At 59.9% G+C, this 57,671-nt stretch carries 48 protein-coding genes, 3 pseudogenes and 1 other annotated feature (2 of these 52 cut by a window edge); of the genes and pseudogenes, 24 read left to right on the top strand and 27 right to left on the bottom strand.

All coding sequences use genetic code 11. From position 1 onward, the window contains the following. The 5 genes from Q1A06_RS10425 to dapE all read right to left on the bottom strand — a co-directional run. Positions 1-1,033 carry the 5' portion of a lytic murein transglycosylase gene (locus Q1A06_RS10425; RefSeq protein WP_299562691.1) on the bottom strand. It extends 203 nt beyond the left edge of the window, so only the first 1,033 of its 1,236 coding nucleotides appear in the window; the start codon lies at positions 1,031-1,033; its stop codon lies off the left edge, out of view. A gap of 227 nt (positions 1,034-1,260) precedes the next feature. Next, complete coding sequence (gene rnr / locus Q1A06_RS10420) at positions 1,261-3,516, bottom strand: ribonuclease R (RefSeq protein ID WP_299562687.1); 2,256 nt, start codon at positions 3,514-3,516, stop codon at positions 1,261-1,263. Positions 3,517-3,553: 37 nt separating this feature from the next. Beyond that, positions 3,554-4,126, bottom strand: a complete 573-nt coding sequence (locus Q1A06_RS10415; RefSeq protein ID WP_299562684.1) for a TIGR04282 family arsenosugar biosynthesis glycosyltransferase — start codon at positions 4,124-4,126, stop codon at positions 3,554-3,556. After that, complete coding sequence (locus Q1A06_RS10410) at positions 4,123-4,542, bottom strand: GNAT family N-acetyltransferase (protein WP_299562681.1); 420 nt, start codon at positions 4,540-4,542, stop codon at positions 4,123-4,125. The genes Q1A06_RS10415 and Q1A06_RS10410 overlap by 4 nt, the downstream gene beginning before the upstream one ends. Continuing rightward, positions 4,539-5,684: a succinyl-diaminopimelate desuccinylase gene (gene dapE / locus Q1A06_RS10405; RefSeq protein ID WP_299562678.1), complete on the bottom strand. Its 1,146-nt coding sequence runs from the start codon at positions 5,682-5,684 to the stop codon at positions 4,539-4,541. The genes Q1A06_RS10410 and dapE overlap by 4 nt, the downstream gene beginning before the upstream one ends. Before the next feature lie 267 nt (positions 5,685-5,951). Here dapE and Q1A06_RS10400 point away from each other — a divergent pair, with 267 nt between their 5' ends. Together Q1A06_RS10400 and Q1A06_RS10395 are read left to right on the top strand one after the other, a co-directional pair. Further along, positions 5,952-7,532 carry a Hint domain-containing protein gene (locus tag Q1A06_RS10400; protein WP_299562675.1) on the top strand — a complete coding sequence of 527 codons (1,581 nt, stop codon included), beginning with the start codon at positions 5,952-5,954 and terminating at the stop codon, positions 7,530-7,532. Positions 7,533-7,534: 2 nt separating this feature from the next. Then, positions 7,535-8,629 (top strand): Hint domain-containing protein, encoded by a 1,095-nt coding sequence (locus Q1A06_RS10395; protein WP_299562672.1) that lies wholly within the window; start codon positions 7,535-7,537, stop codon positions 8,627-8,629. A gap of 10 nt (positions 8,630-8,639) precedes the next feature. Here Q1A06_RS10395 and Q1A06_RS10390 read toward each other — a convergent pair whose 3' ends face one another. The 4 genes from Q1A06_RS10390 to dapD form a co-directional block, all read right to left on the bottom strand. Further along, positions 8,640-8,978: a hypothetical protein gene (locus tag Q1A06_RS10390; RefSeq protein ID WP_299562669.1), complete on the bottom strand. Its 339-nt coding sequence runs from the start codon at positions 8,976-8,978 to the stop codon at positions 8,640-8,642. A gap of 64 nt (positions 8,979-9,042) precedes the next feature. Continuing rightward, a complete protein-coding gene (locus tag Q1A06_RS10385; RefSeq protein ID WP_299562666.1) occupies positions 9,043-9,297 on the bottom strand; it encodes a GlsB/YeaQ/YmgE family stress response membrane protein in 255 nt (84 codons plus the stop codon). A gap of 59 nt (positions 9,298-9,356) precedes the next feature. Next, entirely contained in the window at positions 9,357-9,686 is a 330-nt protein-coding gene (locus tag Q1A06_RS10380) for a hypothetical protein (protein ID WP_299562663.1), read from the bottom strand. 31 nt (positions 9,687-9,717) lie between these two features. Further along, positions 9,718-10,545, bottom strand: coding sequence for a 2,3,4,5-tetrahydropyridine-2,6-dicarboxylate N-succinyltransferase (gene dapD, locus Q1A06_RS10375; RefSeq protein ID WP_299562660.1), 828 nt, complete (start codon positions 10,543-10,545; stop codon positions 9,718-9,720). A 159-nt stretch (positions 10,546-10,704) separates the two neighbouring features. On the opposite strand from dapD, the gene Q1A06_RS10370 reads away from it, so the two are divergent. Next, a complete protein-coding gene (locus tag Q1A06_RS10370; RefSeq protein WP_299562657.1) occupies positions 10,705-11,559 on the top strand; it encodes a TIGR00730 family Rossman fold protein in 855 nt (284 codons plus the stop codon). Here Q1A06_RS10370 and Q1A06_RS10365 read toward each other — a convergent pair. The 7 genes and pseudogenes from Q1A06_RS10365 to Q1A06_RS10335 form a co-directional block, all read right to left on the bottom strand. Next, entirely contained in the window at positions 11,552-11,767 is a 216-nt protein-coding gene (locus tag Q1A06_RS10365; RefSeq protein WP_299562654.1) for a hypothetical protein, read from the bottom strand. The two genes, Q1A06_RS10370 and Q1A06_RS10365, sit on opposite strands and share 8 nt — an antisense overlap. 300 nt (positions 11,768-12,067) lie before the next feature. Beyond that, positions 12,068-12,252 (bottom strand): annotated as a pseudogene (locus tag Q1A06_RS10360) (ATP-binding protein); the annotation flags it as partial. Positions 12,253-12,386: 134 nt separating this feature from the next. Continuing rightward, a pseudogene (locus Q1A06_RS10355) lies at positions 12,387-12,781 on the bottom strand (IS21 family transposase); the annotation flags it as partial. A gap of 29 nt (positions 12,782-12,810) precedes the next feature. Then, complete coding sequence (locus Q1A06_RS10350; protein WP_299562651.1) at positions 12,811-12,966, bottom strand: hypothetical protein; 156 nt, start codon at positions 12,964-12,966, stop codon at positions 12,811-12,813. 1 nt (position 12,967) lies between these two features. Continuing rightward, positions 12,968-13,462, bottom strand: coding sequence for a mechanosensitive ion channel domain-containing protein (locus tag Q1A06_RS10345; RefSeq protein WP_299562648.1), 495 nt, complete (start codon positions 13,460-13,462; stop codon positions 12,968-12,970). A 118-nt stretch (positions 13,463-13,580) separates the two neighbouring features. Further along, positions 13,581-14,765, bottom strand: a complete 1,185-nt coding sequence (gene rlmN, locus Q1A06_RS10340) for a 23S rRNA (adenine(2503)-C(2))-methyltransferase RlmN (protein WP_299562645.1) — start codon at positions 14,763-14,765, stop codon at positions 13,581-13,583. Positions 14,766-14,872: 107 nt separating this feature from the next. Beyond that, a complete protein-coding gene (locus Q1A06_RS10335; protein ID WP_299562642.1) occupies positions 14,873-15,403 on the bottom strand; it encodes an invasion associated locus B family protein in 531 nt (176 codons plus the stop codon). Positions 15,404-15,594: 191 nt separating this feature from the next. On the opposite strand from Q1A06_RS10335, the gene Q1A06_RS10330 reads away from it, so the two are divergent. After that, complete coding sequence (locus Q1A06_RS10330; RefSeq protein WP_299562640.1) at positions 15,595-16,575, top strand: asparaginase; 981 nt, start codon at positions 15,595-15,597, stop codon at positions 16,573-16,575. A gap of 80 nt (positions 16,576-16,655) precedes the next feature. Here the strand turns inward: Q1A06_RS10330 and serB are convergent, their stop codons facing one another. Next, positions 16,656-17,531: a phosphoserine phosphatase SerB gene (serB, locus tag Q1A06_RS10325; protein WP_299562637.1), complete on the bottom strand. Its 876-nt coding sequence runs from the start codon at positions 17,529-17,531 to the stop codon at positions 16,656-16,658. A gap of 157 nt (positions 17,532-17,688) precedes the next feature. Here serB and Q1A06_RS10320 point away from each other — a divergent pair, with 157 nt between their 5' ends. From Q1A06_RS10320 to Q1A06_RS10310, 3 genes are all read left to right on the top strand, one after another. Then, entirely contained in the window at positions 17,689-18,828 is a 1,140-nt protein-coding gene (locus Q1A06_RS10320; protein WP_299562634.1) for a phosphoserine transaminase, read from the top strand. 85 nt (positions 18,829-18,913) lie between these two features. Continuing rightward, positions 18,914-20,509, top strand: coding sequence for a phosphoglycerate dehydrogenase (gene serA, locus Q1A06_RS10315; protein WP_299562631.1), 1,596 nt, complete (start codon positions 18,914-18,916; stop codon positions 20,507-20,509). Positions 20,510-20,577: 68 nt separating this feature from the next. After that, a complete protein-coding gene (locus tag Q1A06_RS10310; RefSeq protein WP_366523516.1) occupies positions 20,578-21,309 on the top strand; it encodes a metallophosphoesterase family protein in 732 nt (243 codons plus the stop codon). Here Q1A06_RS10310 and Q1A06_RS10305 read toward each other — a convergent pair. Next, positions 21,228-22,298 (bottom strand): phosphatase domain-containing protein, encoded by a 1,071-nt coding sequence (locus Q1A06_RS10305; protein WP_299562628.1) that lies wholly within the window; start codon positions 22,296-22,298, stop codon positions 21,228-21,230. The two genes, Q1A06_RS10310 and Q1A06_RS10305, sit on opposite strands and share 82 nt — an antisense overlap. 140 nt (positions 22,299-22,438) lie before the next feature. Here Q1A06_RS10305 and Q1A06_RS10300 point away from each other — a divergent pair, with 140 nt between their 5' ends. Next, positions 22,439-23,617, top strand: a complete 1,179-nt coding sequence (locus Q1A06_RS10300; RefSeq protein WP_299562625.1) for an acetyl-CoA C-acyltransferase family protein — start codon at positions 22,439-22,441, stop codon at positions 23,615-23,617. A gap of 82 nt (positions 23,618-23,699) precedes the next feature. Here Q1A06_RS10300 and ubiB read toward each other — a convergent pair whose 3' ends face one another. Beyond that, positions 23,700-25,232, bottom strand: a complete 1,533-nt coding sequence (gene ubiB, locus Q1A06_RS10295) for a 2-polyprenylphenol 6-hydroxylase (RefSeq protein WP_299562622.1) — start codon at positions 25,230-25,232, stop codon at positions 23,700-23,702. Then, complete coding sequence (ubiE, locus tag Q1A06_RS10290; RefSeq protein ID WP_299562619.1) at positions 25,233-25,976, bottom strand: bifunctional demethylmenaquinone methyltransferase/2-methoxy-6-polyprenyl-1,4-benzoquinol methylase UbiE; 744 nt, start codon at positions 25,974-25,976, stop codon at positions 25,233-25,235. A gap of 91 nt (positions 25,977-26,067) precedes the next feature. On the opposite strand from ubiE, the gene mutM reads away from it, so the two are divergent. The 9 genes and pseudogenes from mutM to Q1A06_RS10245 all read left to right on the top strand — a co-directional run bounded on the left by mutM (position 26,068) and on the right by Q1A06_RS10245 (position 36,895). Continuing rightward, positions 26,068-26,919 carry a bifunctional DNA-formamidopyrimidine glycosylase/DNA-(apurinic or apyrimidinic site) lyase gene (gene mutM / locus Q1A06_RS10285; RefSeq protein ID WP_299562616.1) on the top strand — a complete coding sequence of 284 codons (852 nt, stop codon included), beginning with the start codon at positions 26,068-26,070 and terminating at the stop codon, positions 26,917-26,919. 63 nt (positions 26,920-26,982) lie between these two features. Beyond that, positions 26,983-27,759: an enoyl-CoA hydratase gene (locus tag Q1A06_RS10280; protein ID WP_299562613.1), complete on the top strand. Its 777-nt coding sequence runs from the start codon at positions 26,983-26,985 to the stop codon at positions 27,757-27,759. Positions 27,760-27,934: 175 nt separating this feature from the next. Further along, positions 27,935-28,198, top strand: coding sequence for a 30S ribosomal protein S20 (gene rpsT, locus Q1A06_RS10275; protein ID WP_299562610.1), 264 nt, complete (start codon positions 27,935-27,937; stop codon positions 28,196-28,198). 501 nt (positions 28,199-28,699) lie between these two features. After that, entirely contained in the window at positions 28,700-30,076 is a 1,377-nt protein-coding gene (dnaA, locus tag Q1A06_RS10270) for a chromosomal replication initiator protein DnaA (protein WP_299562607.1), read from the top strand. A 138-nt stretch (positions 30,077-30,214) separates the two neighbouring features. Then, positions 30,215-31,333, top strand: coding sequence for a DNA polymerase III subunit beta (gene dnaN / locus Q1A06_RS10265; protein ID WP_299562604.1), 1,119 nt, complete (start codon positions 30,215-30,217; stop codon positions 31,331-31,333). A gap of 61 nt (positions 31,334-31,394) precedes the next feature. Next, positions 31,395-32,492 (top strand): DNA replication/repair protein RecF, encoded by a 1,098-nt coding sequence (recF, locus tag Q1A06_RS10260; RefSeq protein ID WP_299562601.1) that lies wholly within the window; start codon positions 31,395-31,397, stop codon positions 32,490-32,492. Positions 32,493-32,599: 107 nt separating this feature from the next. Then, entirely contained in the window at positions 32,600-35,014 is a 2,415-nt protein-coding gene (gene gyrB, locus Q1A06_RS10255; protein WP_299562598.1) for a DNA topoisomerase (ATP-hydrolyzing) subunit B, read from the top strand. Positions 35,015-35,435: 421 nt separating this feature from the next. Beyond that, positions 35,436-36,507: pseudogene (locus Q1A06_RS10250) on the top strand (IS3 family transposase); the annotation flags it as partial. Next, positions 35,717-35,832: a sequence feature (AL1L pseudoknot), on the top strand. It overlaps the preceding pseudogene by 116 nt. A gap of 49 nt (positions 36,508-36,556) precedes the next feature. Further along, positions 36,557-36,895: an STAS/SEC14 domain-containing protein gene (locus Q1A06_RS10245; protein WP_366523518.1), complete on the top strand. Its 339-nt coding sequence runs from the start codon at positions 36,557-36,559 to the stop codon at positions 36,893-36,895. 317 nt (positions 36,896-37,212) lie between these two features. Here Q1A06_RS10245 and Q1A06_RS10240 read toward each other — a convergent pair whose 3' ends face one another. From Q1A06_RS10240 to Q1A06_RS10225, 4 genes are all read right to left on the bottom strand, one after another. Beyond that, the gene (locus Q1A06_RS10240) at positions 37,213-37,830 is read right to left on the bottom strand and encodes a queuosine precursor transporter (protein ID WP_299562595.1); all 618 of its coding nucleotides are present in this window, start codon (positions 37,828-37,830) and stop codon (positions 37,213-37,215) included. Between the two features lie 90 nt (positions 37,831-37,920). After that, entirely contained in the window at positions 37,921-38,724 is an 804-nt protein-coding gene (locus tag Q1A06_RS10235) for an esterase-like activity of phytase family protein (protein WP_299562591.1), read from the bottom strand. A gap of 62 nt (positions 38,725-38,786) precedes the next feature. Beyond that, positions 38,787-39,734 (bottom strand): penicillin-insensitive murein endopeptidase, encoded by a 948-nt coding sequence (gene mepA / locus Q1A06_RS10230; protein WP_299562588.1) that lies wholly within the window; start codon positions 39,732-39,734, stop codon positions 38,787-38,789. Beyond that, complete coding sequence (locus Q1A06_RS10225; protein WP_299562585.1) at positions 39,731-41,104, bottom strand: MFS transporter; 1,374 nt, start codon at positions 41,102-41,104, stop codon at positions 39,731-39,733. The genes mepA and Q1A06_RS10225 overlap by 4 nt, the downstream gene beginning before the upstream one ends. A 160-nt stretch (positions 41,105-41,264) precedes the next feature. On the opposite strand from Q1A06_RS10225, the gene Q1A06_RS10220 reads away from it, so the two are divergent. The 4 genes from Q1A06_RS10220 (at position 41,265) to yaaA (ending at position 44,913) form a co-directional block, all read left to right on the top strand. Further along, the gene (locus Q1A06_RS10220) at positions 41,265-41,591 is read left to right on the top strand and encodes a BLUF domain-containing protein (protein WP_299562582.1); all 327 of its coding nucleotides are present in this window, start codon (positions 41,265-41,267) and stop codon (positions 41,589-41,591) included. A 78-nt stretch (positions 41,592-41,669) separates the two neighbouring features. Continuing rightward, positions 41,670-41,957, top strand: coding sequence for a YggT family protein (locus Q1A06_RS10215; protein WP_299562579.1), 288 nt, complete (start codon positions 41,670-41,672; stop codon positions 41,955-41,957). A 101-nt stretch (positions 41,958-42,058) separates the two neighbouring features. After that, positions 42,059-44,101, top strand: coding sequence for a DNA helicase RecQ (recQ, locus tag Q1A06_RS10210; RefSeq protein WP_299562576.1), 2,043 nt, complete (start codon positions 42,059-42,061; stop codon positions 44,099-44,101). A 32-nt stretch (positions 44,102-44,133) separates the two neighbouring features. Next, a complete protein-coding gene (gene yaaA / locus Q1A06_RS10205) occupies positions 44,134-44,913 on the top strand; it encodes a peroxide stress protein YaaA (protein WP_299562572.1) in 780 nt (259 codons plus the stop codon). Here yaaA and Q1A06_RS10200 read toward each other — a convergent pair. Next, positions 44,898-47,060, bottom strand: coding sequence for a response regulator (locus Q1A06_RS10200; protein ID WP_366523515.1), 2,163 nt, complete (start codon positions 47,058-47,060; stop codon positions 44,898-44,900). The genes yaaA and Q1A06_RS10200 overlap by 16 nt on opposite strands. Before the next feature lie 173 nt (positions 47,061-47,233). Here Q1A06_RS10200 and Q1A06_RS10195 point away from each other — a divergent pair, with 173 nt between their 5' ends. From Q1A06_RS10195 to Q1A06_RS10185, 3 genes are read left to right on the top strand one after another with little or no spacing between them, the layout of a single operon-like run. Continuing rightward, positions 47,234-52,654 carry an alpha-2-macroglobulin family protein gene (locus Q1A06_RS10195; RefSeq protein WP_299562566.1) on the top strand — a complete coding sequence of 1,807 codons (5,421 nt, stop codon included), beginning with the start codon at positions 47,234-47,236 and terminating at the stop codon, positions 52,652-52,654. Then, a complete protein-coding gene (gene pbpC, locus Q1A06_RS10190) occupies positions 52,651-54,681 on the top strand; it encodes a penicillin-binding protein 1C (protein WP_299562563.1) in 2,031 nt (676 codons plus the stop codon). The genes Q1A06_RS10195 and pbpC overlap by 4 nt, the downstream gene beginning before the upstream one ends. 3 nt (positions 54,682-54,684) lie before the next feature. Then, a complete protein-coding gene (locus Q1A06_RS10185; RefSeq protein WP_299562560.1) occupies positions 54,685-55,620 on the top strand; it encodes an AEC family transporter in 936 nt (311 codons plus the stop codon). On the opposite strand, the gene Q1A06_RS10180 is transcribed toward Q1A06_RS10185, so the two are convergent. Together Q1A06_RS10180 and Q1A06_RS10175 are read right to left on the bottom strand one after the other, a co-directional pair. Next, positions 55,617-56,045: a GNAT family N-acetyltransferase gene (locus Q1A06_RS10180; RefSeq protein ID WP_299562557.1), complete on the bottom strand. Its 429-nt coding sequence runs from the start codon at positions 56,043-56,045 to the stop codon at positions 55,617-55,619. The genes Q1A06_RS10185 and Q1A06_RS10180 overlap by 4 nt on opposite strands. Before the next feature lie 5 nt (positions 56,046-56,050). Next, positions 56,051-57,671 carry the 3' portion of a hypothetical protein gene (locus Q1A06_RS10175; protein ID WP_299562554.1) on the bottom strand. 422 nt of this gene lie beyond the right edge of the window, so 1,621 of the gene's 2,043 nt are visible here — the last part of the coding sequence; the start codon falls outside the window, past its right edge — the gene reads right to left on this strand; the stop codon is at positions 56,051-56,053.

The following is a 57,671-nucleotide window of genomic DNA, read 5'->3' as shown; positions in this document are numbered from 1 at the left end:
CCTGACGCGGCCAATCGCCCCGAAATGCAGCGCCGCCCGCAATACGGTCCGCCAGATGCCCGACGGCAATTACGTAGGCATCGGCGGTGTTGTAGCTCTCCAGTACCTCGAAGTTATCGAACACCATAAAGGCAGCGCCTTCGGCACCTGCAGGCAGCAGGATGGACGCCAGCGCGTCCTCGCGGATCGCCTCGCCCTGCGGATCCAGAACGCCTAGAGAGGCCCATTCCGCAGGGGTCTTGCGCAGGTCCCGGTTCGCCAGCAGATAATCGAAATCTTCGGGCAAGATCACCTCGGCCCCCCAAGGCTGGCCCGTCACCCATCCGTTCGCCTTCAAATAAGCCGCGGTCGACGCAAGCGCATCCTGCGGATCTTCGCCCCAGATGTTGCGCCGCCCGTCCTTGTTCCAATCCACTGCGTGAGCAATAAAAGATGTCGGCATGAATTGGGTGTGCCCCATCGCGCCGGCCCAGCTTCCGGTCAGGTTTCGCAACGTCGTGTCGCCAGTTTGCAGGATCGTCAGAGCGGCGATCACCTGTTGTTCAAAGAAAATTGCACGCCTTGCCTCATAGGCAAGCGATGCCATAGATTGCAGCACCGGATCGCTGCCACGAAATGTGCCATAGGCGCTTTCCAGCCCCCAGATCGCCGTCACGATTTCCCTGGGCACGCCGTATCGCGCCTCGATTGCGTCCAGCGCAGGCATTTCCCTGTTCAACGCCGCTTTACCGTTTGCGATGCGCAGATCGGATACGGCGGTTGCAAGATAATCCCATATCGTTTTGGTAAACTCAGACTGGTTACGGTCCCGCTCTACCACCTTTTCATCGTAACCGATGCCACGCATGGCGCGGTCGTAGAGATCAGGCGCAATACCAGCCTTCAGTGCCCGTGGCCGAAACGCGGCGATCCAGATTTGCAGGCCCGCGTCGCTTCGGGACTCATCGGGTTGAGGTCGAATGACGGGGCGCACCGCCTCGGCATGCCCTGCGACCGGGCACAGGCCCAGCATCATCAGATAAACCCAGCGCATTGCGAAACTCCGACCAGATCAAGTGTTTCCAGTTTAGGTACGATCAACGGCCAAGCAAAGATGCCATGATCACCGTTGGCGATCTTCAGCCCGCTTTCAGCCCCATGTGATCGCGCAAGTACAGCAGAATTTTCGCGTTGTCCTGGCCTACGTACCTGTCGCAACGCCTGTATGTGAATGGTGTGTCGCCCGCACACACCAGCCGGTGCAATAGATCCGATGGCGTCTTAGGTTCGGGACCTTCTGACCTTCCGCTTCAGTTTGTCCTTCTTGAGTTTGGCTTTCTTGCCCTTGCGCGGCGAACTGCGCCCTGCAGGGCTCTGACGCCCTTGCGGCATTCTCTGATCTTCGATTTCTAGTAGCTCAAGCGCGATGCCCCCGGTGATCGGCGTCACCTCGGCAAGCCGCACGGTGACACGTTGCCCGATACCGATCATGGTGCCGGTGTCCGACCCCATCAACGTCCCTGCATCGGCGTCGTGATGGAAATATTCCCGCCCGATATTGCGCATCGGGATCAGACCGTCGGCACCGGTCTCGTCCAGCTTGACGAACGCGCCGAAACGGGCGACGCCGCTGATCCGGCCAGTCATTTCGGTGCCGACACGTTCTGACAGGTAGGACGCAAGATAGCGGTCGGTTGTGTCGCGCTCTGCAATCATCGAGCGGCGCTCGGTCTCCGAGATGTGCGTGCCGGTCTGTTCGATGTCCTCAGTGTCATGCGGCGACAGCCCGTCCTTACCCCAGCCATGCGCCGTAATCAGCGCGCGGTGCACGATCAGGTCGGCATACCGCCGGATCGGCGAGGTGAAATGCGCGTAGGAACGCAGCGCGAGGCCGAAATGCCCGATGTGTTCGGGGCCGTAGTAGGCCTGCGTCATCGAGCGTAGCGTGGAGATATTGATCAGCTCGGAATCCGCGCTGCCCGCCGCTTGGTCCAGCAGCCGGTTCAGATGTGCCGTTTGCAGCACCTGCCCCTTTGCCAGTGTATACCCCGCAGCCGCCGCCGTTTCGCGCAGGCTTTCCAGCTTTTCGGGCGCCGGTTCCTCGTGCGTGCGGAATAGCAGCGGAATTTTTTTGGCGATCAGCGTTTCGGCGGCCGCCACGTTCGCCAGCACCATGAACTCCTCGATCAGGCGGTGCGCGTCCAGACGCTCCTTGAAATTAACGGACTTCACATTGCCGTCGTCATCCAGCTCGATGCGCCGCTCGGGCAAATCCAGATCCAGCGGTTGTCGCCGCGTACGCGCGTGTCTAAGTGCGCCATATGCCGCGTAGAGCGGCTTGAGCACTGGCTCCAGCAAAGGCTTGGTTCGGTCGTTCGGCGCACCGTCGATGGCGCCTTGCACCTCTTCGTAATGCAAGCTGGCCGGTGAACGCATCAGGGCGCGGTGGAAATCATGGTTAATCTTGTTGCCCTCGGCGTCCAGAACCATGCGCACCGCAATGCAGGCGCGCGGCACACCCTCGTGGAGCGAACACAGGTCACCCGACAAACGGTCCGGCAACATCGGCACGACGCGGTCGGGAAAATAGGTGGAATTGCCCCGTTTTCGGGCCTCGCGGTCCAGCGCGGACCCCGGCGTGACATAGGCGGCAACATCGGCAATTGCGACCCACAGGATATGACCGCCGTCGTTCTTCGGGTCGCTGTCCGCTTCGGCGAAACACGCATCGTCGTGGTCGCGGGCGTCCGACGGATCAATGGTGATCAACGGCATCCGCGTCAGATCGGTGCGCCCTTTCAAACCTTTGGGCTTAGCGGCGTCCGCCTCTGCGATCACGTCGTCGGGAAACTCATCGGGAATGTTGTGCTGGTGGATCGCAATCAGCGACACGGCGCGCGGCGCGGACGGATCACCCAACCGTTCGACCACCCGCGCGCGCGGAAGCCCCATTCGCCCCTTCGGACCGGCAAGCTCCGCTTCGACCAGCTCGCCATCCTGCGCCCCGGCCATCGCATCGGCATGGACGACCCATTCCTTGTCCGCGCCCTTGTCAATCGGGTGGATCCGGCCGCCCTCCGCATGTTTGCGAAATACGCCCATGATCTTCTTGGGATTGGTGCCGATCCGCCGGATCAGGCGCCCTTCGTAATGGTGGTCTTCGCCCTTCACCAGCGTCAGCCGTGCAAGGATCCGGTCCCCCGCGCCCAGCGCCGGATCGGAGCCGCGCGGGATCAGCAAGACAACTGGCTCAACCCCTTCGCCCTGCCATTCCATCGGTTTGGCGTATAGATCGCCATCGTCATTGGGCCCGGTAACAAGCAAAACCGAGACCGGCGGCAGGCGGTCGGGGTCTTTGTAGGTCTTCTTGCGTTTCTCCAGATGACCTTCGGCCTCCAGCTCTTTCAGCAGCTGTTTCAGGTCGATGCGGGCGGCCCCCTTGATCCCGAAGGCCTTGGCGATGTCACGCTTGGCGGTCAGGGTGGGGTTTTGTTCGATCCATTCGAGGATCTCTTGCTTGGATGGGATATTGTTCATGCCGGTTGAGGTAGCACGCACATGGGGTCGCGTCACATTATTTTAGATCAGCAGCGGAATCGACGTCGCGCAGGGTGGCAACGCGGGCAATCCGGTGGCCCTTGAGCGTTGCGATACTGTCGGTTAAAGCATGATCCGTTGACCACCGCACGGTGTGCAGAAATTCGGGGGGCTGCATAGCAGGATGCTTGAGACCGATCAGCCAGTAGCCGCCGTCGGGAGCGGGACCGAACACGGCATTATGGCTGCCCAGCGCATCAAAGGCTTCCGCGATACGCGGACGTGTGACACCGGGAATGTCGGCTCCGATCACACAGGCCGGACCACCGCGCGCTTGACGCAACATCCGCGCCATCCGCACACCCAGATCGCCCTTCCCCTGCGGCCAGCGCGCCAGATGCGCAGGCAGTACCCGCGACAGCACCCCGGCCCGGTCCGGCGCCACCGCCAGAACGACACGCCAGCGCGGATCTTCAATCCTGCGCAGCAGGCGGCGGACCTGATGGCGGAACCACCACGCGGCGGCGACCATCCCGATTTCGCGCCCCAGTCGCGTTTTGACACGGCCAGCACGCGGTTCCTTGACCATCACGATCAGGGTGCGCTTCACAGGGGGCGTTCCATCATCTGATGGGGCTCTCCTTCATCGTCGTAGGGCGCGCCGAAGGCGGTAAAGCCCAGCTTGCCATAAAATCCAGTTGCATGCGCCTGTGCGCCCAGAACCGCGCGGCTGATACCGGGGTGCGCACCTGCAAGCTGCACCGCCGCCGTGATCAGATCCGCACCCAACCCCTGTCCGCGATGGGATTTGAGCACGCAGACGCGTCCGATCCTGGCCGTTGGCCCATCAAGATAGATGCGGGCAGTGGCGACAGGCGTTTCGCCGTCGAGCGCCAGCAGATGATGGCTGTGCGGATCGAGATCATCCACTTCGCCCTCGACAGTGTATCCCTGCTCCTCGACGAAAACCCTGTGCCGCAGGGCATAGCACACCTCGGGCTCATCTGTCGGTGCAATCACGATCATGCGAAATAGTCCTTCAGGATGCGGCTGTAGATCGCTTTGAGTTCATGAATATGGTCGACGCGGACGTGCTCGTCCACCTGATGCATGGATTGCCCGACAAGGCCAAATTCAACGACCGGACAATGCGATTTCACAAAGCGCGCGTCGGATGTGCCGCCGGTGGTAGACAGCGTCGGCATGACCCCCGTGACTGCAGCGACGGCGCCGCTCACCAAATCGGACAGTGCGCCCGGTGGCGTGATGAAGCTTTCGCCTGAAATCTTTACCTGAGTCTCGACCTCGACGCCGAACCGCTCGCGGATCGCGGTGACCTCGTTCTCGATCCATTCGCTCAGGCTGGCGCCTGAATGGCTGTCATTGAACCGGATGTTGACCGTTGCACGGCACTCTGCCGGGATGACGTTCGTCGCCGGATTGCCGGTGTCCACGGTCACGACCGCCAGCGTGGAGGCGTCGAAATGCTCGGTTCCGGTGTCCAATTCGTGACTGGCGAGCCGGTCCATCATCCGCACCATCGCGGGCAGTGGATTGTTGGCACGGTGGGGATAAGCGGAATGACCCTGTCTGCCGATCACGCGGAACTTGACCGTCATGGACCCGCGGCGCCCGATCTTGATCATTTCGCCCATCTTTTCAGGGCACGTCGGCTCACCCACCAGACAGACGTCCATGCGCTCGCCATTCTGCTCCATGTACTCCAGCAGCGCAGTGGTGCCGTCCACAGCATCGCCTTCCTCGTCGCCGGTGATGGCGATGACGATGGAACCGTCGGGCGGCGTATCGCGCACGAAATCCACGGCTGCGGCGGCGAATGCGGCAACCCCGGATTTCATGTCCGTCGTGCCACGACCGTACATAACCCCGTCCCTGATCTCGGCTCCGAAGGGCGGCATCGTCCAAGAGCTTTCATCCCCGACCGGCACCACATCTGTGTGTCCGTTGAACCCAAAGCTGCGGGCGTTGCCAGCAGTGCCCCAGCGGGCAAACAGGTTGCGGATGCCGCCGCGATTAGCCCATGCACAGCTAAAGCCCGCGTCGGCCAAGAGATCATGCAGAACATCCAGTGCGCCAGCATCTTCAGGCGTGACAGAAGGGCAGCGCACGAGGGAGGCGGTCAGATCGACGGGATCAACGGGGGACATCGCAAAACTCCGGATTAAGGCATATTTCGATCCTTATCCCCCCTGTGGTGAAAAAGCGCCACCCCCCGGCTTCGTCACGCAAATCACGCTTCATTTATGTCAAAACTGTGGTACCTTGGGTTCAATAAATGACCCGAGGCAGGGCAAGAGCAGATCAATCACCTGAAAACAGGGATGATCCCATCTATAAGGCATTGTTGGACATGGGGGTGTTCCCCTGTCCGCCCGTGGCTTGTGCTGTCTTAAGAAAAGGCTTGAGGCAGTCACATGGTAACAGCGTCGGAACTCCCTATCGAAACCGTGCGTGAGGGAACAAGCGCCACGGAAATGGCGCAAGAGATCTTTGGTCAGGGCGTGACCGTCACCGGCGCCACCTACTATGGCGATATCGACAGCGCAGGCACCTATTCGAACGCAGACAGCGTGATGCCGGGGGTCGCCCCGTCCGACAGCGGCGTGATCTTGTCAACAGGTAACGCGCAGGACTTCACCAACAGTCGCGGACAGGCCAATCAGGACACCGATACCGGTACCAACGTCAGCGGCATCGACAACTACAGCCAGTTCAACAATGCGGCTGGCACGCGAACCTATGATGGCTCCGTGCTGGATGTCGATTTCATCCCCGATTCCTCTGTCATGACGATGCAGTTCGTGTTTTCCTCGGAAGAGTATCCGGAATTCCAGAATTCAATCTATCAGGATTTCGTCGGCGTCTGGATCAACGGTCAGCTGGTCGAACTGGATGTGGGAAACGGTGACACCGACCCCGGCAACATCAATACGACCAACAATATCAACATGTATGTCGACAACCAGAACGACGAATACAATACCGAGATGGACGGGTTCACCATCACCATGACCCTGACGATGAACGTCAACGCGGGTCAGACCAACTCGATGCGGATCGCCATCGCGGATGTGTCTGACAGCAACTACGACTCCAATCTTCTCATCGCGGGGGGATCGGTTCAAACGACGCTGGTTGCCGTATCCGATAACGTCAACGTCTACCCGGACGGCACCACGACCCTCGACGTTCTGGACAACGATATCAACAATGGCGGTGGAACGCTGACTATTACCCACGTCAACGGCAAGTCGGTCAGCGCGGGGTCGACCATCACGTTGCCGACGGGGCAGGAAGTCACTCTGAACGCGGACGGCACGTTTAGTGTTGTCGGCGATGGGGACGAGGAAGATTTTAACTTCACCTATACGATGAGCAACGGCACCAGCAGCGATGTCGGGTTCGTCAATGCAACATCGGTGCCGTGCTTCGTCGCCGGCACGCTGATCTCTACGCCCGACGGCGATAGACCCGCGGAAACCCTGCGGCCCGGTGACATGGTGCTGACAAAAGACGAAGGCGCACAACCGCTGCGTTGGATCGGGTCGCGCAACGTGACCGCGACAGGGCCTTTTGCGCCGGTTCACATCAGTGCGGGCACATTCGGCGCGCACCGCGATCTTCTCGTATCGCCGTTGCACCGGGTCGTGATCAGGGATGTTCTTGCCGAATTGCTGTTCGGTGAAGACGAGGTGCTGGTTGCAGCGCGCGATCTGGTGAATGATGTGTCGATCACCCGCCGCGCGGGCGGTACCGTGACCTATGTACATTTGCTGTTCGACCGCCACCAAGTGGTATTTTCCGAAGGGCTCGAAACCGAAAGCTTTCTTCCTGGTCCGCAAACAAGCTCCAGCTTCGAAGCTGAGGCCGTCGCCGAGATCTTCAGCCTCTTTCCCGAGCTCGATCCAGCGACCGGCGCGGGCTTTCCCACCGCCGCGCGGCGGATGTTGAAACGATATGAAGCAGAGCTTCTGCGCGCTGCAAAGGCGGCTTGATCATGACATGGCTTGCATTGGTCGATCACAACGACCGCCGTCTTTCCTTGCATGGTCTAGGTGCGGAGAAACGCGCCGAACCGATCTGTCCCGACCGGCCAGATCAGGTGCTGTCGCGGGGCAGTATCGTTTTCGAGACGCAGGTTTCCGAGGACTCGCGGCCACAGGTCCTGTTCGGCTATACCACGCCGCATCCGATGCACCGGAGTCTTGTTTTTCAGGCGATCCCCGGTGGCGGTTTGGCAATGGTACAGGTGCAGGGCGATTCCATCGCCCATGCCGCCATCGCGCACAAGAATGCCGGACGCGCCGAAGTAGTGCGTGTCACCTACGCCTGGGACATCAAATATAACTGGGGCCGCCTGACACTTGAGCAGGCGGGGGAAGCGTTCGAGACCAGCGTGGCCGTCGAGAACCCCCTGCCGCTGACCCTCGACGATTTGCGCGATCTCATGTTGGGACGCGGCCAGCAGACCTATGCGCAAGACATGGTTTTCGCGGCGCTGTCGGACCAGATCGAACCGATCGGACCAAACCCGTCCCTTACACCGAATACGCCGATCGCAACGCCTTGGGGGTTTCGCGACGCGGGCAGCCTGAAACGGGGCGACACCGTATATTCGGCGCAGGGCGACGTCGTGCCGGTTTTGCAAAACGTGTCGCGCTGCGTGCCTGCACGGGGCAGTTTCGCGCCCATCCGGATGCGTGCGCCCTACTTTGGTTTGCAACAGGATATCTTTGTCGCGCCTGACCAACGTATCGCCATCGACGGTCCGGAGGTCGAGTATCTTTTTTCCTGCGAAAAAGTGCTGGCTCCCGCGCGCCATCTCGTGAATGGATTTGCAGCACAGGACGAACCCTGGGGTCATACCATCCGTTATAATCAACTGATCTTGCCGCAACATGAAACTGTGTTGGCCGCGGGTGCCCCCCTTGAAAGCATGTATATCGGCCGGATGCGACGTGATGCGCACCAGCTTGCCTCAAGTGTGATGTTCGGTGTCGACCGCAACGATCTGCCTGAACATGCGGCACCGATCCACAAAGTGCTGAAATGGTACGAAGCGATCCATCTGGCGAAGCGCCGCGCCGCATGAGCATGATGGATCAGTCGTAGAACGGCGTCATCTGCGCTATGATGACAGAGTTTTCGTCAAGAGCACGCTTCATCAAAGCGCGCTCTTCCGGATCGATCTCGTCACCATCCGCCTCGCGCTCTTCCAAGGTACCATAACCGGTAACATCCAGTGGCGCAGTGTCAGCCTGTTTGAGGATCGCTACGGTTTCGCGCACTGCTTCGGCCTCGTCGATACCGGAGGCAAAGCACATCAACGCAGCGCCGGTCGCCGTATCGGGCAATCCATCGCCCTTCTTTCGACCGATTTCTATCAGCAGGGTATAGACCTGCTGCCGAGAGATTTTTTTAGGTGGGGTGGTATCGGGCATGTGCACGGACCTTTGAAAAGTTTCGCGCACAGCCCTATCGTCAAGATCTGCCTTTGGAAAGCGTTCAGCGCTTGCGCTGAATCATCGACCCTGCGGCGATCAGAATACAAGCGCCAATCGTTGCAACGAAAAGCTGACCAATCCAGCCACCGAGCGTAGAACCGAAAACCGCGAACAGAATCCAGTTGAAGATAATCGCGCCGAGAACCCCCAGAATGATATTCAGGATCAGACCATGATCCGTTTTCATTATCTTTTCCGCGATCCATCCGGCAAGTGCCCCGATGATGATCGACATTACCCAACCGATGCCCGCCATTTCATTCTCCTGTTTACGTATTCTAGAGCAAACGCAGTTCCCTGCGTTTGGGTTCCCCGTCACTCGCAGCGGCGCAGATAACTGATGTGCGCGCCCTTTTGCAGAACGGCGATACCTGTTTCGGTTTTGAGGATCATAATCCGGCGTTGCCAGGGTTCTGCATCGGCGCGGCAAATCGCATCGTACAGGGTGCCGTCCATCCCGACGACCCGCGTCGGGTTGCGCAATGCACACCGGCTACCGACGGTGAAAAAAGCGCCCGATGTGATAAGGATCGCCCCGCCCTCGACACCGATGCTCTTGCAATCCCAGCTGTCGCCAATTTCCTGCAGTGGCCGGTACCGGCCATCGTATGGTCCGGCCTGTGCCGCTGCAGCAGACAGCGACACCAGCAAACAGAGAACCGGCAACCGCACCGGATCAGGTACGCAAGAGCTCGTTGATCGATGTTTTCGAGCGGGTGCGCTCGTCCACCCGTTTCACGATCACCGCGCAGTAGAGGCTGACGTTGTTTTTCGATGGCATGGTGCCCGCCACGACGACCGAACCGCTGGGCACTTCGCCGTACATCACTTCGCCAGTCTCGCGGTCGACGATTTTGGTCGACTGGCCGATGAACACGCCCATACCCAAGACCGATCCTTCCCGTACGATGCAGCCTTCGACCACCTCGGAGCGGGCCCCGATAAAGCAGTTGTCCTCGATAATAGTCGGGCCAGCCTGCATCGGCTCCAACACGCCGCCGATGCCGACGCCGCCCGACAGATGCACGTTCTTGCCGATCTGTGCGCAGGAGCCGACCGTGGCCCATGTGTCGACCATCGTGCCCTCGTCAACATAGGCGCCGAGGTTCACGAACGACGGCATCAAAACCACGCCGGGTGCGATATAGGCGCTCTTGCGCACGACGCAGTTGGGCACGGCGCGAAATCCGGCCTCTTTCCAATGTGCGTCGTCCCAGCCCTTGAACTTGCTGTCGACCTTGTCCCACCAGCCACCGCCCTGCGGGCCGCCGTCATGCTGTTCCATATCCTTGATGCGAAAGCCGAGCAGGACAGCTTTCTTGGCCCATTGGTTCACCCGCCATGCGCCATCGTCCTGCTTTTCCGCCACACGCAGCTTGCCACCGTCCAGCGCCTCTAGCGTTTCCTCGATTGCGTCGCGGATCTCGCCCGTGGTGGCGGCCGTGATGCTGTCGCGGTCTTCCCACGCGGCCTCGATTGCTTTTTCGAGTTGTGCATTGGACATGTGTCGTCTCCGGTCAAATGAAACTATTGACTGGCGCTATAGCTGTGCGGCGCGCATCGCGCAATCTTTGATAGGAATGCACCGCAGCGCATATCGGCGTGGCAACCGGTCGCAAACCCATGCATGGTGCAAAGAAGAAGCAGTAACAACGGAGATCAGATGAGCAAGAAGCCCAAGCATCCGCTGCGCGATGCGCATACCGATATTGATGCGGTAAGCGAGGTACCGGTCACACCGCAAACGCAGGCGCCGACCTATCGGCTCGCCTTTACCGACGATGAGTTCATGTGTCGTGATGAACTGCGTCCGGTGCGTTTGCAACTCGAACTGCTCAAGCCCGAGCTGATCCTGAATGAAGAGGGCGTGATATCCACCATCGTGCTGTTCGGCGGCGCCCGGATCCCGGAACCGGCGCACAAAAGCGCGGCGCGCACGCCCAAGCTGGCGGAGTTGTCGCATTTCTACGACGAAGCGCGGGAGTTTTCGCGGCTGATGACCTTGAAATCACAAGAGGGCGGTGGACGGGAAGGTGTCATCGTGACCGGCGGTGGGCCCGGCGTGATGGAAGCGGGGAACCGCGGCGCCGTAGATGCGGGCGGCGTTTCCATCGGCCTTAACATTGTGCTGCCGTTCGAGCAGGCACCGAATGCCTATGTCACACCCGAATTATGCTTTAACTTCCACTATTTCGGCATTCGCAAAATGCACTTTCTGATGCGGGCCAAAGCGATATGCGTGTTCCCCGGCGGCTTTGGCACGCTTGATGAAACATTCGAGGCGCTGACGCTCATCCAGACCGGCCGCATGCAGCGGGTACCTTTCCTTCTGTTCGGGCGTGCATTCTGGGAAAGCATCATCAACTGGAATGCTTTAGCTGATGCAGGCACGATCTCGGCCGAAGATCTGGACCTGTTCCGATTTGTCGAAACAGCGCAGGAAGCAGTCGAAGCCCTTGAAAATTGGGGCGATCGATCGGCCCGGGAAACGGTGCCGGGACGGCAGGCTGTCAGCTGAAAAACGTCTGGGGAAGCACGCAGACCTCGATACCATGGGGCAGCGTTTCCAGAACGCGTTGGCCATCCGTGGTATCGCGGATGGAATAGCCGTATCCAGCGAGGCGATGCTTCCATTCACGGTCCGACAAAGCGATGGCACGCTCGCGCTCCACGATCTGCAGCACTTCCTTGGTGGCAAAGGCGTCTTTCTTCATAATGATGGACATCTGCTGTCTCCTTATTGAGGTGTCTCGGGAAACAGATTGTTCCGCTTTGGTGGCAGGAATCGGCTGGGATTGCGGCGGAACCAAGGTTTTTCAACAATCACCGGTTGAAGCGTTTTTGATGCATTTCGCGAAACAATGACAGATCAACCAAGTGGATTGATGTCCAGAAGAGGGACTTTTCTTTCGAAAAACCGGTCCGCGTCTTTGGGCGGGGTGTAAGAGATTTTTTCTGAACCACAGGCCGGGTCGACCCGGGAACATGGTTGTCGTGCGGGCCGGTTCATCCAACTCGGGGGTGGGAAGCCGGTCGAGCCGTGCAGTGATCATTTTGGCACCCCGAACACCCTCGCCAATTCTTAGAGACGAGATTGGTTGTGAGGATCACACTGGTGCGCTCGTAGAGCTTGCTCGAAAGATGGAACAGCAGCGCGCCGCCTGGATGTGCTGAACAGCGGGTAACCCAACTCATCCAGGATCACGAGGTTCGTTTTGATCGGTACCTCAGCGATCTTCCCAGTCTTGGGCATTTTTCAGTGTCAGGTCCGCTGATCAACACCGAATTCACTGCGGCGTCGGGCCAGAGGCGCGCAGAATCATGACGCCTTGCTGCAGCTTGGGAGCCACCGAAAACACGGAAAGCAGGCCAGTGGGCATCAAAACAGCATCTTGTGGGTCTGCCGCAAATAGGTCCGCACCAGAAACGCACGGCCATGTGACAGCTTGATGCGGGCGATTTGAAGCTCAACGCGCTCACTGCCGATAATGGTAGCCCAATCCAACCGGAACGCCTCGACAGGTCGAAACACCAGCGGCACGAATGTCGTTTGCCGTACGTGCTGCCGATCAACCTTCCAGGCGCGCACATGCCACCACGCTCTCAGGAGAACCGTCAAAACCCAGTTGTACCAGATCCGCATGCATCCGCTTGGCAGTGGGCCGGTCTTTGCGCGATTTACACTGCTCCGTCAGCAACCAACCCGTCAGTTTTCCCGCAAACGGATACAGCTTGCTTGGCCGCGTCGACATCCTGAAATCGGACTCAACTATATCAGCCCGCGGATATTTCCTAATGGTGTTGCGAGCTGCTTGCGACGGTCGCCATCGGTCTCTTCGGTCTGGTCGTGAAACAGATGCACCTGCGTCGGGTAGGGCATGTCGATCCCTTTCTCGTCAAGCGCCTTGTACACCGCCTGTGACACATCACCGAAAACATGAATTTGACTGCTGCGGTCGGATTTCGTCCACCAGCGCAAGCGCACCACGTTGGCAAAATCGCCCAGAGCCGCAGGGGATCGTTTCTGTCGCCATCTTTTTCGATACGCCGCTGACTGACGCACAGGCCTCTTCCATGATCTGACGCGTCGCATCCCAATCGTCGTTGCAGCCGACGCTATCTGCGTAGAACTCCGAGTTCGGTATCACCACACGCCGCCCGTCGTAGGTTATGATCAGAGTCGCACGGGTTTCGATGTTTTCAACCGTGCCTTCATGCCCACCGGACGCGATCTGGTCGCCCGGTGATACCGTCGGCGCGGCGATCGTGAACCCCAGCATGAAACCGACAACGATGATCGCCCACTTGATCAGCGATCCGGCGACCTCTGCCAGACTATCGCGTCCCCGCGACCGCGCGGACCGCCGTATAAGCGCGGAAATACCCCGCGCCAGGAGCCAGAACAGGAAGATAATCGACAAGCGCCATGCCGATATTCAGTAAGAGCTTGAACAATCCGCCGAGTCACGCGTCCAGTTTTTCGAAGCGGACCGCTGGTTTCAACATGCGTTTCTCGAAAGGGTTCCGACGGCGGGACGATCACCCCTGCGAAACGCCCGCTTCCGCCTCGATCGCGCGTTTCGATTTACGCGCACGTTCCGTTTCCGATTTCAGCTGGCCACAGGCGGCCATGATATCCTCGCCCCGGGGCTTGCGCACCGGCGAGGCATAGCCGGCTTTATAAACGATCTCGGAAAAGGCGCGGATCCGGTTGTTCGAGGACCGTTTATAGGGTGCACCGGGCCATTCGTTGAACGGGATCAGATTGATCTTTGCCGGGATTCCTTCGATCAGCTTCACCAACCGATGCGCATCCGCGTCGCTGTCGTTCACCCCGTCAAGCATGACGTACTCGAAAGTGATCCTCTCGGAATTCGACACTTTCGGATATTCGCGCAGAGCGTCCAGCAGTTTCTCGATGTTCCAACGTTTGTTGATCGGTACCAACATATTGCGCACTTCGTCCGTTGTGGCATGGAACGACACCGCCAACTGGCAGCCGATCTCCTCCGCCGTGCGCGCGATTTCGGGCACGACCCCGGATGTCGACAACGTGATCCGGCGGCGCGACAGCTGAATACCCTCGGGGTCCATCGCGATCTTCATCGCGTCACGCACGTTCTCGAAGTTATAGAGCGGCTCGCCCATTCCCATCAGAACGATGTTCGACAACATCCGCGCCTCGTAGGTGCGTGTGCCGGTCTGCGGCCATTCCCCTAGATCGTCCCGCGCAATCATCACCTGCCCGATGATTTCGGCAGCCGTCAGATTGCGCACCAGTTTTTGCGTGCCGGTATGACAGAACGAGCAGGTCAGCGTGCAACCGACCTGCGAGCTGACGCAAAGCGTGCCGCGATCCTCTTCGGGGATATACACCACCTCAACCTCGTGACCGCCCGCAATCCGGACCAGATACTTGCGGGTGCCATCGGTGCTCACTTGCTTGGTGACGACTTCGGGCACTTCGATCACGAAATTCTCGGCTAGATCAGCGCGAAATGCCTTGCTGAGGTTGGTCATCGCGTCGAAATCACGCACGCCCCATTGATAAATCCACTGCCAGATCTGTCCAACCCGCATCTTCGCCTGTTTCTCCGGCGTGCCGCTGGCAATCAACGCAGCGCGCATCGCATCGCGGGTCAGCCCGACAAGGTTTTGCGGACCCTCGGGCAACTTGCGCGGTAATGTCATGACATCCTGAGTGATCGGTGCTTTGACAGGCATGGCTCGAATCCTTTGGACAAGTTGCGCCCGCTATACAGTGGTTGCACTAAAAATGAAAACAACCCCGCCTTCGCAGGCAGGGCTGTGGAAAACCTTACTGCGAGTGCTCAGCTTCCGCAGCGTTTCTCGGCGTCCTCGATGGCAGCGGTAAAGCCGAGAAGCGAGAAAGTATCCTCGGTCTTTGTCCCGCGCCCGGACCGGCCGGTCGCTTTGGCATCGGCACCACGTTTCATCGCGGCGATAATCTTCGAGTCGTCATCGGTGGTCGCGGGCCACGCCCATTCTCCATCTGTGAATAGCTCATAGGCTTCTCCGGAAATTTCCAACGACACGGTGGATCCGCTGGCAAACGGATATCCACCGGTAAAGGCAACCTGCCCGTTTGCCCCGGCGCTCGGACGGAAAAACACCATCAGCAATGTCTGCCCCCGATTCACGGCCACCACGCGCCCATCGCGCGAATTCACGGACTCCTTGGGTGTCGATACGCCCCAGCACTCTGTGGGATTGTCCTCGACGAACACGCTCCAGTCGGTTTTTGCAGCGACGCGATTGGTGCTCTGGTCCTGCGCAAAAGCGCCGCCTGCGACCAGACCTGCCAGTGCGATCGCGCCCAACCCTGTTTTCAAAAGTCCCATCAGTCCACTTCTCCAGCCGTCTTTGTTGCCTCAACACATCTTGCAAACCAAAAGCGTGACCGCTTTTCCGGGCCATTCTGCGATATCGGCTTGCGTTCTTTTCGACAACAAACACCATAGCGCGAAATACGCGAGGGACAAAAGCCTGATTGGCATGTTTTTGCCCAAACCATCAACCGAAAGGAAAGCCCATGACCGCCCCCGCCCCCTTTGCAGAGATCTGGCGTGGTCCATTTCTCGAAAGCGTTCATACGGGTCATGCCGTCATCTGCGACACCAGCGGTCAGATCGTCGATGCTTGGGGCGACCCGGACGCAATCGTGCTGCCGCGCTCGTCGTCAAAGATGCTGCAGGCACTGCCATTGCTGCAATCGGGCGCGGCAGACGCGTTCGGCCTGACAACCGAACAGCTGGCAGTGGCCTGCGCCTCCCACGAAGGCGCGCCAATCCATGTGACCAAGGTCGGCGTCTGGATGAAGGATCTTGGGCTGCGCGACGACGCTTTCCGCTGTGGCGTGCAGGAAACCCGCGACCGCACCCTTCTCGAAGCGCAGATCCGTGCGGGCGATAGCTCCTGCCAGATCCACAACAACTGTTCGGGCAAACATGCAGGCTTTCTCACCCTCGCGCGACATCTCGGTGCAGGCCCTGAATATGTCGACCCGGATCATCCGGTGCAAAAAGCCTGCCTCGCAGCTTTCGAAGAAATTACCGGCGAGACCAGCCCCGGCTACGGCATCGACGGTTGCTCCGCTCCCAACCCCGCAGCGACCCTGCACGGCATCGCCCGCGCAATGGCCCGTTTTGCAGGCGCCGCCGACGGCAGCCCCCAAGCACGGCTGCACCAGGCCATGCGCCTCCATCCAGACCTCGTGGCCGGCGAAGGACGCGCCTGTACGGAACTGATGCGCGCAACCGACGGCAAAGCCGCACTGAAAACCGGCGCCGAAGGGTTCTATATCGCCATTCTTCCGGAAAAAGGTCTTGGCATTGCCCTCAAGGCCACCTGCGGCACCACCCGCGCCGCCGAGGCCGCCATCGCAGCCCTGCTCGTCCGGCTGGGCATCCTTGATGCAAACCACCCCGCAACCCTCAAACGGATCAATGCCCCCATCGAGAACTGGCGCGGCATCCAGACCGGCGTATTGAAACCCGCCGCCGGTTTGCTCTGATATTTCTTTTGGCTAACAATATCCCGGGTGAATTGGCCTGAAAGGCCAAGGGGGCAGCGCCCCCCACGACCCCGGCCACCTCACGCCGCAAAATCAGATTTCGAATAGCCCTGAACATACAACAGCGCCGTCAAATCACCGTGGTTTATCCGGACATCGCAGGCCGCTGCAACCGAGGGCTTGGCATGCAACGCAACCCCCAACCCGGCGCGCGTCAACATGCCCAGATCGTTGGCCCCGTCGCCCACGGCAATCACGTCCGCCTCGGAGATGCCCAGCCGCGCAGTAATCACTTCAAGGGCGTCCACTTTCGCCTGTTTCCCAAGGATAGGCACAGCCACCTCTCCGGTCAGAAAGCCGTTCACCGCCACGAGGGTGTTCGCGCGGTTCTCGTCGAACCCCAGCTCTGCCGCAACGTGCGCGGTGAACGCCGTGAACCCACCAGAAACCAACGCTGCATGCGCACCGTGCGCCTTCATCGTCGCAACAAGCGTGGCGCCACCCGGCATCGGTGTGATCCGCGCGCTCAGAACCTTGCCGATAACGCTTTCCGGCAACCCCTCGAGCAGCGCCACCCGCGCGCGCAACGCGCCATCGAAATCAAGCTCGCCATTCATCGCCCGCGCGGTGATATCCTTCACGTGCGCACCCACGCCTGCCTCCTCCGCCAATTCGTCGATGCATTCCTGCTCGATCATGGTGCTGTCCATATCGGCCAGCAACATCCGCTTGCGACGTCCCGCCGTCGGTACCACTACCAGATCGACACCCATCGCCTTGCAGCTTTCCCAGACCTCCCAAAGATTCTGGGGCACTGCGCTCAGCGCGAACTCAGCCGCCTCGTCCGGACAGAGCCAGACCGCATCGCCACCGCCCCAGGCATTACGCAAGGACTCGACAAGAGCGGGATCCAGAGCGGGGTTCAGCGGAGATGTCAAAAGCACGGCTGTATACATGGTCAAGTTTCCGATCAGCGTCAGAGGCGTCGCAAAAGGACGATCAAACGGCGTTCTAACGTTGAATACCGGCTTGTGCCAGAGCCAGCCGCGCCGTAAGCGTCAACGCGGGACACCCTTCCCCAACGAAGGGCATATATCTGAAAGGATAGCATCAATGGCTACCACTCAACCGTCAACGCGGCCGGCAAATCCGCGTTTCTCGTCCGGCCCTTGCGCCAAGCCCCCTACATTCGCACTTGAAAAGCTCTCCGGCGCGCCGCTGGGGCGCAGCCACCGTGCCGCGCCCGGCAAGGCAAAGCTGCTTGAGGCAATCGAGACCACGCGTGAGGTTCTTGGCGTGCCTGCCGACTACAGGATCGGCATTGTTCCCGCGTCGGACACAGGTGCCTACGAGATGGCGATGTGGTCCCTGTTGGGCGAACGCCCCGTCGAGGTGGTCGCATGGGAAAGCTTCGGTGCGGGCTGGGTCACAGATGTGGTGAAGCAACTCAAGATCGAGGCGACCACCCACACAGCCGACTACGGCGAGATCGTGGATATGGCCGCGCTGAACTACGACAACGATGTGTGCTTTACCTGGAACGGCACGACCTCGGGCGTGCGGATGCCCAACGGCGACATGATTCCGGCGGACCGCAAGGGGCTGACCCTGTGCGATGCGACCTCCGCCGCGTTTGCGATGGATCTGCCGTGGGACAAGCTGGATGTGACCACGTTCAGCTGGCAAAAGGTGCTGGGCGGCGAAGCGGCGCACGGCATGTTGATCCTCAGCCCCCGCGCCGTCGAGCGGCTCGAAAGCTATACCCCCGCCTGGCCCCTGCCAAAGATATTCCGTCTCACCAAAGGCGGCAAGCTGATCGAAGGAATCTTCAAGGGCGAGACGATCAACACCCCCTCGATGCTATGCGTCGAAGACTACCTTTTCGCGCTCGACTGGGCAAAATCCGTAGGCGGTCTCAAGGGCCTGATCGCGCGCGCCGATGCCAATACGGCGGCAATCACCGCCTTTGTCGACACGCATGACTGGATCGACTTCCTCGCCACCGAACCCGCGACCCGCTCGACCACCTCCGTGTGCCTTAAATTTACCGATACGCGCATCGCGGACGGTGCCGCCTTTGCCAAGGCGGTTGCAAAGCGGCTGGCGGACGAGGATATCGCGCTGGACATCGGTGCCTACCGCGACGCGCCCGCAGGTCTGCGCATCTGGTGCGGTGGCACAGTCGAGACGCGCGACATCGAAGCGATGTTGCCGTGGCTCGCCTACGCCTTCGAGACCGAAATCAACGCATAAACCCCACGGTACTCGCCCGGCCTGTACGCATTTGCAGGCCGGGGATGTACACGGGCACATTCCCCCATTTTAAAGGACCACACTCATGGCTCCCAAAGTACTCATCTCCGACAAACTCAGCGACGCCGCCGTTCAGATTTTCAAGGATCGCGGCATCGACGTCGATTTCCAGCCCGATCTGGGCAAGGACAAGGACAAGCTGCTCGAAGTGATCGGCAAATACGACGGTCTTGCAATCCGCTCGGCCACCAAGGCCACGGAAAAGATCATCGCCGCCGCCGACAACCTCAAGGTCATCGGCCGCGCCGGTATCGGCACCGACAACATCGACAAGGACGCAGCGTCCAAGAAGGGCATCATCGTGATGAACACGCCCTTCGGCAACATGATCACGACAGCGGAACACGCCATCGCGATGATGTTCGCGGTCGCCCGTCAGATCCCCGAGGCCTCCGTCTCCACCCATGCGGGCAAATGGGAAAAGTCGAAATTCATGGGTGTCGAGCTGACAGGCAAGACGCTGGGTGTAATCGGTGCGGGCAACATCGGCGGCATCGTCTGCGACCGCGCGCGCGGTTTGAAGATGAAGGTTGTCGCCTATGATCCCTTCCTCGGCGAGGAAAAGGCACAGAAGATGGGTGTGGAGAAGGTCGAACTTGACGATCTTCTCAAGCGCGCGGATTTCATCACTCTGCACGTTCCGTTTACCGACCAGACAGCAAACATCCTCAGCCGCGAGAACCTTGAGAAAACCAAGAAGGGCGTGCGGGTCATCAACTGCGCGCGCGGCGGTCTGGTGGACGAAGAAGCATTGGCCGATCTGTTGAAATCAGGCCATGTCGCCGGCGCGGCGTTCGACGTGTTCGCGCAAGAGCCCGCCACAGAGAATCCGTTGTTCAACCTTCCAAACGTCGTCTGCACACCGCACCTGGGTGCCGCGACGACGGAAGCACAGGAAAACGTAGCGTTGCAAGTGGCCGAGCAGATGTCCGATTACCTGCTGACAGGGGCCGTCAGCAACGCGCTCAACATGCCGTCCGTCACGGCGGAAGAGGCCCAGATCATGGGGCCGTGGCTGAAGCTGTCGCAGCACCTCGGGTCGTTCATCGGACAGCTGACCGATGAGCCGATGAAGGCGATCAACGTCCTGTATGACGGTGTGGTTTCCGAAATGAACCTTGCCGCGCTCAATTGTAGCGTCGTCGCGGGTATCATGAAACGCGCCAACCCGGACGTGAACATGGTCTCGGCGCCCGTCGTGGCCAGAGAGAAGGGCATCCAGATCTCCACCACGAACCAGGACAAGTCCGGTGCGTTCGACGGCTATATCAAGGTAACCGTGGTCACGGACAAGCGTGAACGCTCGATCGCGGGCACCGTATTTTCGGACGGCAAGCCCCGCTTTATCCAGATCAAGGGTATCAACATCGACGCCGAAGTCGGCGCGCATATGGTGTACACCACCAACGATGATGCGCCGGGCATCATCGGTGCATTGGGCCACACGATGGGCGAGAATGGCGTGAACATCGCGAACTTCACCCTCGGCCGCGCCAATGTGAAGGGTGAGGCGATCGCGCTGCTTTACGTCGATGAATCTGTGCCCGCGCCCGTGGTTGAGAAGCTGCGCAGCACCGGTCTGTTCAATCAGATCAAACTGCTGGAATTCGATGTCGCCTGATTGCGTCGGATAAGGTATTTAGGCGGGTGCGGCTCTTTTTCGGGGTCGCGCCTGTTTCGTTTGGAGTGATGATGACGCAGCCCCTCTATGCCGTAGGTGACATACATGGCCAACATGAAGAACTGCTGCGTGTCCTCGACCTGATCCAGCGGGACGGTGGCGCGGATGCACAGATCGTTTTTCTCGGAGACTATGTCGACCGGGGCCCGTCCAGCGCCCAGGTGCTGGACACGCTGATCGCCGGACAGAACGCGGGCAGGCCGTGGACCTGCCTGAAAGGCAACCACGACAGGATGTTCACGTGGTTCATGGAAGAGTACCCAAGACATGATGCGTATCTGGCGCTTGAACTCTATTGGCTGCATCCCCGGCTTGGTGGCGACACGACGCTCGCGTCCTACGGAGTGAAGGTCAAGCAGACCGATCGGCAGCTGTCGGTACATGAAAAAGCCCGCGCCGCAGTGCCTCAGGCACATGTGGATTTTCTAAGAAATGCCCCGTTGTCGTATGAGACAGATGATCATTTCTTTGCGCACGCAGGCATTCGACCGGGTGTCCCGTTGGCTCAACAGACGGAACATGATCTGCTGTGGATCCGAAAGCAGTTCCACGCCGCGACACACCCCCACCCGAAGCTTATTATCCACGGACATACGCCCGTGAGACAGGCGACACATTATACCAACCGCATCAATATCGATGCCGGCGCTGGCTATGGTCATCCGCTTGCGGCAATCGTTCTCGAAGGGCGCGCATGCTGGACACTTTCCGACGATGGCCGCATCCCGCTGATCCCCTGAGCCGCCAGATCATTCACACGACTTGCAAAGCCTGAGAAATCGGTTCCGTGCAGGACCGGCACGCCTGATTGTCGGATCTCTTCCAACGCTGTCAAACTCTGCGCATCTGGGCCAGGACCTGGTTCGCGCAGGACAATTGCCATCACCCGCCCCGGATGCCGTGCGATCGCATCGCGGTAGACGAAGGCATCGTGTTGCCCGGTGTCACCCACAAGAACGTAGCGCAATTTTGGGTTCGCCTTCATCAGCGCGTCGATGCTGCTGCCCTTGTGATCGCCGTGGGTGCCGGTGATGAACTGCGTTTTACTGATCCCCAAATCGCGCAGAAACGTCGGACCTTTCACCAGACCCGCCGCCGCAAAGATATTCTGAAGAAACTGGTGGAGGTTCCATGGGGAAGAACTGACGTAATAGACCGGATTGCGCCCTTTTCGAGAGACTTCCTGGAGGAAGGCCACCGCATCGGGGAAAATGCTGCGGGTGCCGGCATTGCCAGTGAAGGTTGTCCAGAGGTTGCGTACCAGTGAGTAGGCGCCGGTTTTCAGCATCGTGTCATCGATATCGGAAACGATTGCGAAATCCGCCTGTGCGTCAGCCACGAGAACAGGACAAAGCGTGGCACCAGCGCGGCCTTCTATGGTGACTTCCACGTCGTTCCACCCCCGTTCAGAGGTCCGGGGAAGCAACAGGGTGAAATACCCTTCCTCGTCGGTCAGTCCAGTGACGTCATGTGCCGCCACCTTCACAGCCGCAACTTCGTCAGTCAGGAAAAGCGACAGCATCTGTTTGAAGTTCGTCCAGCGCGACTGCGTCGGGACCGGCTTGTTCCGGCGCAACCCACTCAGCACACGGCCCCGAACCACCAGATGATCGGGCGTGGCATAGCCGATATACGGCTCGATGATGCGGCGCGTGTCGCGTTGGCCGCGCAAGCCGTCCAGTATTCGTTCGGTGTTCCAGGCCAGACTGTGGAGCATTTTCTTGATCATACCGGTCCAACGCGGCCGCCATCGATTGGTTGCGAGTCTTCGAGATTGGCTTCGGCGGCCGGAAAACGACCGCAAGGGGGGGCTGACAATCGACCCGCCGCGCTTCATAAAACGAGGCATCAAACACTTGGAGGGCATCAATGTCAGACGATATCGTAATTTTGGGCGGTGTGCGCACCGCCATCGGCACCTTTGGCGGCGCACTGGCGAAAACGCCACCGACAACGCTTGGCGCAACTGTCGCACGAGAGGCGCTCGCGCGGGCGGGCGTAGAACCGGGACAGATTGGCCACGTTGTCTTTGGCAACGTGATCAATACCGAACCGCGGGACATGTACCTGAGCCGCGTTGCCGCGATCGAGGCAGGCATACCCGATGAGGTGCCCGCAATGAACGTCAATCGCCTGTGCGGTTCAGGCGTACAGGCCATCGTTTCCGCGACCCAATCGCTGTTGCTGGGGGATGCGGATTTTGCGCTCGCCGGCGGCGCCGAAAATATGAGCCGCGCGCCCTACATCCTGCCGGACGCGCGCTGGGGTCAGAAGATGGGTGATGCAGCCTCGCTCGACATGCTGCTCGGCACGCTCAACTGTCCGTTCGGCACCGGCCACATGGGCGTGACCGCCGAGAACGTCGCGGGGGAGCATGATGTAAGCCGCGCGGAGCAGGATGCCTTTGCGCTGCGCAGTCAGGAACGTGCGGCGGCGGCTATCGAAGCGGGCCATTTCCGCGACCAGATTGTGCCAGTGGACGTGCGCAAGGGCCGTGACACCATCAACTTCGAGGTGGACGAGCATCCGAAGGCCACATCGCTGGAACAACTCGCCGGACTGCGGCCGGTGTTTCAAAAAGACGGCTCGGTCACGGCGGGCAATGCCAGCGGGATCAATGACGGGGCGGCGGCTTTGGTATTGGCACGTGCATCGGCGGCCGAAAAGGCCGGGCTGAAACCGCGCGCGCGGGTGATCGGCTATGCGCATGCCGGTGTACGGCCCGAAGTAATGGGCATAGGTCCCATTCCTGCAGTGACAAACCTGCTTGAGAAAACCGGCATGAGCGTTGCGGATTTCGACGTGATCGAGAGCAACGAGGCGTTTGCATCGCAAGCTTTGGCTGTGACGAAAGCGTTGGGATTCGATCCAGACCGAGTCAATCCGAATGGCGGTGCCATCGCACTGGGCCATCCCGTGGGTGCGACGGGCGCGATCATCACCGTGAAAGCCCTGTACGAATTGGAGCGCACCGGAGGCAAGCGGGCGCTGATTACCATGTGCATCGGCGGCGGACAGGGCATCGCGCTGGCCATCGAGCGTATGTAGAACAGCCGGTGAATGTACAGAAGGGGCAGGGCATCGAGCCCTGCCCCTTCTGGGGGATATTTTCAGCCAAGAAAAATAGGGATCAGGTCAATGCCGCTATCAGGAAAATGAGCCCTGCAGCGGCTGCGGCACCGGCGAGGGCCGCGCCAGCGATCCACCGCTTGAATGGCCGGTGCGGGCGTTCGACCGGATTGCCCTGACGGATCAGCGCCGCTTCGATCAGAGCGGGAAGACGCGGTCCGAAACGTGACAGGATACGCGCGGTTTTGGCCAGATCGCCTACAATCGCCTTGGGACCGATGGATTTGGTGATGTAGTCGGTGACGATCGGGGCTGCGACCTGCCAGATGTTCATCTGCGGGTTGAGCGAGCGGGCGACACCCTCCACCACGACCATAGTGCGCTGGAGCAGGATCAGTTCAGTACGCGTTTCCATTCCGAAGCGTTCCGTCACCTCGAAAAGATAGGACAGCAGGCGCGCCATTGAGATACGGTCTGCATCCATGCCGAAGATGGGTTCCCCTACCGCGCGCAGGGCGCGAGCGAATTCATCAACGTCCTTATCGGCGGGCACATAGCCCGCCTCGAAATGCACCTCGGCCACGCGCTTGTAATCTTTGCGGATGAACCCGTAGAGAATTTCCGCATAGACGCGGCGGGTATATTCGTCGATGTGGCCCATGATTCCGAAATCGAGCGCGATGATGTTGCCGTTCGGGGCAACCTTGAGATTCCCCTGGTGCATGTCACCGTGAAAAAACCCGTCGCGCAGGGCGTGTTGCAGGAAAAGCTGCAGGATACGCTCTGACAAGGCCACGCGGTCATGGCCTGCCGCATCAAGTGCTGCGTTGTCGCCCATCGGGACGCCGTCCGCCCATGTCATCGTCATGACGCGGCGGGCCGAATAATCCCATTTGATGCCAGGCAACTCAAAGCCTGCGTCGGCGCGGGTGTTATGCGCGAATTCGGAGGCCGAGGAGGATTCGAGCCGCAGGTCCAGTTCACCCCGAACCACACCGTCGAAATGTTCGATCACATCCATCGGGCGCAGACGACGCGAGCCGGGGGAGAACAGTTCCACCATGCGGGCCGCCAGATAGAACGCATCGACGTCCTTGCGGAACGCCTTTTCGATGCCCGGACGCAGCACCTTGACCGCGACTTCCTCTCCGGTTTCCGCAATGCGCGCACGGTGCACCTGCGCGATCGAGGCAGCGGCGACGGGTTCGCTGAACTCCGAAAAGAGCGTATCGATCGGCTGACCCAGCTCTTTCTCGACTTCCGCCTTGGCGGTGGCGACGTCGAAAGGGGGAAGTTTGTCCTGCAGCACGCGCAGTTGCAGCGCCATTTCGTCGCCGACCACATCCGGCCTTGTCGAAAGGACCTGGCCGAACTTGATATAGGCCGGGCCCAGCGCGGTGAGCGCACGGGTGGCGGGCGGCATTGTCGGATCGCCCTTGTACCCCAGGAACTTGAACGGCAAGCCCAACGCACGGGCCACCACGCGTAGCGGTTTGGAGGCGTCGAAGGCATCCAGCACCTTGTTCATCGCGCCCGTGCGCTCGAGCGTGGCACCAGTGCGAATCAGCCGCCAGATGTTATGCGGGCCGCGCACCTAAATCTTCCATCCCGAATGCAGACAGGCGATTCCCATCGAGAGGTTGCGGTATTTCGCCTGCTCGAAACCCGCCGCCCGAACCATGTCGAGAAAGGTTTCCTGATCGGGAAAATTGCGGATTGATTCAACAAGGTATTGGTAGCTGTCACGGTCGTTCGCGATGGCCTGTCCCATGCGGGGAATCACGTTAAAGCTGTAAAGGTCATAGGCCTTCTGCATCGCCGGATTGGGCAGTTGGCTGAATTCCAGCACCATCAGGCGGCCGCCCGGTTTGAGCACGCGGTACGCTTCGTTCAGCGCCTCTTGCGGTCGGGTGACGTTTCGGATGCCAAAGCTGATCGTGTAGACGTCAAAGCTGTCGTTCTCGAACGGCAATGCCATTGCATCGCCCACGACCCAATCAAGGCTGCCTTGCATCGCTTCGGCTTCGGCGCGTTTGCGGCCTTCGGTCAACATGCCTTCGGTCAAATCGCAGACCGTTGCGTGTCCGTGGCCCGCGCGTTTGAGAAACTTGAACGCCACGTCGCCGGTACCGCCTGCCACATCCAGCAGTGTCTGGCCGGGCCGCGGGGCGAGCCAGTCCATCATTGCCTCTTTCCAGATGCGGTGGATCCCGAGGCTCATGACATCGTTCATGATGTCGTATTTATTCGCCACGTCGTTGAACAGCGTGCGAACCTTGCCTGCCTTTTCGTCCTCGGGGATCGTCTGCGCGCCGAAATGGGTGGTCTTGTCGGTCATGGGATGCGTCCTGAACTTGTTATTTTGCAGATATAGCCTCAGGTAGGCAGGTGCAAACCGCCATTTGCCGCAGCACCGAAAAGGAGCCACCATGCCGGAACTGCCCGAAGTCGAAACCGTGCGCCGCGGGCTGGCCCCTGTGATGGAGGGTGTTGTGATCGAACGGGCGGAGATAAACCGGCCCGATCTGCGGTGGCCATTCCCGCTGCACATGGCGGAGCGGCTGACCGGGCAGCGGGTGGCACGTCTGCGCCGGCGTTCGAAATACATCCTTGCCGATCTGAGCTCTGGCGAAACGCTGTTGATTCACTTGGGGATGTCGGGGCGCATGCTGATCTCCGGCGATCCGTTGGGTACGTTTGCGCATACGCACCCCGCGGCGCAGAAGCACGATCATGTGGTGTTGCACATGGCAAATGGCGCGCGCATTACCTTCAACGATCCGCGCAGGTTTGGCGTGATGGATCTGATGCCGACCGACGGCGCCGACACGCACAAGCTGTTGGCGGTGTTGGGCCCGGAACCATTGGGCAACGATTTTCACGAATCCTTGTTGGTCGATGCCTTCAAGGGGCGCAACACGCCGGTCAAATCCGCACTTCTCGACCAGCGTATCGTCGCCGGTTTAGGTAATATATACGTCTGCGAGGCGCTTTTTCGGGCACGGATCAGCCCGAAACGCAAGGCGGGACGCATTGCCGCAGGACGCGTCGCGGCGCTGGTTCCGATCATCCGCGACGTGCTGCAAGAGGCGATCGCGGCGGGCGGGTCGTCTTTGCGCGATTTCCGGCAAGCCGATGGCGAACTTGGGTATTTTCAGCATTCATTCGATGTCTACGGGCGGGAGGGAGCCCCGTGCCGCACACCCGATTGCACCGGTACAGTTGCGCGTATCGTCCAGTCCGGGCGGTCCTCTTTCTATTGTCCGGTATGTCAAAGATAGCTTGAACCGTCCCACCGCCATGATATGCACGAATGTCTGTGCAACAACTAGGGGCCGTCTTACATGGCTTATGAAACGATCATTCTCGATGTCGACAATCACGTGGCCCTCATTACCTTGAATCGGCCCGATGCGCTGAATGCCCTGAACGATCAGTTGATGATGGAATTGGCCGATTGCCTGAAAGGATGCCAGGAAAACGAAAAGGTGCGGTGCATCGTAATAACCGGCTCGGAAAAGGCTTTTGCCGCGGGTGCAGACATAGCGATGATGAAGGAGAAGTCCTTTGTCGAAGCGTTTTCGGGTGACCTGTTCACGCCGGAAGCAGACCAGATCATGCGCATCCGCAAACCGATCATCGCAGCCGTCAACGGCTATGCGCTGGGGGGGGGCTGCGAATTGGCCATGATGTGTGACTTCATTATCTGCTCCGAAACGGCCAAGTTCGGGCAGCCCGAGATCAATCTCGGCGTTGTCGCCGGCATCGGCGGCACACAGCGCCTTACCCGGATCGTCGGCAAGTCCAAAGCAATGGACATGAACCTGACGGGTCGCTTCATGGATGCCGAAGAGGCGGAACGCTCCGGTCTTGTTTCGCGGGTTGTTCCGGCGAAAAAGTTGATGGAAGAGACCATGGGTGCGGCGCAGAAGATCGCTGAGAAATCGATGATTTCGGTCATGGTCGTAAAAGAGGCGGTGAACCGTGCCTACGAGGTTCCGCTGCGCGAAGGGCTTTTGTTCGAACGCCGGATGTTCCACGCGCTGTTTGCGACCGAAGATCAGGCCGAAGGCATGGGCGCGTTTCTTGAAAAGCGCGAAGCGCAGTTCCGAGATAAGTAATCGGGGTAACGCCGGCTGCGCGCCACGCCGACCTTTACAACCCTACCAAAAACCCCTTATAGCGCTCGGCATACATGCGCGTGCAGCCCGCTCTGGCTAGAATCACCTGTCAGGTGTCCTCCCTCCGGGAGCGATTGCACGCATTGACACATATAGAACAGACAGGATGATCCTCATGGCAAATACACCACAGTCGAAAAAACGCGCCCGCCAGAACGAGAAGCGTTTCGCCGTAAACAAGGCGCGCCGTTCGCGCATCCGCACCTACCTGCGCAAAGTCGAAGAAGCGATCGAATCCGGCAACAAGGACGACGCGACAGCCGCCTTGCGCGCAGCTCAGCCCGAGCTGATGCGCGGCGTCACGAAAGGCGTTTTCCACAAGAACACCGCATCGCGCAAGATGTCCCGTCTGGCGGCCCGCGTCAAAGCGATCGGCTGATCCAACGATCCTACCATCACTGGCTTTTTGCAAAGGCGTCACCTCGGTGGCGCCTTTGTTGTATTTTCGCCCCCCTCCCGGACTGTCGGAGATTCTTTTTCAGCAAACTCAGAGTCAAGAATTAAGATCGGTTGAACCGCGCGCGACAGCATTGCTATTTAGGTTCAGCGATTCACATCGCGGGGGGACAGACCCGATGTTAAGACCGTTATTTTGCTAGAGGTAACGGTGTATCAGAAGGGTTTCTGCCGGCATTGATAGAGATGCCCTACGAATCTGCGGATGCTGCTGCCAGCACATTTGCACTGTCGCACTTTAACGAACGGTGGCGTTCGATCATGCCTGTTCAGCTTAACCTGAATGGCATTCTTCGCCCCCACTATGAAAGTCCGAAGGGCATAAGCTGGTTTTCCGATGGGACCGGAACGGCTTTGCTTTGCCCGAAGACCAAAGGCAAGTTTTGTCGCGGCGGCGGCGCAAATGTATGGCGGTAGTGAAAGTATGATCGAGAACGACTGGGGCATCGTAAAACAGCGTCTTCTGAAAACCGTAGGGCAGAACAACTATACGACGTGGATCGATCCGTTGACCCTCTCGAAGTCCGAGCAGGGCATTGCGACACTGACGGTCCCGACCACGTTTTTCGGCAATTACGTCAGTCAGAATTTCTCTGATCTGATTCTGCACGAGATGAAAGCGTTCGACAGCGGACTGTCGAGGCTCAACTTTTCGGTTGCCAACAAGCCGCGGTCGGAACAGCCTCCTGTCACGCGCCACACCGATGCCGTCGCACCCGCAGCGCGGACGGCGCATTCGAAGAACAGGAGCGGGGGTGTCTCCTATACCGCACCACTTGAAAGCCGTTTTACTTTCGACACTTTTGTCGTCGGCAAGCCGAACGAGTTGGCCCATGCCGCAGCACGCCGTGTCGCAGAAGGCGGGCCGGTCACGTTTAATCCACTGTTCCTTTACGGCGGCGTCGGACTGGGCAAGACCCACCTGATGCATGCCATCGCGCAGGAGCTCCAGGCCCGCAAACCAGAGTTGAACGTGCTCTATCTGTCGGCGGAACAGTTCATGTACCGTTTCGTCCAGGCGTTGCGCGATCGCAAGATGATGGACTTCAAAGAAATCTTTCGTTCTGTCGATGTCTTGATGGTCGATGATGTCCAGTTCATCGCGGGCAAGGACAGCACGCAAGAAGAGTTTTTTCACACGTTCAATGCGCTGGTCGACCAAAACAAGCAGATCATAATCTCCGCAGATCGTGCTCCGCAGGAAATCAAGGACCTTGAAGAGCGCGTGAAGTCGCGCCTGCAATGCGGCTTGGTCGTGGATCTGCACCCGACCGATTACGAATTACGGCTTGGCATTCTGCAGAACAAGGTCGAGGGGCACCGTGCCTCCTATCCCGAACTTGAGATGGATGAGGGGGTGCTGGAATTTCTGGCTCATCGCATCTCCACCAACGTGCGCGTCCTCGAAGGGGCACTGACGCGGCTTTTCGCCTTTGCGTCTCTCGTCGGGCGCAAGATCGACATGGAGCTGACGCAGGACTGCCTTGCCGATGTGCTGCGCGCGTCGGAGCGCAAGATCACTGTCGAAGAAATTCAGCGCAAGGTGTCGGATCACTACAACATTCGCTTGAGCGATATGGTCGGCCCGAAACGCCTGCGCAGCTACGCGCGGCCCCGGCAGGTGGCGATGTATCTTTGCAAACATATGACAAGCCGCTCTTTGCCAGAAATCGGGCGCCGGTTCGGAGGACGTGATCACACAACGGTCATGCACGGTGTCAAACGCATCGAAGAGCTGAAAGCCACCGATGGTCAGATCGCCGAAGATCTGGAACTGCTGCGCCGCGCTTTGGAGGCGTAAGCGCCCGCACAGATGCAGCGATGCCACATAGCGGCCCTTCGCGGGGCCACCTAAAGCAATTGTATCGCGCACCCTCTTGTGATCAGGTCTAAACGGGGTAACGTGCCGGTCCCGGACCGGACAACTGGAGTGAGTTATATGAAATTCAGCATTGAACGCGCGGCGTTGCTCAAAGCCGTCTCTCAGGCCCAGTCCGTGGTGGAGCGGCGCAACACCATTCCGATCCTCGCCAACGTCCTTATCGAGGCGGAAGGCAGTGACGTATCGTTCCGCGCAACCGATCTCGATATCGAAGTGGTGGACAAGGCGCCTGCACAAGTCGAACGCGCCGGTGCGACCACCGTGGCCGCAACGACGCTGCATGAAATCGTGCGCAAATTGCCAGACGGCGCGTTGGTGTCCCTCACTTCTGACAGCGCTGCAGGCCGTCTTACCGTCGAGGCCGGGCGCTCGAATTTCTCGCTCGCGACGCTGCCGAAGGAAGATTTTCCGGTCATGGCGTCATCAGAGTACACATCGAACTTTTCCGCGAATGCCGCGGTGTTGCGCAGACTTTTCGACAAATCGAAATTTGCGATCTCTACGGAAGAGACGCGTTACTACCTCAACGGCGTTTACATGCATATCGCGGATGGCGACGGCGGCAAGATGCTGCGCTGCGTCGCGACGGATGGTCACCGATTGGCCCGTATCGACGCCGACATTCCGGCCGATGCCGCAAACATGCCCGGCGTAATTGTGCCGCGAAAAACCGTTGGAGAGATGCGCAAACTCTTGGACGATGACGAAATGCAGATCGCGGTATCCGTCTCGGAGACAAAAATCCGCTTTGCCACGCCGCAAATTACGCTGACGTCAAAGGTGATCGACGGAACCTTTCCGGATTACACACGCGTCATTCCGCAAGGCAACACCCGGAAATTGGAAGTCGATGCTGCGGATTTCGCCCGCGCAGTTGACCGTGTTGCGACCGTTTCGTCCGAACGGTCGCGCGCCGTGAAACTGCAACTTGACGAGGACCGGCTGATCCTGTCCGTTAATGCTCCTGACAGCGGCGCCGCCGAAGAAGAGCTCGCCGTGGCCTATTCGGATGAGCGGCTGGAAATTGGGTTCAATGCGAAGTACCTGCTCGAGATCGCAAGCCAAGTCGATCGCGAGAATGCGGTATTCCTGTTCAACTCATCTGGCGATCCAACATTGATGCGCGAAGGTAACGACACCTCTGCCGTCTACGTCGTAATGCCGATGCGTGTGTGAACGCATCCGGAATTTTCTAAAATTCCGGGCCGAATTTTATGAAAAATTCGAGCACCCGTAGATGGCTGATCTATTTCTTTCCAACCTGACGCTCTCCCACTTCCGGTCACATCTGCGGTCCGCTATCGCGGTAGATGCGCGTCCCGTCGCGATTCACGGCAACAACGGCGCCGGCAAGACGAACATCCTCGAGGCAATTTCACTTTTGTCTCCCGGACGAGGACTGCGGCGGGCGAGTGCTCAGGACATGACGCGCCGCCCCGAAGCATTGGGGTGGAAAGTCAACGCATTGATAAATGGCCCAAACGGTGTTGCGGAAATTGACATCACTTCAGAACAGGGTGTGGCGCGTCAAGTTCGCATCGATGGAAAACCCGTTGCGCAGACGGCGCTAAGCCGCATTGTCCGCGTTTTATGGCTGATCCCGTCCATGGATCGGCTTTGGATCGAAGGAGCCGACGGGCGGCGGCGGTTCCTGGACAGGGTGACACTCAGCTTTCTTCCCGATCACGCAGATATCTCACTCAGTTATGAGAAGGCGATGCGCGAGCGGAACCGCTTGCTCAAGGATATGGTTCGCGAACCGTCGTGGTATGCGGCTCTGGAAGCGCGTCTTGCCGAAACGGGTATCGCAATCCACCACAACCGGCTGCGGGCGCTGCAGGCGCTGACTGTCGCGCAGGAGATGACCGCTACCGCATTTCCTGTCGCAACTTTGGCGCTCGAATGTGACATGCCTGACAACGTAGAAGCGATGCGCGTGGCTTTGTCCGACAATCGCATACGCGACATGTCGGCGGGACGTACGCTGATCGGTCCCCACCGCGCCGATCTGATTGGGTCTTACGCGGAAAAGGGAATACCGGCGCGCGATTGCTCGACCGGGGAACAGAAGGCGCTGCTGGTTTCCCTGATCCTGGCGAATGCCCGGGCGGTGGCGGCCGACTTTGGCGCGCCCCCGCTGTTGTTGCTTGACGAGATCGCGGCACATCTCGATGCATACCGCCGTGCCGCTCTTTATGACGAGATTTCGGCGCTTGGTGCGCAGGCATGGATGACAGGGACCGAAAGCGGGCTTTTCGAGGCAATGGATGCGCGGGCGCAGTCTCTTACCGTTACAGAAGTGTCGGGGGTTTCAAGCGTGCTTTCTGCCCACTGAGAAGCCATACGAACACCGCATCTCCTACCACAAAATATTGTGTGCTGCGCGTGACAACCCCCCCTTAAAACAGTATATCTAGCGCGTAGAATTACAGGATTACACGAATGTCCGACATCGAGCAGATACCAGAAGAGTACGGCGCTAGTTCCATCAAGGTTCTCAAGGGCTTGGAAGCGGTTCGCAAGCGTCCGGGTATGTACATCGGAGACACCGATGACGGCTCCGGGCTGCATCACATGGTATATGAAGTCGTCGACAACGGGATCGACGAGGCATTGGCTGGTCACGCGGACCGGGTGACAGTCACCATCCACGATGACAGCTCTGTTTCTGTTTCGGACAACGGACGAGGTATTCCCGTAGGTATCCACGAGGAAGAAGGCGTGTCTGCAGCGGAAGTCATCATGACGCAGCTGCACGCGGGCGGCAAATTTGACAGCAATTCCTACAAGGTCTCGGGCGGTCTGCACGGCGTCGGCGTATCGGTCGTCAATGCACTCAGTGACTGGCTTGAACTGCGCATCTGGCGTGAGGGCAAGGAGCACGTCGCCCGGTTCGAGGGTGGGTTTACGACCAAACATCTCGAAACCTTGGGCGATACGGACCGTACCGGTACCCAGGTGCGTTTTCTCGCCTCGACCTCTACTTTTTCGAACCTTGATTACAGCTTTGAGACGCTGGAGAAGCGCCTGCGCGAATTGGCCTTCCTGAACTCCGGTGTCCGTATCGTTCTGCGCGACGAGCGGCCCAGCGAGCCCTTGGAAACCGAGCTGTATTACGAAGGCGGTGTGAAAGAGTTCGTGAAGTACCTCGACCGCCACAAATCGTCGATCATGCCTGAACCGATCTTTGTCGTTGGTGAGAAGGACGACATCGGTGTGGAAGTCGCGATGTGGTGGAACGACAGCTACCACGAGAACGTTCTGCCTTTTACCAACAACATACCACAGCGTGACGGCGGCACGCATATGGCGGGCTTTCGCGGCGCGTTGACGCGTACAATCAACAATTACGCTCAAAGCTCCGGCATCGCGAAGAAGGAAAAAGTTACGTTTACAGGCGATGATGCCCGCGAAGGGTTGACCTGTGTGCTTAGCGTGAAGGTTCCTGATCCGAAATTCTCATCTCAGACGAAGGATAAACTTGTTTCTTCCGAGGTCCGTCCGGCTGTCGAGGGGCTAGTAAACGAAAAGCTGGCTGAGTGGTTCGAAGAGAACCCGAACGAGGCCAAGATCATTGTCGGAAAGATCATCGAGGCTGCCCATGCACGCGAGGCGGCGCGCAAGGCTCGCGATCTGACGCGACGCAAGACGGCGATGGACGTGAATTTCCTTGCCGGAAAGCTCAAAGACTGCTCCGAAAAGGATCCTACGAAAACCGAAGTCTTCTTGGTCGAGGGCGACTCTGCCGGAGGTTCGGCCCAAACGGGCCGCGACCGCCAGACACAGGCGATCCTGCCGCTCAAGGGTAAGATCCTCAACGTCGAACGGGCACGGTTCGACCGGATGCTCGGCTCTCAGGAGATCGGTAATCTGGTGATGGCGCTGGGCACCGGCATTGGACGCGATGAATTTAACCTTTCTAAGCTGCGCTACCATAAGATCGTTATCATGACGGACGCCGACGTGGACGGCGCCCACATCCGCACCCTGTTGCTGACGTTCTTCTTCCGGCAAATGCCGGAGCTGATCGAGAACGGGCATCTCTACATCGCGCAGCCACCGCTTTACAAAGTGTCGCGCGGCAGATCCGAGGTGTACCTGAAAGATCAGGCCGCCATGGATGATTACCTTATTCAGCAGGGCATAGAGGGCGCGATGCTTCGGCAAGGCAACGGCGAAGAAATCAGCGGTCAGGATCTGGCCCGTGTCGTCGAAATGGCACGCCAGATGCGCCGCGTCCTAGAAACATTCCCGACCCATTACCCGCGCCACATTCTTGAACAGGCGGCGATCGCGGGCGCTTTCGTGCCCGGTGCCGTCGATCAGGACCTGCAGGACGTCGCCGACAAGGTCGCTACCCGGCTCAACCTGATCGCGCTGGAATACGAACGCGGCTGGCAGGGCCGGATCACACAGGATCATGGTATCCGCCTTGCACGCATTCTGCGCGGTGTAGAAGAGGTGCGCACCCTGGACGGCAAGATGTTGCGCGGCGGAGAAGCACGGAAATCAGGCACATTCACCGAGCATTTGCAGGACGTCTATGATTTGCCTGCAACGCTGATCCGCAAGGACCGCTCACAGCTGATCCACGGCCCCATGGACTTGCTCGAAGCGATCCTGACCGAAGGTGAAAAAGGTCTGTCCCTGCAACGCTACAAAGGTCTGGGAGAAATGAACCCCGATCAGCTTTGGGAGACGACACTTGATCCGGACGCCCGGACATTGTTGCAGGTGAAGGTAGAAGACATGGCAGAAGCCGATGACCTGTTCACGAAGTTGATGGGCGATGTCGTAGAACCGCGTCGTGAGTTCATTCAGAACAACGCGCTAAACGTCGAGAACCTTGATTTCTGATGAGTTGTAGGGAAGCGCATATTTTTCGCGGCGCGCATATTTCTTCGTGCCGCGAGAATGCTGAAAGCGGTATTATCCACAACTTATCAGATACTTAGAAAAAATGATCTGTGCAGTCGCATTTCACTCGTTGCTATTCTGGATCGCTACCTGCTTGTGGAAGACGGTGGCTATTCGAACTGCTCTTCCAGAGCAGATGCTCCAAAAACAGGTCTCCTTACCTTGAGGTGCGTTTCCTTATGCTTCTTCTGCGTCGAATTGAATGTCCAAGCAGCATTCACGGAAAAAACGCCCTGTGTCGCCAAGGTGTTGAAAAATGTAGGCGTGTTTGGTGTAGTCATCTCTTCGTTTCGAATTGCTTCGCAAACTGAACCGCGCCGGGTTTGCCGGAGGCTCTAAACCATGAGTAGGATGGAGGATCATGAACAAGACAACACACAATTATTCGCCAGAAGTGCACGAACGAGCGGTTCAGATGGTTTTGGATGGCGCAGGGCAGCATGAGAGCCGTTGGGCTGCGATTTGTCGATTTCTGCGAGGATCGGCTGTGCGCCGCAAGCACTGAATGAATGGGTAAAGAAGATCGCGGTCGATAGCGGCCAGCGTGGCGGCATCACAATCGAAACGGCCAAAAAGATGAAGGCTTTAGAACGCGAGAACCGCCAGCTGAAACAAGCCAACGAGATCCTCTCGCAAAGCATCAGCGTATTTGCACAGGCGGAGCTCGACCGCGCATTCAAGAAATGATCCAGTTCATTGAAGATCACCGCGCAGACCATGGGGTCGAGCCGATTTGCCGGGTTCTGCTGATTGCCCCAGCCACTTTCTATGACAACAAGGCCAAGCGGACAGATCCGTTCCTCCTTTCGGATCGTGCCATGCGTGATGAGCAACTCAAGCCCGACATTGAACGGGCCTTAGAGCAAAATCTCAGCGTCTACGGTGTGCGGAAGATCTGGCATCAGATGCGCCGAGAAGGCTTTGATATCGCGCGTTGCACCGTTGCCCGCCTGATGAAGGATATCGGGGTCGAAGATGTCATTCGCGGCAAGAAGTCCAGAACAACCGCGCCTGACAAGGCGCTGCCCTGTCCACTGGACCGTGTGAACCGCCAATTCCATGCGCCAGCCCCAAACGTCTTGTGGGTCAGTGACTTCACGTATGTCGCTACATGGCAGGGCTTCGTTTATGTGGCGTTCGCCATTGATGTGTTCGCCCGACGGATCGTGGGATGGCGCGCCAGTCGCACGCCCAATGCGGGCTTCCTCCTCGATGCCTTGGAAAAGGCCATTCCTCAACGTAGACCCGCGCGCGATCAGCTGGAGCATCACTCGGATCGCGGTTCGCAATACCTGTCGATAAAGTACACTGATCGATTGGCCGAGGCAAAAGTTGCACCATCTGTCGGCAGCGTCGGGGTTTTCTATGAAAACGCGCGGGCCAAAATAATCAACGGATTGTTCAAAGCCGAGGTCATTGACAGACGCGGACCTTAGCGCAACTTCGAGGCCGTGGAATATGTAACGCTGGAATGGGTGGACTATCCAACAGGTCGCCACCAACCGCGACCGTCTGTACGCTTTTCGCGTCCACGGCGAAGTCAGCCGCGAGGACATGACCGCTATGGCGCAAGCCGTGAACGAGATCTTCGATTCGCACGAGGAAAATGTCGATCTGTTGATGATTTTTGACCGCTACAAAGGCGCCGAAGCGGGCGCCGCCCTCAGCTGGGAATCGCTGAAGTCGCGCTTTCGGTCTCTTGCAAATGTCGGACGGTACGTTGTCGTCGGCACACCGGATCAAGTGGAGGACATGATCGACTTTATAGGCAATCTCATTCCCGTGGAAGCCGAGACTTTCGACGAGGAGATCTCGGATTGAAACTCATTAAAGGCCGAAGCCGTCGCGCCCTGAGATGCCCGTACGAACAGGGCCGCCCCGAGAAACAGAGCGGCCCAATCGAATTGTATAGGAGGCGGGATCGGTTAGATCACCAGATCCACCTTGGGATTCAGAGCGCCAAGGGCTGCCCTAGCGCGCGATCTCCAAAGCTGTTCCGACACCTCTCTCCAGTACCGTTCTTGACACTAGATCACCTCCTTTGCAGTTGTTGAAATCACATGCACCGTCGCACAGGTGTACCCACATTCAAAGCGATTTTTCTGCGACGAAGTGTCCTTTGCTAACCTGCGCCCGTTTCAGGCGGACCGCAGGCGTGCAGTAATTAGGCGGAAAGGCACTAGCGCAATCAGAGCAAGCGAAAGCTTGACCGCCCAGTCCGCGACCGCCAGCGACACCCAAAGAGGAGCCGCCGGTCCGGAACCCAATAGCGGCACTGCCTCCGCAGCCCAGCTAACGTCCGTTGCGGTATGCACGAAGACCAATGCGTCAGAGAATGCGACCGAGAAGAAGAGTGCCGTATCCACGGTGCTGCCGAGGAGGGTGGACACCAGCGGCGCACGCCACCATGCGCCGCCGCGCAGTGCGGCAAAGATACCCACATCCAACAACTGTGCGACCAGGAACGCGAGACCCGATCCGATCGCGATCCGCACCGTCACCAATGGTCCGAATTCACCTATGATCTGCGTGCCGATCAACGAGCAGATAATGCCGACTACAAAGCCCGCCAGAACGACGCGGCGGGCGGCGGACGCACCGTACACACGGTTCATTACATCCGTCACAAGAAACGCGAACGGATAGGTGAACGCCCCCCATGTCAGCCAGTCGCCATAGAGAAACTGGACGAGAATGTTCGAGGCCACGACGATAAGCGCCATGGCAAGGACGCCGGGAAGATAAGTGCGTGTCATGTATGAACCGTTTTTTGCAAGGGTGCGGCGACTTGGCCTGCGGGAATCGCAGACATGGGTGCTTTAAGAGGCTTTGCGCGGCCCTGCAAGTTATTCCTCCACGATGAATTCAACGATCTGGGTGTCCTGAATGCGCAGGAAGTTGTCGTCCGAGATCATCGTGACCCGCAAGATTCCGGATGTATCAGTCCAAACGCTTAGCCCTTCCAGATTATCGAATTGCGCGGGCTGGGTGGTCAGCAAGGTATCGTCGCGCGGGGCATCGTGCGAAAAGTCCAGCAGCCGGATCCGGCTGCGAAAACCGAGCAGCGTCGCGGCCCTTTCGAGAATCCACAGCCGTCCGGCAGGGTCGAAATCCCCACCTACTGGTAAAAAGGGCCCGCGCTTGGGGATCCGGGCGGCACGTGTCCACTGTCCGGACCGATATGCAAAAAGCTCGAATGTCGCGCCGGGTGCCGGCGCTTTTTCCGCCATAGCGAAAAGGGCGCCTTCCGCGTCAACTGCAAGCATCTCCAATCCCGAATTGCGCCCGACATCCCGTGTAAACGGCACGGCGATTTCACCGCTGAGCGTGCCTGTATCCAGATCGATCCGAGTGATCCGGTTTCGGTACTCGAAGGATGCAAACGCGCGGCCGTCGGGGGCAATCGCCAGACCTTCCGCGTCTTTGTCGCTCTTGATCAGCGGTGGTCCGATTTCGCGCGTCAGGGCAGCATCCTGTGTCAGCGTGATCGCCTGCAGCGTCCCGTCGCTTCGCTGCATATCTGCGTGAATAAGGTGCCCACGGTCACTGAGCGCGATCAGACGCCTCCCGCCGTCAGTGACCTCTAGTGCCGACCAACCGCCGAACCATTCCGCGTCGTGCTCCAGCGTGAGGCTGGAGGAGAAACGCAAGACCGGTTCGGCGAGCGCATTTCCACCGCACAGCAGAAACGCAAGGACAGTGCAAAAACGCGTCAGTTGTAGTCGAGAACGGATTTGCACTGTGCGGGAAGGTCCGCCAGGACGAGTTCACGGCGTGGCTTGGCGGGTGTTTTCTTTGCACCCGGTTTGGCTTTAGGGGGGTTCAGGATGTTCGCCTGCCACTGACGTGCGTCTGCACAGCCGTCACCGGCGGGCGGCGGCGTCTGGTCCGCGCATCCGCGTGCGCCCGAAGGACAGCTCATTCGGATGTGGAAATGATAGTGATGCCCGTACCATGGCCGGATCTTGCGCAGATAGCTGCGGTCGCCGCGCTCATCATCGCACATTTGCACCTTAGCACCCGGAAAGATAAATATCCGCGCCACGCGCGGATCCTTGGCGGCAGCCTTGACGATCTCGTGGTGCGACCGAGTCCAGCTCCTGTTGACGTAGGCCCCGGCCGACCGTCGCATGGAAATGGACGAGATATTCTCGCGTTGCTTCGCGCTGAGGCTCAGCGAGGTCGGCGGGAGCATCCAGACATCCGCGTCCAGACCAATCTGATGCGAGCGGTGCCCCGTGAGCATGGGGCCGCCGCGCGGCTGGCTCATATCCCCGACATAAAGCCCGTTCCAGCCCGGTTGCTGCGCCGCGAACTGGCTCAGCTTCTTGACGACATCAATCATTTCGGGATGCGCCCAATTGCGGTTGCGCGACAGACGCATGGCCTGCCAGGTCGGCCCGCTTTCGGGCAATTGTTCGGCCCCCGCGAGACACCCCTTGGCGTAGCTGCCGAACGGCGCGGACGGCATCGAAGCGGGCCCGCTTTTTACCCCGAACAGTTTCTTGGCCTGCACGTTGCTCAGCGCACCACCAGAAGATCCGATGGTCGGTAGATTTACCGGCTTTTCCCGCGCGCCGCTGATGTCGCGGGATCCGCCGCCGCAGCTTGCCAACAGTGCCGCAAGGGCGGTGGCGACAAGAAGTCTCTTCATCATCATGATCTGAAATCTCCCATTGGCTTGACCCATGCTAGCAGCACAATGCCGATGATGAACAGCCCTACTAGCGGGGTCACACCCAATTGTTGGCTGCCGGTGACCTGCGAGGTCAACGCGATGAGCGCGGGTGCGAGGAACGAGGTTGCCTTGCCCGACAGGGCATACAGGCCGAACGCCTCTGTCATGCGCGCGGGATTGGCCTGCCGCGTCATCATATTGCGCGAAGATGCCTGTAGCGCGCCGCCAGCCGCCCCGATAACAGCCCCGGCGAAGAAGAACAGGATATCCGGCAGGTTCGACCCTTCGGATAATGGTACGCCAAAGATGGAAGCTGGGCTGATCGTGACGATCATGATCGCGATCATCAGCAAAGCGACGTTGCAGAAGATGATCACCGGCATCGGCCCGACCCGCCGGTCGATCCGTCCCGCGATCCAGCAGAAGATCGCACCGGAAATCGCGGCGATAATGCCGAAAATCCCGACCTGCGTGATGGACCAGTTCAGAACACCTGTCGCGTAGACACCGCCGAACGTGTACATCCCGTTCAGCGCATCGCGGTAGAACATGGAAGACCCGAGATAGGCGAGAAGCGAGGGGTGGCTCGGCAGCCCCTTGATCGTTCTGGCAAGGTCGGACATGCTTTTCCGGAACGCGATGCGGGTTCCACCCGGTTTCGGCGTGTCGCGCGCCGTCATGAAAAACGGGATCATGAAAACCGCGAACCACACCGCGATAAATGGGCCGACAATCCGCGTATCCGCCTTGGTCGCAGGATCAAGACCAAAGAGCGGCGCGAACCCTGCCATCGTCGCGCCGCTGTCCGTCGCCTGAAACAGGGCCAGCATCACCGCCAGCGCCAAGACGCCGCCGACATAGCCAAAGGCCCAGCCGGATCCGGATATGCGGCCAAGCTCTGCGGGATCGTCGTCAAGCTCCGGCAGATAGGAGTTCGTGAAGATCGTGGCGAACTCCATTCCGATCAGACCAATCCCGAAGAAGAACAGCGCCCAGACCACGGAAAAATCTGCGGGCGTCGTCCACCAGAGTGCGAAGGAGCCTACGAAGTAGCACAGGGAAAACAGCCAGATCCACGGCAGCTTGCGCCCCGAGTTGTCCGCGATGGCGCCCAGAACCGGCGCGGATACGGCTATGAACGCGCCCGCGATCGCAAGCCCCCAGCCCCAATAAGCCTGCGCCTGCGCCTTGGCGGCACCTTCGGCCATGCCGCTTTCAATCAGGACCGACGACATCGTCTGCGCAAAATAGGGCCCGAAGATAAAGGTAAGCATGAGGGTGTTGAACGGCTGGCTTGCCCAGTCGAAGAAATACCACCCCCAGATGCGTTTGCGCGGCGATACTGCGGTCATGGTTCACTCCCCGTTTGCACCGCAATGTAGAGCAGTCGGCAAACACCGGCGCAAGAAAAGCTTTTGAGTTGACTGGTTTGGACGCCCCAATTACCTTTTTCCATCCAATTTGTAGAATTGGGAACGGGCGCGTGCCGCCCAACGGTACGGGGATAAAAATATGATTAGATTATTGTACTTCAGCACAGCGACGCAGAATATGAGCGGTGCCGATGTTGATGAGATCATTGCACATTCAGTTAAAAATAACACCGAGCGCGATGTAACGGGTATGCTCGCCTACAACGGGCGCAATTTCTGTCAGGTTCTCGAAGGGGAAAAAGGGACTGTCGACGATCTGGTCGAGGTGATCCGCGCGGACGTGCGTCATTCCGGCTTCAAGGTATTGGGCGAAAAGCCGATCACTCAGCGTCACTACGAGGGCTGGGCGATGAAACGCGTCGATGATCTGGATTTTTCCGAAGCGCTCAATGTGATGGATGCCTGAATCACGCGGCCTTCGGGCCTTGTTTCCGAAGCGTCTTGCGCTTAATTGCTGCTCAGACACAGCGAAAAGGTCCCGTCGATGACATCTCTCTTTCAGATCCTCATGCTTTTGCTGAACATTGTTTGGTTTTTCATTATTGCGCATGTGGTGATGTCATGGCTGATCAACTTTCAGGTTCTGAACTTGCGGCAGCCGCTGGTCGCGCAGATCTGGTATGGCATCAATCGCCTGCTTGAGCCGCTGTATGCGCCCATCCGGCGGATCCTGCCCAACATGGGCGGCATTGATCTCGCGCCGCTGGTGGTGCTGGTGGCGGTTGCGGCGCTGCGCATCGTGTTGGTCAACAACGCCGCCGCCTTCTACTGATACATTGCGGCGAATTGGCCTTGCCCATCGGTGAAGGCTTGTCCCTGTGTCCGGGATATGTGAGTCATCGGCATTCCCGTTGAACCCAGATAGGCTTTCCCATGTCCGGCGCCGCACCGCTGCTTAAAGATGTCTTTGGCTTTGACGGCTTTCGTCCCGGCCAGGAAGAAATTGTCGCAGCGGTGACCGCTGGCGAGAATGTGTTGGCGATCATGCCTACAGGGGGCGGTAAATCCCTGTGTTTCCAGTTACCTGCGTTGATGCGCGAGGGGGTTACGGTGGTGATTTCCCCACTCATCGCGTTGATGCGTGATCAGGTGCGCGCGCTGCAAGAGGCCGGCGTGGCGGCAGGCGCTTTGACATCCGGCAACACGCCTGAGGAAACCGACGCGGTGTGGGAGGCGTTGGATGCCGGGACGCTGAAACTTCTTTACATGGCACCTGAACGGCTCGCGGCGGGTTCGGTGATGGGCATGCTGCGCCGTGTGGGTGTGCGGCTGATTGCGGTGGACGAGGCGCATTGCGTCAGCCAGTGGGGCCATGATTTTCGCCCCGATTACCTGCGCATCGGCGAGCTGCGCCGCGCGCTGGACGTGCCGCTAGCGGCTTTTACCGCGACGGCGGATGCGGAAACTCAGGTCGAAATCGTGCAAAAGCTGTTCGACGGCACGCCACCGCGCGCCTTTTTACGCGGCTTTGACCGCCCCAATATCCACCTTTCTTTTGCGACCAAGAATTCACCGCGCAATCAAATCCTTAACTTTGCCGCCGCGCGCAGGGGGCAGTCGGGCATCGTGTATTGCGGCACCCGTGCCAAAACCGAAGGGATCGCGCGCGCACTGAACGACGCGGGCCAAACCGCGATCCACTATCATGGTGGGATGGAGGCCGAAGACCGTCGCATCGCGGAGCGTCGCTTTCAACAGGAAGATGGCCTGATCGTCGTGGCGACCGTCGCCTTCGGTATGGGCATCGACAAGCCCGACATCCGCTGGGTTGCCCACGCCGACCTGCCCAAAAGCATCGAGGCGTACTATCAGGAAATCGGCCGTGCGGGGCGGGATGGCGCACCTGCGGAAACGCTGACGCTTTATGGACCCGAAGACATTCGCCTGCGCCGCACCCAGATTGACGAGGGGCTCGCCCCGCCCGAACGCCGCGCCGCCGACCACGGGCGGCTCAATGCGTTGCTGGGGCTTGCCGAGGCGCTGGAGTGTCGCCGTCAGAACCTGCTTGGATACTTCGGCGAGAGCGAGATCAGCTGTGGCCGCTGCGACCTATGCGATACGCCCGTCGATACGTTCGACGGGACAACGGCGGTACGCAAAGCACTGTCGGCAATGCTGCGCACGGATGAATGGTTCGGCGCTGGCCATCTGATTGATATTCTGCTCGGCAACGAGACAGACAAGGTCAAACAACGCGGGCACCAGTCGCTGCCAACGTACGGCGTCGGGCAGGAGTATTCCAAAGGCGAATGGCAGGCGGTGTTCCGGCAGATGATGGGGCATGATCTGGTGCGGCCTGATCCGGAGCGTCACGGAGCCTTGCGGATGACGGATGCAGCACTGCCGATCCTGCGCGGCGCGGCGCAGATCACGTTGCGCCGTGACAGCATCAAGGCCGCCGCCAATCGTCGGCCGGCCATGAAATCAATGATCAACGAAGAGGACGCGCCGCTGTTGAGCGCCCTCAAGGCCAAGCGGCGCGGACTGGCGGAAAGCGCCAAGGTGCCTGCTTATATCATATTTACCGACCGTACCCTGATCGAGATGGCAGAGACGCGTCCCGCAGATCTGGATGCAATGGCCCGGATAAGCGGTATCGGCGCGAAAAAGCTCGAAAGCTACGGGCGCGCATTCCTCGAAGTGATCAACGGCGAGGCCGAAACGATGCATCCACAGCGGCGCAAGCTGGCCGGGCGCGATGCAGGGTCAGTCTACGACCGGCTTCTCGAAGTGCAGGCGGGCCTTGCGCGCGGTAGCATGGGTACGGACAAACCGCTCAGCTGCTCGGCATCCTTGCTGGCCAAGGTCGCGCAGATGCGCGATGCGGACGGTGCCGCGCTGGAAAGGATCCTTGGAGAGCGGCGTGCCGAACGTTTCGGGTCGGCGTTTCTGGACGTACTGCGGTCCGAGACCTAGATGCACCAGCGGCGTATGAAGAAGGATTTACCATGCTTGTAGTGATCTCACCGGCGAAACGGCTCGACTGGGCGGAACGCGATGTCGAAATGACGGCCCCCGATTTTCAGAGCGATGCCGCAAGGCTGGTCAAAACGGCGCGCAATCTCACGCTTGGGGACCTGAAATCGCTCATGTCGCTCAGTGACGATCTCGCCAAGCTGAACCGGGATCGCTTCAAGGCGTTCGAAGAAGAGCCGATGCCGGACCTGACGCGGCCTGCGGCACTCGCATTTGCTGGCGATACGTATCAGGGCCTCGAAGCAGCAACCCTGGATGAGGACGAGATGACTTATGCGCAGGAACATCTGCGCATTCTATCGGGCCTTTACGGGATACTGCGCCCGCTCGATGCGATCCAGGCCTACCGGTTGGAAATGGGGAGCCGTCTGAAAACACTGCGTGGAAAAAACCTCTACGAATATTGGGGTAACGAACTGTCTAGGGCGCTGAACGCGCAGGCAGACGTGACCGGCAGCGATACATTGGTGAACTGTGCCAGCCAGGAGTATTTCGGTGCAGTGGATCTGGACGCGCTCAAGCTGCGGGTGATCACGCCCCAGTTCATGGAAGACAAGGACGACGGCAAAGGCCCGCGCATCGTGAGCTTTTTCGCGAAGAAAGCGCGCGGCGCCATGGCGCGGTTCATCGTGCAGAAACGTATCGCCACGCGCGATGCCTTGCTTGATTTCGACAGCGGTGGCTATGCCTATGCGCCAGAACTGTCAAAGCCGGATGCGCCGGTATTCCTGCGTCCCTACCCAACGCCCTGAACCGGGACACCGGGACCGGTCGCCTCCTGATCCGGAGCGGTCTGAACCGGCAGGGTTCCTTCAGGTTGCGCTTCGAGAATATGGCTTTCGATGTCGCCCCGTCTGAGTGGTTTGGTCATATAGTGATCAAGACCTGCCTCCAGAATTGATTTGTCGTCGTCCGCCATCGCGTGCGCAGTCATCGCGATGATGGGAATGTGCACGCCGTTGCGTTCTTCGATCTTGCGGATCTGAACCGTCGCTTGTTTGCCGTCCAAACGGGGCATGGAGATATCCATGAAAACCAGATCTGGTTTGAACGCCTGATAAATTTCGACCGCTTCCTCCCCGTTTGCCGCGAACTGGAGGTCGATGTTAAGCGTCTTCACCATCTTGCGGAAAACCAGTTGATTTGTCCGGTTGTCTTCGGCCGCGAGAACGCGCATCTGCCGCAGCTGTACCGGGGGCGGATCCGATAATTCGATCTGACCGGCGGCGGATTGCAATGCCTTGATCAGCGTATGGCGCGGGACCGGTTTTTGCAGCATTGCCGAGAATTGTTCCGATCGCGGATCGTCCTTCATTCCGATGATATTGGAGCTAATCAAGACGATCGGAACCTTGCTTGCACGCCCGCGCAACGTCTCTGCCAGCACCAGCGCATCCAGCTGTGGCGGCTTGTGGTCCGTCAGGATCGCGTCCACCCGCGCGTCAAGAGCGTCCAGTGCAGCCGCATGATCCGGCACGCCGAAGGCTTCGATCCGAAGCTGCTCCAACTGGTGATCGAGGATGCTTCGGTTCGCTGAAATGGTGTCAACGATCATCACCCGGCGAAGCTGGGCGGGCATGTTCGGGTGGCCGATTTCGATCGCGCCGTTGCTTTTCAGGACGATCTTGAACTTAAAACACGATCCCTCGCCCTCGACCGAAGTGACCCAGATTTGGCCATTCATCAACTGGACGAGGCGTTTGGTGATGGCCAGTCCCAGGCCGGTCCCGTCGAATTGGCGGTTGCGTTCGTTCTCTACCTGATTGAACTCGCCAAAGATGTGATCGGTCATGTGGGCGGGGATGCCGATGCCTGTATCCTCGACAGCGATATGGGCGGTCACTGTCCCGAGTTTCGCATCGGTCACGCCTGTCACCCGGACCAGCACATGGCCCTTCGTGGTGAATTTAACCGCGTTGCCGATCAGATTGGTGAGCACCTGACGGATGCGCCCCGCATCGCCGAGCAGGTCGGTGGGCAGGAATAGATCGTAATCCAGCAACAGTTCCAGCCCCTTGTCGCGTGCCAGCGGTTGCAGCAACATGATGACTTCCTGACACGCACGTTCCAGATCGAAGGGATCGCTGTGCAGTTCCAGCCGGTCGGCCTCGATCTTGGAATAATCGAGTACATCGTTGATGATGACCAACAACGCCTCACCCGAATTTTTGATTGTCTGCGCATACAGCCGCTGCTCTTCGGTCAGTTCGGTGTCACCCAGAAGGTCCGCCATGCCGATCACCCCGTTCATCGGTGTACGGATTTCGTGGCTCATGTTGGCAAGGAACGCCGATTTTGCGCGGTTCGCCGCCTCGGCTTGTTTGCGGGCGGCATCCAGTTCGCGTTCGTAGTGCACGGTCGCCGTGATATCGAGCCCGAGCGAAACCATATCGCCACCCGGGCCGCGTTGATCGACGAGTTTGACGTAGCGACCGTTCCACAAACGGATAATGGCGGAAGGCGGATGGCGCTGTTGAAAGCGGCTCAGCATTTCCTGTCGCCACTCCGTCGGATTCGTCCCGTCCAGATCGACAATACCCTCGTCGGTCATTGCCTGCAGGATGGTCACATAGTTGACGCCCGGTTTGATCGCCTCCAGCCCCTCGAAGATTGCCATGTAGGCCTGATTGGCCATAATCAGGTGATTGTCAGAATCGAAGAACGCGAATCCGTCCTTGATCGTTTCAATCGAATGCCACAACCGTCGCTCGACCAAGGCGATCTTTTCCTGCGCGGCGCTGAGATCGGATTTGACCTTCTTGTTCTCGCCACGGATCGATTCGACCAGTGCCCGCGTATCCACAATCTCGTCGTTCAGTTGTCGCGCGTGACGCCCCAGCTTGCGATTGGCGGCAAAAAGCTCTGCTTTCTTGAGTTCCAGCATTCTTTCGGCGGCCAAGCGCCCGCGCCTTTCCTCGGTGAGTTTTTGCTGTAGGCTCATCGAACCCCCGTCTGTCGCGCTGGTAAACTTCCTTTCTGCGCGGACACGGTAAAGATGCTCTTAAGCGCGACACTCTTGCCGGATGAATGCCGCCTGTGCGACGCTGAAGGAGGTCTAAAGGAGAATCCGGTATGCGGTTTTCAGGTCTGGTTGTCAGCGCGGCATTTTGGATAGCGGCACTCTGCGTGCCCGCTCAAGCACAACAGGCGGTGCCGGAACACCGCTATGTCTACAGCGTCGATACCGATTTCTACGGTGCCGATCTGGGGCCGTTGTTCGACACCACGCGCGCCGCGTGCGCTCGGGCGTGCTCTGCGCAATCGGCCTGCGTTGCGTTTACATTCAACAATCGTTCCAAGGCCTGCTTCCCGAAATCCTCTGTTTCGGACGCGCAATTTTATCAAGATGCCCTGTCCGGGCGCAAGATCGCTACGACATCCGCTGCGCTTGATCTTGCCGGTGTGCGCGTCGGCGATCTGGCTTTTCTGTCGGAAAAGGACATTACCGCGTCTCATAGCCTGATCGACGACATCGCAATTCGGTACCCCGCCGGTACCGTAACGTTGCAGGACGCGACCGTTGCGATGGAAGACGCCATCAGACGTGGCGATACGCAGGGTGCCGCGCGCTGGACCGGAACAGCGGTTTCGCTTGCCGATACCGGCGAACTTTGGGCGCGGTTGGCCTGGCTCGGGACGCGCCCGCAAGGCGACACGCCGCGCACTCTTGCACAAGGGCTGCGCGCGGAGGCGGTTCCGGCGGCCATCAATGCCTATCTGCGTGCCCGAACGACAGAGACCCGTGTGACTGCACTGGACCTGCTGGCGCGTGCGCTTGACGCCAACGGGCGGGGTTATGAGATGATAGCACCCTTGCGTCTTGCGATGGAGCTGGCACCGCGCCAAGAGCTATCGGATGCGCTCGACAAGGCCATCGGCAAGTACGGCTTTCGCATCACCGATACGCGCGTCGACAACGACAGCGACAGGCCGCGCATCTGTGCGGAGTTCTCCGAGAAGCTGGTAAAGTCGGGGGTCGATTACGAGCCTTTCGTGCGTCTTGAGGACCCTGCGCTCGTCGTCGATGCATCGGACCAGCAGATCTGTATCGAAGGGGTGCGCCATGGGACGCGCTATACCGTAACCTTCCGCAAGGGGCTGCCGGCGGCCAGCGGTGAAACTCTGCACAAGGGCGTGACGCTGGGCCTGTATGTGCGGGATCGCACGCCATCGGTACGGTTCACCGGTCGCGCTTATGTACTGCCGCGCAGTGCTGAGGCGGCTCTTCCTGTCGAGACGGTCAATACCGACGAGATACAACTGACGTTGCGCCGAACCAGCGACCGCAACCTGCTAAGGGCCATGCAAGACAGTTATTTCGGCAAACCGCTGAACAAATACGAAGAGGACAGGTTCGCCGATACAATAGCTCAGGAAATCTGGAGCGGCACCGGAGACGTCGGCAACACGCTGAACGCGGCAATGACCACCCGTCTGCCGCTGGCGGACATCTTGAGGGATCAGGCACCGGGTATTTACACACTCAGCGCGTCGATCGAGGGTCAGGATCCCTATGACCATCCCGCGGCGACGCAATGGTTCATCCTAACCGATCTTGGCCTCTCCACGATTTCGGGCGTGGACGGCCTGCATGTAGCTGTGCGGGATCTTGGCGATGTGGCGGCACGGGAGGGTGTAACGCTTCAGTTGATCTCGCGCGCGAATGCAGTGCTTGGGGAAACCGTGACCGACGCCCAGGGCTTTGCCGACTTTCCTGCGGGGCTGACGCGCGGCGAGGGCCCGGGCGCGCCGGCCCTGTTGATGGCGCAGTCAGAGGATGGCGACGCCGCGTTCCTGTCGCTCAGCGATGCTGCCTTCGATTTGTCCGACCGTGGTGTCGAAGGCCACCCGCCCAGCCCGCCGATAGATACCTTCCTCACAACCGATCGCGGTGCCTACCGCGCGGGAGAGACCATTTTCGCCACCGTGCTGACCCGCGATTCCAAGGGTGCCGCCCTGGACGGGTTGCCGCTGGTCGCTATACTCAAACGGCCTGACGGCGTGGAATACAGCCGCACGCTGAGCCGCAATAGTGTGGCAGGCGGGCATGTCTTTGCCCTGCCGGTGGGGATGCAGGCACCGCGCGGCGCGTGGCGTCTGGATGTGATGGCGGATTCTGCCGAAGGACCACTTGCCTCGCAAACCGTGTTAGTCGAGGATTTTCTGCCGGACCGGATCGCGTTCGACATATCGTTACCTGACGCGCCGCTGCGCATTGGTGACACGCCGCCGCTGGCCGTCTCGGCGCAGTACCTGTTCGGCGCGCCGGGCGCGGGTCTATCCGTCGAGGGCGACGTGCGTCTGCGCATCACACAAACGCGCGAGGCCTATCCCGGCTATCGCTTTGGCAACCATGATGCACAGTTTTCCCCACGCACCACCTACCTTGCACCGGTTCAAACCAATGCGCAGGGCACGGCGATGCTACAAGTCGATCTGCCTGAGCTGGATGAAATACCCGGACAACCGCTCGATGCGGTGCTGAATGTGCGGGTGTCCGAAGGATCTGGTCGTCCGGTGGAGCGTCGGCTGGAAAAACAGATCGCCCCCGACGGCGCAATGATTGGCATTAAGCCCCTGTTCGATGACGTGTTGGCGCAAGGTGCAGAGGCGCAGTTCGACTTGATCGCGACCGCAGGCGAGATGCCGGTCGTTTGGACGATCAACAAGGTCGAAACACGCTATCAATGGTATCAGAGTTACGGCAACTGGAACTGGGAGCCGGTCACCCGCCGCATCCGCGTCGCGTCCGGAGACCTGACGTTGACGGACGCACCTACCGCGCTCGGGGTGCCCACGGACTGGGGACGCTACGAGTTGGTCGTCGCGCAGCGCGATATGCCCTATGCCAGCAGCTCGGTTGCCTTCTCCGCCGGTTGGTACGGCGGCGACGATGCGACCGCAACGCCTGACTTCCTTGCCGTTTCGCTTGACCGCGCAACCTATGATACCGGCGACACGGCACAGTTCCGCATCGACGCGCCCGATGAAGGGGTGGCACTTGTATCCGTAGTGTCGAACCGCGTTATCTCGCGACAGGCCGTCGCAGTGACAAAGGGTGAAAACACGGTCGCCATCCCGGTCACGGCGGACTGGGGCAGCAGCGCCTATGTGACCGCATCGGTGATCCGGCCGATGGACCTTGCCGAAGGGTTGAACCCTGCGCGCAGTCTCGGCCTTGCGCATGCGGCTGTCCGCCCTGCTGCAAAGCTGCTGGCCGTCACGCTGGATGCGCCGCAGGAAGTCGATGGACAACAGGGTGTTCTGGGCGTGCCGATCTCGGTCTCAGGCATTGCGACGGGTGAAACGGCATATGTCACGCTGGCGGCTGTGGACGTCGGCATCCTCAATCTGACGGCATTCGACGCGCCTGATCCTTCCGATCACTACTTTGGCCAAAGGCGGCTCGGTGTGGGGCTGCGTGACATGTACGGGCGCCTGATCGACGGGTTGAACGGTGCGATGGGAACTGTGCGTTCCGGTGGTGACGCGGCAGCGAACGCGCAGCTTCAGTCCCCGCCACCTACCGAAGCGTTGATGGCGTTCTTCAGCGGACCGGTCCGTGTCGGAGCCGACGGCCGCGCGGTGATTGACGTAGAACGGCCTGCTTTCAACGGCACGATCCGTCTCATGGCGGTCGTCTGGTCCGATAGTGGCGTAGGCAACGCCGTGCAGGACGTGCTGGCCCGTGACCCTGTCGTGATCGCGGCGAGTGCGCCGCGCCTGCTGGCCCCACAGGACGAAAGCAGGTTGTTGCTGGAGCTGGTGCACACTAGCGGACCGGCTGGTGATATGTCGCTGGAGGTATTCGCTGACGCGGGCATTGCGATGGGTGATGTTCCGGCGCGCGTCACGCTCCCGGAAGCGGGCGCCGTGCAGTTGCCGCTCGATATGCGCGCGCGTGAGATTGGCGATCACGAGGTTACACTGCGTCTGACAACACCCGATAACAAGGTCCTGCGACGCACCTTGACTGTGCCCGTACGACAGAACGATCCCGAAGTGGCGACCACCCGCCGCTTCAGCCTTGGGGCAGGGGAGACGTTTACCTTCGACACCGAAGCCCTTGCCGGTCTGCGCGCGGGTACCGCCAGCGCCACGCTGACGGCGGGACCGCTCGCGCGCTTCGATGTGCCGGGGCTGTTGCAACAGCTTGACCGATATCCCTATGGGTGTACCGAACAGGTGACGTCCGCTGCGCTGCCACTTTTGTATCTGGGGGACTTGGCTGTTGACGCGGGATTGGGCGCACCGTCGGACATCGCGCTAAAGGTTGAGGCGGGCATCGCCCGCGTGCTTGCCCGCCAGGCGTCAAACGGCGCCTTCGGAATGTGGCGGGCCGAGGGCGGGAATGTCTGGCTCGATGCTTACGTCACGGATTTTCTGTGGCGCGCGGATGCGCAGGGGTATGCCGTGTCCGGGCAGGCGCTCGCGCTTGCGATGGACAACCTGCGCAACCGGGTCAATTTTGCGCCGGATTTCGATAGCGGCGGCGAAGGCATCGCCTATGCACTGCTGGTGCTTGCGCGGGCGGGTGCCGCCCAGATGGGGGACCTTCGGTATTATGCCGATACCAAGGGAGACGCCTTTGCCACGCCAATGGCCGCCGCTCAGGTGGGAGCGGCACTAGCAGCCTACGGCGATCCAGCGCGTGCAGACCGGATGTTCGCGCGCGCGGCCTCGCTTTTGGTACGCGCGCCCGAACCCGATCGCTGGCGGGATGATTTCGGCAGTCATTTGCGAGATGCGGCTGCGGTGATGACGCTTGCGACCGAAGCAGGCAGCAGTGCGGTCGATTTCGGCGTGATCGGTACACATCTTTCGGCGTCGCAGCGTCGCCTGTCGACACAGGAAGCGGCGCAGGTGGTACTGGCTGCTGATGCGATGGAACAGGGAACGGCGAGCGGTACGATCCTTGTGGACGGTGTTCCCGCTGCGGGTGCCATGGTGCGACGGTTGAGCGACCGTGATCCTACAACCGTGCGCATCCAGAATGCCGGTGATACGACTACCGACCTCACGCTGACAACCTACGGCGTGCCAGAAGCCGCGCCTGTCGCCGGCGGCTATGGCTATGCGCTTTCCCGACGGCTTTTTACGATGGAAGGGGTCGAAGTATCAGGCGAACTCCCCTCCGGTACGCGGTTTGTCATGGTGCTCGAAGTGCAACCGTTCGAGAGCATCGGCGCGCGGTTAATGATTGATGATCCGCTGCCCGGCGGTCTTGAGATTGATAATCCGAACCTGCTGCAGTCGGGCGACGTCGCCGGTCTGGACTGGCTTGAACCCGTTGAAACCCGGAATACACAGTTTCTCGCCGACCGTTTTCTTGCGGCGGTCGATCACGAGGGCACCGACACGTTTCAGCTTGCCTATGTCGTCCGCGCGGTGACGCCGGGGCGCTATCATCATCCCGCCGCGCTGGTGACGGATATGTACCGCCCTGAATACCGGGCGAATACCGACGCGGGCCGGGTGACCGTAATCCCATGAACCGCGTTGCGGCGGCCCTCGCTTCCGGTGTCCTGCTGCTGGGCCTCGCCGCCCACGGGCGCGACCGGGTGGAGAGCTGGATAACCGCGACCCAACTGCCACCGCTGCTGACAACCCCCGCCGTAGAGGTGCGTGCGCGTGACGGCAGCCTGTTGCGGGCGCTCGCGGTCGAGGATGGCAGGATGCGGCTTGCGCTGCATCTCGATGAGACCGATCCGCAGTTCATCGAGATGCTGATCGCCTACGAAGACAAGCGATTCTATTCGCACGATGGCGTCGACAAACGGGCTCTTGTGCGGGCGGTTGCACAAGCGGCGCGGCATGGCAAAATCGTCTCTGGCGGCTCGACCCTGACCATGCAGGTGGCGCGTTTACTTGAAAACTCCGGCACCGGTAGCGTGCGGGGGAAACTGCGTCAGATCCGTCTTGCATTGGCGCTCGAACGCAGGATGAGCAAGGATCAGATCCTGACGCTTTATCTGCTCCACGCGCCCTACGGGGGCCGTATCGAGGGCGTGCGCGCTGCATCGCACGTGTGGTTTGGAAAGGAGCCGCGTCGTTTGACGCGCGCTGAATCCGCTTTGTTGGTTGCCCTGCCGCAAGCGCCGGAAAGCCGGCGACCCGACAGGCATCCCGGTGCCGCCCGCGCGGCCCGTGACCGGGTGCTCGCGCGGCTTGGTTATTCGCGCGAACCGAAACAGGCGGACGTACCACACCGGATGCAGCCCTTTGCACAAAGCGCGCCACATCTGGCGGCATATCTCCACGCCGCCGATCCTGTTGCCCTGCGCCACGACACGCGGATCGATCCACGTCTGCAACAGCAAATGGAGGCGCTCGCCCGCCGTGCCGTGACGGGGCAAGCGGTTGGCGTCTCCGCCGCGATCATGGTTGCGGACCACACAAACGGCGACGTCCTCGCATATGTCGGCTCGCCTGCATATTCCGCGCGGGATGGTGCGCTGGGGTTTGTCGATATGACCCGTGCGCTGCGTTCGCCGGGTTCAACGCTGAAACCACTGATTTACGGGCTGGCCTTTGATCGGGGGCTGGTGCACCCAGATACGCTGATCAACGATGCGCCGGTCGCCTTCGGGCGATATGCGCCGCAGAATTTCGACGGTGTGTTCCGGGGGATGTTGACGGTGCGTGACGCGCTGACGCTTTCGCTGAATATCCCGCCCGTCGTTCTGACGCATGAGCTTGGGCCAGCACACTTGATGGCCGGGCTGAAGCGGGCCGGGACGGATCCTGTCATCCCATCCGGCGCACCGGGGCTTGCAGTGGCGCTGGGCGGTGTCGGGTTGAGCCTGCAGGATCTGATGCAGCTCTATGCAGGTATCGCGCGCGGCGGGCAAGCGCGTCCGCTGACGATAACCGCGGCAGACAGTGCATCCGGCGGCGCGCGCATCATGTCGGATGTCGCGGCATGGCAGGTCACGCATATTCTGTCGAACATCACCCCGCCTAAAGGCTCCGCGGCGCGCGCGGGAGAGATCGCGTACAAGACGGGTACATCCTACGGTCATCGGGACGCTTGGGCCATCGGTTTTGACGGGCGCCACGTCGTCGGCATCTGGCTTGGGCGTCCCGACGGGACGCCGGTGCCCGGTGCCTTCGGCGGCGATCTCGCGGCCCCGATCCTGTTCGAAGCCTTCGGCCGGATTGGCCCGAAACCTGTGCCGCTGCGCTCTCCGCCTCCCGATACCTTGATTGCGGGAACCGCCCGGTTGCCGCAGCACCTGCGGGTGTTTCGCAGCCGGACCGCCGCCTTCGCGCCCGATCCTCAGAGACCGCAGGTGCGCTTTCCGCCGGACGGTGCCGTGCTGCGGTCCAGCGAGGATGGTGTACCGCTCAAGTTCGAAGCGGGGACGTTGCCGCTGACGGTACTCATCAATGGCGCGCCGGTCATGACAACGCTGCGTCGGCGCGAGGCGGTGGTGCACCCTGAAACCAAAGGGTTTGCGCGGATTGCTGTCATAGACGCGAAGGGGCGCAGCGACTCTGTACTGATCCGGCTGGACTAATCCGTGTCGAAGGGGCATCCCGGCTGCATAACGCTTGTTTTTGCCATCGCACCCCTGTTGCTCGTCATTGCCGTCGGCTACGGCATCGCGCGCGGTGGGATCATTCCGCCCGCCAGTTGGGCAGGTATCGAAACGCTTTCATTTCGAGTGCTTATTCCCGCCACGCTGGCTTTGGCGATTGCCCGGTCCGATCTCTCGATTGCGCGCTACGGTGATTTTGGCGTCGCTCTCGTGATTACACTTGTGCTGTTATTTGCGGTTGCGATGATGTTGCGGCTGCTGCCGCACACGGTGCTCGACAACCCCAGCTTTACCTCACTGTTCCAGACCGGCGCGCGGTGGAACGCCTTTGTGGCCCTCGCTGCGGCTGAACAGTTCCTCTCCGGTGGGATTGCATTGCTTGCCGTCGCAATCGCCGTGTTGATCCCGCTGATCAATGTGATCTGTATACTGGTGTTGGCCTCCTTCGGTCCTGCGAGGCCCAGTCTCGGAAAGGTGATTGGAACGCTTGTGCGCAATCCGCTGATACAGGCCTGTGTCGCTGGGTTGATCATCAACGTCAGCGGCGTTTCCTTGCCGCCGGCAATCGTGGCCACACTGGACATGATCGGACGCGCGGCGCTGGGAGTCGGTCTGATGGCCGTGGGTGCTGGCATCAGTCTGAGACGCCTTGTGCGCGTCGATTGGCGCGTCGTGCCGGGAATTGCCATGCGCCCCTTCGCGTCGACAGGCCTGTTCGTCGCGGTGGGTAGCGCCATGCAGCTTGAGCCTGTGCAGATCTTCGCGGGCGTTCTGGTGTTTGCAGCGCCAGCGGCCTCCAATGGGTACATTGTCGCCAAACAGATGGGCAGCGATGCGAATCTCTATGCGGACGTGATGACGTGGCAGGTGGCGCTGTCGCTGATCGTGTTACCGTTTTGGGCCAGCATTTTGCTTTAGAGGCGCAGGACCATTCCGTGCTTTTCCGCGTCTGAGAACCCCAGCTTTTCGTAGAAGCCGCGCGCGCCTCGCGCGGAACCTGTAAGTAGCATGACCTTGTACGCACCAGCGGCCCGCGCGTGATCTGTGACTGCCGTCAAAACAGCGCGGCCCGCGCCCACCCCGCGGTACGCCGGATCCGTCACGACGTTTTCAACCAATCCGTAGGGCCTGCCGCCGGATGTCATGTTCGGCAACAGATGCAGCGTGATCATCGAGATGATCCGTCCTTTTTGCTCGAAACCGAAGACCGTTGTGCCAGTATGCGCCAAGACCGTGCGGAAAGCCTCGAAACTGGTGCTGACGGGGACGGGGTCGCGGGTAAGATGCCGGTAGAGCACGAGCGCATCATCGAAATCGGTCGGGAGCAGGGCGCGAACGGACATCGGGTTCAGCGCCGCCCTTCACGCAGCCACGCGGCGGTGATCAATCCGGCGCTCAGCAAAAGCACCAGCCAGCCGGGCAGAATAGGCGTCTGGCGTACATCGCGCGTTTCGTAAGCGTTGCGGGGGGTAAATCCGATCCAGCCGCGACCTGCCGCAGGTCTGCCGGCACGCACATTGCGGATGCGCGGCAATCCCTCATCGATGCGTGCTACACCCCCGCGCAGGGCTGCGACCACGGGTTCGAGCACCTCGCCGCTCGCAATCGTCTCGACGAACTCACGCGGCGCGGCGGGGCCGAGGCCGATCACGCTTATCTGGTCGCCGTTCTCAAGCCGATAAAGCCCGATCTCCGGCCCGGTGAACACAGCCTCGAATTTGCCGGGCCCTGCAGGCGACAGTGGCATTTCCGTTTTGGCGCCATCTGGGCCAGTGATGACCAACGGAGCAACCTCGTCCGACAGGGTGCGCCGTTCGATCCGCATTGTCCGGCCTTCGGCAGTGGCCGTCAGAGCCTCTTCTTCAAGTTCGGGTTCGCCCATCATCCAATGCGCCAATCGGCGCAGCAATTCGAGTTGCGGCCCACCCCCCTCGTAACCGCGATTCCACAGCCATGCATGATCCGACGCCAGCAGCGACACGCGCCCTTCCTCGACCCGGTCGAGCACCAGAAGCGGTCTGCCATCCACGCCTGTCATCACGATATCGCCCGACGCGGCGTCAACGTCGATCTGGCGCAGCCAACGACCCCAATCGCCGTTTTGCGGCAGTTGCGAAGTTACCGGATGACGTTGACCCAAATCCGAAACCAGCGGTAAATAGGGCTGTTCGATCACGCGCGCGGACGGCGCGGCAGGAAGTACAGCCCCGAGAGGCGTCCGGTAAAGGCTATCGGCACCGGCAAAATCAGGCCCGGCAGCGACAAGAACCGCCCCACCGCCCCGGACATAGTTCGCGACATTTTCAAGATAGAGAGAAGGCAGGATGCCCCGCCGCTTGTAGCGGTCGAAGATGATCAGATCGAAATCGTCGATCTTCTCCATAAATAGCTCGCGGGTTGGGAACGCGATAAGCGACAATTCCGACACGGGAACTCCGTCCTGCTTTTCGGGCGGTCGCAGGATGGTGAAGTGCACCAGATCCACCGAACTGTCGGATTTCAATAAGTTGCGCCAGGTGCGCCCGCCGGCGTGCGGCTCGCCGCTGACCAGCAGGACACGCAGGCGGTCGCGTACCCCGTTCATCTGAATGATCGCGGCGTTGTTGCGGTCCGTCAGCTCCCCTTCGGCTTCGGGAAGCGAAAAGCGGATCACGTTGCGGCCACCGTGCGGCAGTGTCACCGGCAGTTCGAGGTCTTCTCCGATCGGTACGCGAAAGCGTTGCGGTTCTTCACCGTCGATGGAGATATCCAACTCGGCCAGCGTTGCGCCGGCGGGTGCGGCGCCGAAATCATCGATGCGCAGGGTCAGAACCACAGGCTCTCCAATGATCGCAAAGGCTGGCGCATTGCGCACCGACAAACGGCGGTCCCAATCTGACTCGTGCCCGCTCAGCAAAACGTGCATCGGCGCGGGCAGATCGACGGGCAAATCGGCATCGTGGACACGCCCGTCGGTCAGCGCGACAATG

Origin of the sequence: uncultured Sulfitobacter sp., from assembly GCF_947497275.1 — a bacterium.
Classification (GTDB): Bacteria; Pseudomonadota; Alphaproteobacteria; order Rhodobacterales; family Rhodobacteraceae; genus Sulfitobacter.
The sequence above is the reverse complement of the archived record's forward strand: the minus strand, read 5'-3'. Positions and strand labels throughout refer to the sequence as shown.

Excerpts from the sequence above, each read along its gene's own strand:
- rnr (WP_299562687.1), bottom strand. The coding sequence starts at position 3,516 with ATGAACAATATCCCATCCAAGCAAGAGATCCTCGAATGGATCGAACAA.
- Q1A06_RS10410 (WP_299562681.1), bottom strand. The coding sequence starts at position 4,542 with ATGATCGTGATTGCACCGACAGATGAGCCCGAGGTGTGCTATGCCCTG.
- dapE (WP_299562678.1), bottom strand. The coding sequence starts at position 5,684 with ATGTCCCCCGTTGATCCCGTCGATCTGACCGCCTCCCTCGTGCGCTGC.
- Q1A06_RS10400 (WP_299562675.1), top strand. The coding sequence starts at position 5,952 with ATGGTAACAGCGTCGGAACTCCCTATCGAAACCGTGCGTGAGGGAACA.
- Q1A06_RS10395 (WP_299562672.1), top strand. The coding sequence starts at position 7,535 with ATGACATGGCTTGCATTGGTCGATCACAACGACCGCCGTCTTTCCTTG.
- Q1A06_RS10390 (WP_299562669.1), bottom strand. The coding sequence starts at position 8,978 with ATGCCCGATACCACCCCACCTAAAAAAATCTCTCGGCAGCAGGTCTAT.
- Q1A06_RS10385 (WP_299562666.1), bottom strand. The coding sequence starts at position 9,297 with ATGGCGGGCATCGGTTGGGTAATGTCGATCATCATCGGGGCACTTGCC.
- dapD (WP_299562660.1), bottom strand. The coding sequence starts at position 10,545 with ATGTCCAATGCACAACTCGAAAAAGCAATCGAGGCCGCGTGGGAAGAC.
- Q1A06_RS10370 (WP_299562657.1), top strand. The coding sequence starts at position 10,705 with ATGAGCAAGAAGCCCAAGCATCCGCTGCGCGATGCGCATACCGATATT.
- Q1A06_RS10365 (WP_299562654.1), bottom strand. The coding sequence starts at position 11,767 with ATGTCCATCATTATGAAGAAAGACGCCTTTGCCACCAAGGAAGTGCTG.
- rlmN (WP_299562645.1), bottom strand. The coding sequence starts at position 14,765 with ATGCCTGTCAAAGCACCGATCACTCAGGATGTCATGACATTACCGCGC.
- Q1A06_RS10335 (WP_299562642.1), bottom strand. The coding sequence starts at position 15,403 with ATGGGACTTTTGAAAACAGGGTTGGGCGCGATCGCACTGGCAGGTCTG.
- Q1A06_RS10330 (WP_299562640.1), top strand. The coding sequence starts at position 15,595 with ATGACCGCCCCCGCCCCCTTTGCAGAGATCTGGCGTGGTCCATTTCTC.
- serB (WP_299562637.1), bottom strand. The coding sequence starts at position 17,531 with ATGTATACAGCCGTGCTTTTGACATCTCCGCTGAACCCCGCTCTGGAT.
- Q1A06_RS10320 (WP_299562634.1), top strand. The coding sequence starts at position 17,689 with ATGGCTACCACTCAACCGTCAACGCGGCCGGCAAATCCGCGTTTCTCG.
- serA (WP_299562631.1), top strand. The coding sequence starts at position 18,914 with ATGGCTCCCAAAGTACTCATCTCCGACAAACTCAGCGACGCCGCCGTT.
- Q1A06_RS10310 (WP_366523516.1), top strand. The coding sequence starts at position 20,578 with ATGATGACGCAGCCCCTCTATGCCGTAGGTGACATACATGGCCAACAT.
- Q1A06_RS10305 (WP_299562628.1), bottom strand. The coding sequence starts at position 22,298 with ATGATCAAGAAAATGCTCCACAGTCTGGCCTGGAACACCGAACGAATA.
- Q1A06_RS10300 (WP_299562625.1), top strand. The coding sequence starts at position 22,439 with ATGTCAGACGATATCGTAATTTTGGGCGGTGTGCGCACCGCCATCGGC.
- ubiE (WP_299562619.1), bottom strand. The coding sequence starts at position 25,976 with ATGACCGACAAGACCACCCATTTCGGCGCGCAGACGATCCCCGAGGAC.
- mutM (WP_299562616.1), top strand. The coding sequence starts at position 26,068 with ATGCCGGAACTGCCCGAAGTCGAAACCGTGCGCCGCGGGCTGGCCCCT.
- Q1A06_RS10280 (WP_299562613.1), top strand. The coding sequence starts at position 26,983 with ATGGCTTATGAAACGATCATTCTCGATGTCGACAATCACGTGGCCCTC.
- rpsT (WP_299562610.1), top strand. The coding sequence starts at position 27,935 with ATGGCAAATACACCACAGTCGAAAAAACGCGCCCGCCAGAACGAGAAG.
- dnaA (WP_299562607.1), top strand. The coding sequence starts at position 28,700 with ATGATCGAGAACGACTGGGGCATCGTAAAACAGCGTCTTCTGAAAACC.
- dnaN (WP_299562604.1), top strand. The coding sequence starts at position 30,215 with ATGAAATTCAGCATTGAACGCGCGGCGTTGCTCAAAGCCGTCTCTCAG.
- recF (WP_299562601.1), top strand. The coding sequence starts at position 31,395 with ATGGCTGATCTATTTCTTTCCAACCTGACGCTCTCCCACTTCCGGTCA.
- gyrB (WP_299562598.1), top strand. The coding sequence starts at position 32,600 with ATGTCCGACATCGAGCAGATACCAGAAGAGTACGGCGCTAGTTCCATC.
- Q1A06_RS10240 (WP_299562595.1), bottom strand. The coding sequence starts at position 37,830 with ATGACACGCACTTATCTTCCCGGCGTCCTTGCCATGGCGCTTATCGTC.
- mepA (WP_299562588.1), bottom strand. The coding sequence starts at position 39,734 with ATGATGATGAAGAGACTTCTTGTCGCCACCGCCCTTGCGGCACTGTTG.
- Q1A06_RS10225 (WP_299562585.1), bottom strand. The coding sequence starts at position 41,104 with ATGACCGCAGTATCGCCGCGCAAACGCATCTGGGGGTGGTATTTCTTC.
- Q1A06_RS10220 (WP_299562582.1), top strand. The coding sequence starts at position 41,265 with ATGATTAGATTATTGTACTTCAGCACAGCGACGCAGAATATGAGCGGT.
- Q1A06_RS10215 (WP_299562579.1), top strand. The coding sequence starts at position 41,670 with ATGACATCTCTCTTTCAGATCCTCATGCTTTTGCTGAACATTGTTTGG.
- recQ (WP_299562576.1), top strand. The coding sequence starts at position 42,059 with ATGTCCGGCGCCGCACCGCTGCTTAAAGATGTCTTTGGCTTTGACGGC.
- yaaA (WP_299562572.1), top strand. The coding sequence starts at position 44,134 with ATGCTTGTAGTGATCTCACCGGCGAAACGGCTCGACTGGGCGGAACGC.
- Q1A06_RS10195 (WP_299562566.1), top strand. The coding sequence starts at position 47,234 with ATGCGGTTTTCAGGTCTGGTTGTCAGCGCGGCATTTTGGATAGCGGCA.
- pbpC (WP_299562563.1), top strand. The coding sequence starts at position 52,651 with ATGAACCGCGTTGCGGCGGCCCTCGCTTCCGGTGTCCTGCTGCTGGGC.
- Q1A06_RS10180 (WP_299562557.1), bottom strand. The coding sequence starts at position 56,045 with ATGTCCGTTCGCGCCCTGCTCCCGACCGATTTCGATGATGCGCTCGTG.